The sequence below is a fragment of the Gordonia aichiensis genome (assembly GCF_039946255.1).
Taxonomy (GTDB): Bacteria; Actinomycetota; Actinomycetes; order Mycobacteriales; family Mycobacteriaceae; genus Gordonia; species Gordonia aichiensis_A.
Window position 1 is genome coordinate 41,363 of sequence record NZ_JBCDWL010000015.1, and the last position, 57,671, is coordinate 99,033.

Consider the following 57,671-nt stretch of genomic DNA (forward strand, 5'->3'; position numbering starts at 1 on the left):
CTCGATACGCCGCCTCGCTGCGCTCGGTGGCTACTCGACAACCCTGAAGAACCGCTACCCCGGCAACCCGCCAACCCTGGAAAGGCAGCCTCCCAGGGTGGTCGAGTAGGCCGAGGCGTTAGCCGAGGGTGTATCGAGGCCCTCGTCTCGATACGCCGCCTCGCTGCGCTCGGTGGCTACTCGACAACCCTGAAGAACCGCTACCCCGGCAACCCGCCAACCCTGGAAAGGCAGCCTCCCAGGGTGGTCGAGTAGGCCGAGGCGTTAGCCGAGGGCGTATCGAGGCCCCGTCTCGATACGCTCGCCCACTTCGTTCGCGGGCTACTCGATGAGCCTGGGACGCTCGCTCCTTCGATGAGCCTGGGCGGCTCTCGACGGGCCTGGGCCCGAGCGGCTCACGCCAGGGTGACGGCGGCTTCCGGGGTGTAGGTGAGGTAGGTGAACGATTCGAAGAAGTACAGGTTCACCGTGTCGGCGTCGTGGGAGTCGTAGCCGATGGAGACGTCCTGGCCGATGGACAGCTCGAAGTCGCCGCCTCGGGTGCTCAGCACGAAGCCGCCGGAAATGGCTGGGGCCCAGACGATCTCGCCGTCGACGAGGATGCGTCGCAGGTGGTCGCGCACCGGGTTGCCGTGATCGGAGGTCTCGTTCACCAGGGTGTACTGCTCGGCCGACAGCGCCAGCGAGTACGGGCCGTCGACCGACGCGAGGCGGAGCTTGCTGATCGCCTGGCTGATGGCCTCGGGATAGTCGCGGACGTCGTCGGGGAGCGCGACCGAGCCGATCCCGGACTCGCCGGCGATGCCGGTGATCTGAGCGGCGCGGTAGCCCTCGAAGATCGCGCGGTCCTCGGCGAGCGCGAGGTCGGCGGCGGCCCGGACGACCGGGTCCCAGTCGGAGTCGGAGGCTCCGCGATCGACGTTGTCGATCGCCTCGCGGCTCACGGTGAAGGGCACCTTCAACTCCACCAGCGGCTGGGTGTGCCGCAGGAAGGCGGAGATGCCGTCGGCGGGCGAGTCGATCTTGGTCCGGTGCCCGCGGGTGACCGAGTCGACGTCGAGTCCGAGCGGACCCTTGACATCGACGAGACGACGGCCGGCGACATTGCGCTTGAACGAGCGGGAGGCCTCTTCTTCGATCTCGGCCCAGGCGGCGGAGGAGATGGGAGCGAGTTCGCGGTGCAGGTTGTTCATCGTCTTTCCTAACTCGTGCTGTCGTATGTCGGTCGTACGGTCGTGGGGAATGCGGTGATCGGGGACGCGGTCAGCGCAGCGAGCCGATGCCCAGCGAGCCGTCTGCGCGCGGCGCGTCTTCCGCAGAGTCCTGGTCGGCGGTCTCGGTCGCGGGTGCCGGGGGCGGGTCCTCCAGGAAATCGGCGGTGGGTGCGAAGAACTGTGCACCGCTGACCGCGGTGGTGAAGTCGAGCAGACGGTCGTGGTTGCCTTCGGGATCGCCGATGAACATGTTGCGCAGCATCTGCTCGCTGACGTCGGGCGCGCTGGAATAGGCGATGTAGAAGGTGCCCTTCTCCCCGCTGCCCGCGATGTCTCCGTACGGCATGTTGTCGCGGACGATGTCGACCTCCTCGCCGTCGGCGTCGGTGATGACGTTGAGCGCGATGTGCGAGTTCGTCGGTTTGGTGTCGTCGTCCATCTCGATGTTCTCGAGTTTGGTCCGGCCGATCGCCTTCTCCTGGTCCTCGACCGCGAGCGCATTCCACGCGCCGAGATCGGTCACGTATCGCTGGGTGACCACATAGCTGCCGCCGGCGAAATCGGGGTCCTCGTCGCCGACCGTGATCGCGTCGACGGCGTCTTGCCCGGTCGGATTCTCGGTGCCGTCGACGAAGCCGATGACATCGCGCAGATCGAAGTAGCGGAACCCGTGGACCTCTTCGACGGTGCTCACCGCGTCGCCGAGACGCTCGGTCCACCGTTGGCCGACCTCGAAGCACAGATCCATCCGGTCGGCCTTGACGTGCAAGAGGACGTCGCCGGGGGTGGCGGGCGCGGTGTGGGTGGCGCCGGTCAGTTCGGTGAACGGTCGTAGCGACCTGGGGCGGGCGCCGGAGTAGAGGCGGTCCCAGGCATCCGAGCCGATGGCGGCGACGGCGGTGAGTGCGGCCTCGGGGGCACGTGAGCCGACGGCGGTGGTGAGCCCGGGAAGATCGGCTAGTGCCTCGCGCACGCGGCCTTCGCCACCGTCATTGATCGTCAGCACGAGAAAGACGGCCGCAGAAGTCTTACGAGTGAGGATTGTCTGAGGTGTGGGCACTGTTCCACCCTAACGCGGGTGTCGGACATTCTCAGGTGAGAATCCACGCGGGGCGAGAGGGAATACCGGGCCCGCCAGACGCCGATGGCCGGCACCCCGGGCGGGGCGCCGGCCATCGGTCGACATCGGAGCGGTCGCGCGCGATCAGAAGAACGCCGGGCGGAACGTGGTGTTCCACGACTGCTTGAAGCGGTCCTGCCAGTAGTCCCACCAGTGGGCGCCGTCCGGGCTGATGTGCGTCGTCAGGCGGACGCCGGGCACCGCGGCCAGACGCGCGATGTACAGCTGCGAGCTGGTCGACGCGGCCACCTCGAGGGGCACCATCTGGGCGAACTTCACCGGGTTGAAGGAGCCGCTGCCGGGCGTGAGGCTGGAGTCGTACTTGCTGCCGACACCGGTGCCCGAGGAGACGTAGACGCGGTGGCCGGCGAGGTTTCCGGCCGACAGGAACGGGTCGTTGGCGAACCACTGACCGGCCGGGAAGAAGCCCCACATGTTGTTGGGGTTACCGCCCATCTCGGCGACCGAGGCCTGAATGCCCTGGGTGAAGCCGGGCATGGTGACGGTCGGGTAGCCGCTGTACGAGGCGACGGCCTTGTAGAAGTTGGGGTGGCGCGAGGCGAGGTTGAGCGCCGCGGTGCCCGACATCGACAGGCCGGCGATGCCGTTGCGGCGGTTGTCGCTGTTGTGCCGGGCCTTCATGTACGCGGGCAGTTCCTTGGTCAGGAAGGTCTCCCACTTGTTGACGCCGAGCTTCGGGTCGCGCTGCTCCCAGTCGGTGTAGAAGCTGCCGCCGCCGCCGAACGGGATGGCGACGTTGGTGCCCTTGCCCGCCATCCACTGTGCGACGCGGGTGTTCTGCAGCCAGCCGCTGGTGTTGTCCGGGGCGCGCAGTCCGTCGAGCAGGTACAGGGTCGGCTTGGCCTTCGAGCCGCCGCCGTCGACGATGTGGACCTTGACGTTCTTGTGCATCGCCCGCGAGTACACCATCTCGTAGGACGGTGCGGCCTGTGCCTGCGGAGTGACGGCGACTGCGGTGCCGACGAGGGTCGCCATCGAGGCGACCGCGATCATCAAGCGCTTGCCAACGCTCTTACGCATAAAAATCCTTCGGTCTGAAATTCCAGTCGCCAGGCGACCCGGTCGTCGTCACACGGACTCCGCCGGAGTCTGGCAGCGACGCGTGGGCCGATCGGCCCCGATCTGCCCCCGCACGAGTGGTGACATTAGTGGACTCGTCCGGGCGCCGCAAAGAGAAGTGGGCGATTCGTCCCAGGTCGTAGCCAGTTCGGGACCCAAAAGCAGCGGTCAAGTCACGAAATGATAACTCGATGAACAATCGGGTGAACCCGGTGCGATCGGGCGCGACGGAGCGACGAATGTGCGTGGGACGGGACCGCCCCGGAACTCACAGCGGTGCATAACCCTCGTCGGTGAGCTCGTAGACGGGATCGTCGCCGACCGTCTCGTATCCGTCGGCACGCAGGGCGACGCGCTGATTCTTGAAGGTCGAGGTGCGGGCCAGCTCGGGCACCACCCGCAGATACAGCGGCACCGCGTACGGCGGCAGCTGAGCGCGCAGGGCGGTGGCAGCGGCGACCGGATCGAAGCCGTCGTCGGTGACGATCGCCGCCATCCCGGCGCGACCGTCCGAGCCCGGCACGCGCACCCCGTAGACCACCGACTCTGCGATCCCGTCGACGTTGTTGAGTGCGGCCTCGACCTCGGTCGTCGCCACGTTCTCGCCCTTCCACCGGAAGGTGTCGCCGAGGCGGTCGACGAAGGCGATGTGTCGGAAACCCTGCTCGACCATCAGGTCGCCGGTGTTGAAGTACGCGTCGCCGTCCTTGAAGGCGTCGCGGACGATCTTCTTCTCGGTGGCCTCCGGGTCGGTGTAGCCGTCGATCCGCGCCATCGAGCTGATCTTGCCCAGGAGCAGTCCGGGCGTGCCCTTCGGGACCCGCTGGACGCGGCCGTCGGGGCCGCGGACCGGGAGACCGGAGTCCTCGTCGGCGGCGACCACCGCGTACGGCAGGGGACAGAAGCCGACGGTCCGACGCTGATCGAAGATGTTCACGAAGCCGATGTTCGACTCGCTCGCGGCGTAGAACTCCACGATGCGCTCGATCCCGAAGCGGTCGACGAACTGATCCCAGATCTCCGGGCGCAGCCCGTTGCCGGCCGCGAGCCGGATGTGATGGGCTCGGTCGGTCGGTTTCGGCGGCTGGGCGAGCAGATATCGGCACAGTTCGCCGATGTAGCAGAACGCGGTGGCCTCGTTCTCGATCGCCTCGTCCCAGAACCGCGACGCCGAGAACTTGGGGCTCACGGCCAGGCAGGCGCCCGCGGCCACCGCCGTCGCGACGCACACGGTCAGGGCGTTGTTGTGATAGAAGGGCAGCGTCACGAACAGGACGTCGTCGGGCCGCAGTCGCAGGCCCGTCGAGAAGCCGTTCATCGCCACCTGCCAGCGCCCGTGGCTCATCACGCTCGCCTTGGGCCAGCCGGTGGTTCCGGAGGTGAAGATGTAGAACGCCGGATCGCTCGCCCGCACCTTGGCCGCGGACGGCGGATCCGCCTCGGCGAGCGGGTTGCGGGCGGCCAGCGCCGATCCCTCGGCGTCCAGGTCGGCGAAGGCGACGGGCGCGACCGGGACGGCGTTGATCGTCGGCAGCAGTTCGCCGCATTCGGCGTCGTGCACCACCACCAGCGGGGCACCGGCGCGCCCCGCGGCCGCGAGCACCCCGAAACTGTGGTTCAGGGCGTCGCCGGGCTGGTTGTAGTTGATCATCCCGGTGACTGCGCCGAGCTTGACGATCGCCAGCATCGCGATGACGCACTCGGGGCTGTTGTGCGCCATCACGGCGACCACGTCGCCGGCCTGGACCCCGCGTTCGGCGAGCGCCGACGCCCACCGGTTGGCACGGCGGTTGCACTCGCCGTAGCCGAGGATCGTCGGGCCGGTCCGCAGGAACGGACGGTCCGGGTGGCGAGCGGCGGCCTCGGCGAAGGCCTTCCCGACACTCCACCGGCGATGCTCGTCGAGGTGGATCAGCGAAGGTCGTTGGCGCGCGATCAACGGCAGATCGCGAATCAGACCCCACACGCCCCGCGCCATCGACGACCAGGTGATCGGCGAGTCGGGCGTCGGGACGCGGGGGTCTGGGTCGGTTGCGGTCACGGTTGTTCCTCCCGGGGTGGACGCACTCCCCAGTATTGGAGGAATCAGCCGCGGGCGGGGCCGCTTTCGTCAGTCGTAAGCCCACCCGCGCCGACCGACGCGGGCACCTCGTGCTCGGTGACGTCCCGGCCGGGGGTCGTCGACGACCGGTCCGCGGCGCCCTGTGCCGGAACCACGGCGGCGGGTTCGGCGGTCTTGGCGATCGTCAGCCGCAACGGGGTCTCCCGCGTCACCAGGATCGCGATGAACGTGATGACGGACGAGACCGCGGCGATGGCGAAGATCGGGCCGAAGCCGTCGGAGTACGCGTGGTGGAAGGCTTCCTGGATGACGTGCGGGAGCTTGCTGATGTCCAGGTTGGTGTCGCCCCCGGAGCCCATCTGGTCGGTCGGGATGCCGAGCGCGCGCAGACTGTCCTTCAGGTTGCCCGCCACCAGGTTGGTGAGGACCGCGCCCAGCACCGACACGCCCACGGCGCCGCCGAGCGAGCGGAAGAAGGCGATGGCCGCGGACGCGGCGCCGACCTCGGTGACGTCGACGGTGTTCTGTACGACCAGCACGATGTTCTGCGTCAGGGCGCCGACGCCCACACCGGCGATCGCCATGAACACGGCCACGTCCCAGTACGGGGTGGTGTGGTCGATCAGGCCGAGGCCGCCCAGTCCGACGACCATCGCGATGCCGCCGATCACCATGACCGGCTTCCACCGGCCCGTCCGGCTGACGATCTGCCCGCCGATGGTGGCGCTGAGCATCTGAGCCAGGATCATCGGGATCGTCATCAGCCCGGCCCGGGTGGGTGAGTAGCCGCCGCCGAGCTGGAAGTACTGCGTCAGGAAGACGCCGGGACCGAACATGGCGACGCCGACGGCGATGCTCGCGACGATCATCAGAACAGTGGTGCGATTGCCCAGCAGACGCAGCGGGAGCATCGGTTCGGGCACGCGCAGTTCGACGATGACGGTCAGCGCGGCCGCGATCAGGAAGGCGATGCCGAACGCCGCGGTCTGCCACGACAGCCAGGCGTACGAGTCGCCGGCGAAGGTCACCCAGAGCATCGGCAGCGCGGCCGCGATGGAGAGCAGCACGGAGCCGAGGTAGTCGATGCGGGCCTTGCCGGTGCGGACGGTCGGCAGATGCAGCTTCCACTGGATCAGGACCAGTGCGACGACGGCCAGCGGCACGCAGACGAAGAAGGTCCACCGCCACCCGAGGTGGTCGGTGATGATGCCGCCCAGCAGCGGGCCGGACACCGTCGCCACCGCCATCACCGCGCCCATGTAGCCGGAGTAGCGGCCGCGATCGCGCGGGGAGACGATCGAGCCCATGACCGACTGCGCGGTCGCGATCAGACCGCCCATGGCGACGCCCTGAACGGCGCGGGAGACCATCATCAGCCACACCTCGTGCGAGAAGCCCGCGGTGACCGAACCGGCCACGAACAGGACGATCGCGACCTGGGTCAGCGTCTTCTTGTTGAACAGATCCGACAGCTTGCCCCAGATGGGGGTGCTGATCGTCATTGTCAACAGGCTGGCGGTGATGACCCAGGTGTATTGGCGCTGTGTGCCGTTGAGCGAGGCCATGATCGTCGGCAGTGCGGTGGAGACGATGGTGGTGGAGATCAACGCGGTGAACAGGGCGGCCAGCAGGCCGGTCATCACGCCGAGGACCTCGCTGTGCGAGTACTCCTTCGGCGGGTGCCCGCTCTGTGGAGCCGTGCTTCGGGTGGTCGGTGTGCTCATACGCGGTCCTTGCTGAGATTCGTGGTGGCGGCGTCGGCGGCGGGCGGGTGCGGCAGGGTCTCGAGGACGCCGGTGAGGCGCTCGCGGAGGTCGCCGAGGACGGCCGTGGCCTGGGCGGCCTGTTCCGGTGTCCAGTCGGCCAGCGCGTCGGTGAAGAGGGAGACGACGTACGCCTCCCGCGAGGAGATGCTCTCGCGGCCGGCGTCGGTGATCGACAGCAGGCTGGCGCGGGCATCGCTGGGATCCCGGCGACGCACGACGAAGCCGTCCTCCTCCAGGGCGGCCACGGTGCGCGAGGCGACCGGGAGGGAGACCAGCAGCCGCTCGGCCAACTCGGTGGTGCGGATGTCGCCGCACCTGAGCTGTTGGAGTGCGCCGAACTTGGTGCCGGTGACTCCGCGCGAGAGGCTGCGGTTTCGGGCCGCCTGGAACGCTCGGACGATCTCGACCATTTCGGCGAGGATCTGTCCGGCGTCGTCGGTATCGATCACGCTGACTCCTTTACTTGCGACAAGCAACTATAACGCCGATTGCTTAGCGCATGCAACTAATTTTGGTGCGCCGATCGGGACCGTCCCGCGGGTAGTGTCAGACGGAAACGATCCTGTGTGCAGCAGGCCGCAGTCGGAGGCGAGAGGGCGGGCGAGTGAGCGAGCGGGAACAGTCGGTGGACGGGACGGGCGCGTCGGCCGCGGACGCGATCGTGGTGGGTGCCGGGCTGGCGGGGCTGGTCGCCGCCTACGAGCTGACGCAGGCCGGCCGCAAGGTGATCGTCGTCGACCAGGAGAACCGCCAGAACCTCGGTGGTCAGGCCTTCTGGTCGCTCGGCGGGCTCTTCCTGGTCGACAGCCCGGAGCAGCGTCGCCTGGGGATCAAGGACTCACCCGATCTCGCGCTGCAGGACTGGATGGGGTCGGCCGGCTTCGACCGCGACGACGAGGACTACTGGCCGCGGCAGTGGGCACGCGCCTACGTCGACTTCGCCTCGACCATCAAGCGGCAGTACCTCCACGATCTGGGACTGCGGTTCACCCCGGTGGTCGGCTGGGCCGAGCGCGGCGGCGGTTTCGCCGACGGGCACGGCAATTCCGTGCCCCGTTTCCACCTCACCTGGGGCACCGGTCCCGAGGTGGTCCGGGTCTTCGCCGAACCGGTGCTCGAAGCCGAGAAGCGCGGCCTGGTCACCTTCGCCTTCCGGCACCGCGTCGACGAGCTCATCGTCGAAGACGGCGCCGCGGTCGGGGTTCGGGGTCGCGTCCTGGAACCGACCGACACCGATCGCGGCGTCCCGAGCTCGCGGGTCGAGGTCAAGGACTTCGAACTGCGCGGCGGCGCGGTCATCGTCACGTCCGGCGGCATCGGCCACAACCACGACCTGGTGCGCGAGAACTGGCCGGTCGACCGGCTCGGGCCGGCGCCCGAGTTCATGATCTCCGGCGTCCCGGACTACGTCGACGGTCGGATGCTGGGGATCAGTGAGGCGACCGGCGCCAACATCGTCAACCGCGACCGCATGTGGCATTACACCGAGGGCATCCAGAACTGGAATCCGATCTGGTCCGACCACGCCATCCGCATCATCCCCGGACCGTCGTCGCTGTGGCTGGACGCGAACGGCAACCGGCTGGCCGCCCCGAACTTCCCCGGCTTCGACACCAACGCCACCATGAAGGCGATCCTCGACACCGGCTACGACTACTCGTGGTTCGTCCTCACCAAGTCGATCATCGAGAAGGAGTTCGCCCTGTCGGGGTCCGAGCAGAACCCCGACATCACCGAGAAGTCGCTGCGGACGGCCGCCCGCAGCCGACTGGCCAAGGGGATGCCCGGCCCGGTGGAGGCCTTCACCAAGCACGGCGTCGATTTCGTGGTCCGCGACAACCTCGCCGACCTCGTCGCCGGGATGAACGAACTGGGACGGGGAGGTCACATCGACCTGCAGTCGCTCGAACGCACCATCTCCGCGCGCGACAGCCAGGTCGACAACGCCTACAGCAAGGACGCGCAGCTGATGGCCGTCCACAATGCGCGCAACTACCTCGGCGACAAGATCGTCCGCGTCGCCAAACCGCATCGGCTGCTCGACCCCGCGCACGGTCCGCTGATCGCCGTGCGCCTCAACATCCTCACCCGCAAGACCCTCGGCGGCCTGGAGACCAACCTCGACTCGCAGGTGATGCGGCCGGACGGTTCGGCGTTCGACGGACTGTACGCCGCGGGCGAGGTCGCCGGCTTCGGCGGCGGCGGCGTGCACGGCTACAACGCGCTGGAGGGCACCTTCCTCGGCGGCTGCATCTTCTCCGGCCGCGCCGCCGGACGGGCGGTCGCGCGGCAGGGGTGAGTCGATCCGAAGCACGCAGCCCCCGTCCGAGGCGGATGGGGGCTGCGTGCTTCTCGAGGCCTCAGGTCGCGGCCCGGCCTCGATTGCGGGTCCCCTGCTGTTCGTACCAATCCAGCAGTTCGGGACGGTCGACGGACTCGGGGTCGATGCTGACGTCGCGGCCGGCGAGCATGCCGGTCACCGGAACCTCCAGCTTCTTTCCGGTGCGGGTGTGGGGGATCCCGGGAGCCGGGATCACCTCGTCGGGGACATGCCTCGGGGACAGCCGGGTGCGGATGCCGGTCCGGATCCTGCCGACGAGCTCCTCGGTGAGTTCGACGCCGGGGACCAAGGTGACGAACAGGGGCATCCAGTACTCGGCATCCGGCCTGTCGACACCCACCACCATCGCCTCGACGACCTCGTCGATCGCCTCGACGACCTCGTAGATGTCAGCGGACCCCATCCGAATCCCGTTGCGGTTCAGCGTCGCATCGCTGCGTCCGTGGACCGTGATCGAACCGCGATCGGTGACCTCCACCCAGTCGCCGTGGCGCCACACATTCTCCGCGATGCCGCCGCTCCACTCGTGCTCGAAGTACGCACCGCGGTACTTCGCGTCGTCCGGGTCGTTCCAGAACCGGATCGGCATGGAGGGCATCGGCTGCGTGATCACCAGCTCGCCCACTGCGCCGACGAGCGGGCGGCCCGCGCGCGACCACGCCTCGAGCGCGCAGCCCAGATACGGCACGGTGAGCTCACCGGGAACGTGAGGGACCGAGGCGGTTCCTCCGCAGAAGGCACTGCACACATCGGTGCCGCCGGAGATCGAGCTCACCGGAAGTCCCGGCGACACGTGTTCGTCGATCCACTCGAAGAGCGTCGGTGCCAGCGGTGAACCGGTGCTGCCGATGGTGCGCAGCACCAGATCGTGGTCGACTCCGGGGGCAAGGCCCGCCGTGCTGGAAGCCGACAGCTGGCCCGGGCTGGTGCCGAAGAAGGTGACCTGCTCGTCTTCGCAGATCTGCCACAGCCGATCCGCGGAGGGCGCCAGCGGATTGCCGGAGAAGGTGATGACGGTGGCGCCCATGAGCAGGCCGCCCACCCGGTAGTTCCACATCATCCAGCTCAGCGCCGTGTGCCAGAAGAAGACGTCTCCCGGGCCGATCTCGTTGTGCAGACCCAGCGCCTTGACATGCTCGATCAGTATTCCGCCGTGCCCCTGGACGATTCCCTTCGGCTTTCCGGTGGTCCCGGAGCTGAACAGCACCCAGAGCGGGTGATCGAACCCGACCCGCACCGGCACGAGCGGCGGCGTCTGGGCCGTCGGTTCGGGCAACTCGGTGATCACGTGGGAGAGGCGGAGGCCGAGCAGGCGAGCGAGTTCGGTGGTTGCGCTGCGCCGGTCGACGTCTTTGTCGCCGAAACGGTATCCGTTCGCGGCGAACAGAACCTTCGGTTCCAGCTGCGCCATCCGGGCGGCGGCGCCGTCGGGCGCGTAGTCCTGGCCGCAACCCGACCAGATGGCACCGATCGAAGCAGTCGCGAGGAAGGCGATCACCGCGGTCGGCTCATCGGGCAGATACGCCGCCACCGTGTCACCGAGACCGACGCCGAGCCGCCGCAGCAGTTCGGCCGTGGCGCAGACCCGTGCCGGGAGTTCGGACCACGCGATCTCCACCCGCCGACCGTCGTCGGAGAGTCCGATGACGGCCGGCCCGGGACGATCGGCGAACTTCAGGACTCGGTCGACGTAGTTCAGGCGTACTTCGGGGAACCATGCGGCGCCGGGCATCTCCCGGGCGGCGAGTACCGGGCCCGATCGTTCGCCGAGGTCGAAGTAGTCCCACACGGAACTCCAGAAACTCTCCGGCTCCGAGATGGAGTAGCGGTGCAGGAGATCGTAGTCGCCGGTGGGCACGCCGGCGAACTCGGCGAACGCGTCGACCGCGTACTCGTGTCGGGTGGGTCGATCGCTCGGGGCTGCCCCGAGGGCGGTGTCGGCGGTCATCGAGCGACCGCCGCGGCCGCGTCCAGTTCCGCCACCAGCTCGTCGATCCGCGGCCAGTCGCCGAACCCGGCCGCCGGATTGAGGTGTCCGACGTCGCCCAGTTCGAGCAGTCGGCTTCCCCACACTTCGGCCAGTCCGCGGATGACCCGGAGATCGGCGAGGGGATCGTTGCTGCTGGCGGCGAGGACCGACGGGAACGGGAGTCGGCGCCGGGGGATCGGTGCCCATCCCTTCTCGGCGAGTTCGCTCGGGCGCGGATGCGGGGCCGGCCAGTCGGTGCTGAACTCGGGCGGGGTGGCCAGCACGGCGCCGACCACCTTGCCGGCCGCGTCGGACCCTTGCCGGGCCCAGTGCACCGTGACCAGCGCGCCGGCGCTGTGCGCGACGACGATCACCGGACCTTCGACATCCCGCACCGTCCGGTCGAGAAGATCGACACGGGCGGCCAGGTCGTGCCAGTCCTGCTGCGGCGGGAAGGGGACGGTCACCGATCGTTCCGTTCGGGCGGAGTACCGTTCCTGCCAGTGATCGGGCGCGTCACCCCGCAGCCCGGGGACGATCACCACGGTTGCTCTGCTCATGAGTGGGCCGCCTCCGTGGTTGCCGCGCCCGTCAGCTTCAGGGAGTTCAGTCGCGCCAGCCCGGCCGGATGCAGCCGCTTGCCGAAGATCATGAACACGGCGGCCGGGAGGTAGGCGAGGGGAGCCAGTTTGAGTGCCCCGGTCAGGCCGAGTGAATCGGCCAGCATGCCGATCAGGATGGGTGCGATCGCCAGGCCGAGGAGATTGTTGGCCAGGGTGAGGGTGCCCATCGCCGAGGCTCGCACCGTCTTGTGGGTCAGCGCGGCGACCATCGCCGCGGTGGTGCCCGAGGAGCCGGCGGCGAAGAATGCGCCCACGCCGAGGAGGACGAGCTGGCCGGTGCCGGGAGGCAGGCGGAAGGCGACCATCAAGGCGATGAAGGAGATCATGCAGAACATCACGCCGACGGTCCACTTCCGGGTGGGGTCGGTGATGCTGACGCGGTCGGCGAGGAAGCCGCAGCCGATCATTCCGGTTCCGACCAGCATGACGAAGATCGCCGCCATGCCGCCCGCCTTGTCGATCGACAGGCCGTAGTCCTGCTTGAAGTAGGTCGGCAGCCACGTCAGCAGCACGGCGGCCCCGAACATCTGCAGACCGCTGCCGAAGTAGGCGCACAGCACGGCGGGGTTCGTGAACAGGCTCGACAGCGGTGCGCGTCCTGCCTGTGCGCCGTCCGTCGGTTCGGTATCGGCCGGCGTCTCCGCATCGGGCGCCTGGTTCTCGCGTAGACGCTTCTCGGTGACGACGATGCGGAACGCCGCGACCAGGATCAGTCCGAGGACGGCCATCGAGGCGACCGACCAGCGCCATCCCAGATGAACGGCGATCAGACCACCCATGCCGGTGCCGACCATGGTGCCGAACGAGCCGCCGGCCATGAACGCGGCGGCCAGCGCCGCGTGAATGCGCGGAGCGAACAGACTCAATACCAGCGCGATCCCGACGCTGCCGTATGCGGCCTCGCCGACGCCCACGACGAATCGGGCGGCGAGGAGCTGCTCATAGGACTGCGCCACGGCGCAGGCGGCGGTGGCGACCGACCAGACGACGGCCATCACCACGAGGCTGCGGACCCGGCCCCAGCGGTCGGCGAGAATCGAGATGGGCAGGGTGAGCAAGCCCACCATCAGCGCGACCACGGAGATCAACGACCCCAGCTGGGCGTTGTCGAGGTCGAGTTCCTGACTCAGCGGCACGAAGACCGCGGCGAGCACCTGGCGGGACATGTAGTCGGACAGCAGCAGCGCGAAGCAGAGCGCGAAGACGATCCACGGGAAGATTCGTCTGCCCGTGGAACGGGCTGGTTCCGGATTCATCGGTGCGGGTCTGCCCGTCGGGGATTGCGGCACCCGGCCGACGACGGGCGCACTGGCGGCCTTGATCGTCATTGTTCTACCGCGTCTCTCATGCGTGGTGGGTGAAACCGAGCTGACCCGGCTGACGGTTCGGTGCGTATCCCAGCTTGGCCAGGGTCTCGTCGACCGAGCTGTACTGCTGGCCGATGCGGTAGATGTCCCGCGCCTCCTTGCCGTCGGCGACCTCGCGACCGAGCTCGTGGCAGATGCGGACCAGCTGCTTGACCTGATCGACGGACTTGATCTTCTCGCCGGGACGGCCCCAGATGGTGTCCTCGTTGCCGCAGCGCGCGTGCAGGCCGAGCGCGATGGCCATGGTGCTGACCGGGAGGACCGAGCGCATGAGCGTCTCGAGGGTCAGGACTGCGCCGTCGGGCACGCGGTTGATGAAGTTCATGATGTTGTACGGGTTCGGGCCGTCGAAGCCGCCGCCGATGCCCACCCAGGTGAGGTTCAGCGGCCCCATGTACTTGCCCCGGCGGATCAGCCGCTCCACCGTCTCCAGCTGCGGGATCGACGACAGCTGGAAGTGCGGCTGGATTCCGCTGGCGGTCAGCCGGCGCAGGTGCTCCTCGACCCAGGCGGGCCCGGCCGGGACGGTCATCTCGCGGTAGGTGTCGGACAACTCGGGACGCTGCATGGAGGTGCCCGCGATGTCCTCGTCGGTCATCAATTCCATGATGTTCATCTGGCTGGTGTTGATCGCGATGGTCACCTGATCCGGCTTGGGATCGAGCTCGGCCAGCATGTGACGGGTGTCGTCGGAGAGCCACTTGGCTTCGGCGCCGTCCCCTTCGGGAGCGAACGAGATCGAACCGCCGACCTGCAGGATCATGTCCGGCACGGCTTCCCGCAGGCCGGCGAGCAGCTCGTTGAACTTCGACAGCCGCTTGGAGCCGTGACCGTCCTCCTCGCGGACATGGATGTGCAGCACGGTGGCGCCGGCCTCGTAGCAGTCGACGGCCTGCTGGATGTGCTGCTCCATGGTGAGCGGTAGATCCTCACGGAAGTCGTCGAGCTCCCACTCGGGGCCGTACGGTGCGACGGTGATGACCTGCTTGTCCTGGACCTCGGGGAACAGGGCGTCGTCGTGGAAGTGCATGGGATTCTCCTTGTTTCGGGCTGGGGTGTTCGGGCTCGGGAGTGAGCTGAATCGGGTGATCGGTTCTGGATGAGGCGGATGAGGTGAGGGTCAGTAGGGGCGGTCGCCGACGATCCCGGCGCGCTCCATGCGTCGGACGGCGGGCCAGTAGTCCTGGACCGCGTAGTGCTGGGTGCTGCGGTTGTCCCAGATCGCGAAGCTGTCGTTGCTCCAGCGCCACCGCACCTGAAACTCCGGGACGGCTGCCTGCCGGATCAGGTAGTGCAGCAGTTCGGCGGCGCCGGGCGCGTAGTCGTAGCCGAAGCGGACGTTCTCGTCGTTGTGGAAGTTGGTCAGATGGGTGGCGAACGAGTTGACGAACAGGATCTTCTCGCCGGTCTCCGGGTGCGTGCGGACCACGGGATGCTCGGCGTCCGCGTAGCGGTCGTGCAGCGCATGCCGCTGTTCGATCGGCATCCGCGCGCCGAACGACGCCTCGATGGAGTGCCGTGCGCGCAGGCCGGCGATGCGGTCCTTCACGGTGTCCGGCAGCGCCCGGTAGGCCGCAGCCATGTCGACCCAGATGGTGTCGCCGCCGACTTCCGGCCCCTCTACACAGCGCAGCACCGAGCCGAAGGGCGGACACTCGCGCCACGTCGCATCACAGTGGAAGGCGTTCTCGTAGGCCTCCCGGTCGCTGTCGAGATCCTTGTAGATCCGGACGAGTCCGGGATGCTCCGGATCGCTGCCGAGGACGGGGTGATCCTCCAGCTCGCCGAAGCGGCGGGCGAGGGCCACATGGTCGGCACGGCTGATCGGCTGATTGCGGACGAACAGCACCTTGTGCTCGAGGAGCAGCGACCGCAACTGGGCGAACAGCGCATCGTCGTGCGCGACCTCGGCGAGATCCACGTCGGACAACTCGGCACCGATATGGGTGGTGAGGCGCTGCGCGCGGATGGTCCCGGCTGCTGTGTCGGTGATGTCTGAAGTCGTAGTCGCGGCGGTCATGGTGCTGCCTGTCTTTCTCTTTCCGTCGGGATCAGGGGAGGAGGATCGATGAGCCGGTGAGGGTTCCGGATTCGAGTTCCTTGTGCGCGCGGGCCGCGTCGGCCAGCGGGTAGGTCTGGTTGACCTCGATCCGGATGCGGCCGGCGGCGATGTGGCCGAAGAGCTCGGCTGCCAGCTCGGCGAGCTCCGCGGGGTCGGCGATGTAGTCGGCCAGCCCCGGGCGGGTGACGAACAGGGAGCCCTTGATGGCGAGCTGCATCGGATCGATCGGCGGGATCGGGCCGGACGAAGTGCCGAAGCACACCAGCAGTCCGCGGCGGGCGAGGCTGTTCAGCGAGGCGTCGACGGTGGCGGCGCCGATGCTGTCGAGCACGACGGGAACCCCGCGGCCGTCGGTGAGTTCACGGACCCGCTCGGCGGTGTCCTCGCTGCGGTAGTAGATGACGTGGTCGACGCCGTGCGCCTTCGCGACCGCCGCCTTCTCCGGGGTGGACACGGTGCCGATCACGGTGAGGCCGAGCAGTTTGGCCCACTGCGCGACGATCAGCCCGACCCCGCCGGCCGCGGCATGCAGCAGGATGGTGTCCCCTTCCCGGTACGGGTAGATGCGGCGCATCAGGTAGGAGGCGGTGAGACCTCGCATCGTGCACGCGGCGGCGGTCTCGAACGAGATCTCGTCGGGCAGCGTGATGAGGTGTCGGGCCGGCAGGACTAAGTCGGTGCTGTACGCCCCGAGCGGTGAGCCGGTGTAGGTGTAGGTCACCCGATCGCCGGGGACGAAGTCGTCGACGCCGTCGCCGACCGCGGTGACGACACCGGACGCCTCGACTCCCATTCCGTTGGGCAGCGGCACCGGGTACAGGCCGGTGCGGTAATACGTGTCGGCGAAGTTGAGGCCGACCGCTTGGTGCCGGACCCGGACCTCGCCGGCGGCGGGCGCGCCCACCTCGACGGTCTCCAGTTTCAGGACCTCGGGTCCGCCGGTCTCGTGGAAGCGGATTGCTTCGGCCATCAGTTCTCTCGCCTTCTCGCAGTCGCCCGACTCGGTCGATCGGGTGTGATGCGGATGACACTATGGCGGCGAGCTGCAGAAAAGTTATCCTGACGGGACAGAATTCTATTCAATACGGGACATTGATATGAGACATGCCACGCGGAGTGAAGTACATGATGTGGATCACGTGAGAAGGCGGGCATGAAACCGCTGGCCAGGTATGCCTCGCTCGCCAATTACGCCGATCTGACTCGCAGCCTGGGCGGCGATCCGGTGTCGCTGATGCGCGACGTCGGTCTCGACCCGGCCGGGATCGCGGTGCAGGACCGGTGGGTCCCGGCCGGTCAGATCTGTGAGCTGCTGGAACTCACCGCCGCGGCGGTCGAGTGCGACGACTTCGGGCTGCGCCTGGCAGAGCAACGTCGGCTCTCGAATCTCGGTCCGCTCAGCCTCGTCCTGCGAGAGGAGCCGGACGTCCGCAGCGCGCTGGACATGCTGATCCGGCACCAGCGGATGTACAACGAGGCCGTCGACACCCGCGTCCAGATCGTCGACGGTGTCGCGACCGTCCGCGTCGCGATCAAGCTGGAACGACTGACCGCCGACCGGCAGTCAGTCGACCTCGCCACCGGCGTGGTGTTCGGTTTCCTCCGAAGCCTCATCGGCTCGACCTGGACCCCGATAGCCGTGTCCAGTGCACACCCGGCCCCCGCCGACCTGACCGCGGCGGTCCGTCTGTTCGGCGGCACCGCCCGATACGATCGGGACTTCGACGGCGTGGTCCTTCATGAAGCGGATCTGGAGCGGCCGAACATCGCCGCCGACGCGCAGCTGCGCAGCTACGCCCGGAGCCTCATCAGCGTCTCGTCGCCCACCGAACGGTCGGCGGTCGAACGCACCCGCGAACTGATCGAGATGCTGTTGCCGACCGGGCGTTGCTCCGCAGATCAGGTTGCGCGAAGCCTGGGAGTCGACAGGCGCACGGTGCATCGTCACCTCGCCGCCGAGGGGTCCTCGTTCTCCCGCGAAGTGGATCAGGTGAGGACCGAACTGGCCCGCCACCTCGTTGCCGGCCGTCGGTATCAGATCGCTGAAGTCGGACGAATGCTCGGCTTCGAGACCGCCGGCAACTTCTCCCGCTGGTTCCGGAGCAGGTTCGGTGCCAGCCCGAGGGAGTTCCGCAAGCGGAACTCATGATCGCAGGCGTGGCCCAGTGCTCGCCGTGCCTACCGCTCGTGTCGGCCGGGAAGATCGTCGTCGCCTGGTTGCGGGGCGTGTCGCTGCACGTCGGGCATGGGGCGCGTCGGATCGGCGAACGGATACGGCTGCCCCGGTCGGGCGTCGCCCGGCATCGGGGAGAAGCCGTCGGCGGGCGCGCGGAAGGCCTCGGTGTCGGTGACGTCGGCCGGGCTCGCCGCTTCCTGCGACCAGGCGTACGACGACGGCAGGATCTCGGTCTGCGCCGTCTCATCGACCGATGAGAACTCGGCAGGCGGCAGGTCGTCGGGCCGATACGTCGGGATCGCGCGCGTGGCCGAATCGTCGGGCTGGACCGACTGCGGACCCGGCTCCGGTTCGGTGTACGCCGGGTAGGCGGGCGGTGCGGTGGGGAGCACCGTCGTCTGCTCATCGGGGGTGGCAGCGGTGCCTGCACCGTCGTCGTCGGGCGAGAGCTCGTCGACGGGGACCTCGCCCGAGGGATCGGAGCCGCGGCGTCGGCCCAGCCAGAGCAGCGCGGCCCACGCCAGCAGGAGCAGCACCCCGACGACACCGAGGATGATCGGCGCGATCGTGCCGCCCCACCGGAGCTGGTTCATATAGCCCTTGGCGCGATCGGCCTGGTGGGCGACGGTCTCCTGGCTCCACTCGAACCGGCCCTTGAGCGCGTCCATGCGGAAGTCGCGGATGGCGCGCGGGTTCTCGGCGCTGTCGTCGGGCGACTTGAAGTACTGTTCCTGGTCCTCCATGCCGTAGAGGATGGTGCCGGTCTGCGGCTCGACGTACACGTGGCGGGTGGCCTGGCCGTACCGGTGCATCGTGACGATGTCGTTGGCCTTCACGCCCTTGCCCTTGATGCCCCACCACTTGGCGGGCATGTTCAGGATCGTGCCCAGTGGGGCTTCGCCGGCCGGGTTCGGCAGGTTCGACAGGTCCGTCTCGGGGACGTCGGCGACGAAGTGGTAGGTCTTGACGCCGTCGATCGTCTTCTCCTCGACGAACTTGGCGATCGCATCCTGGCGGGTGTTGGTGTCGTAGTAGTAATAGTCGCGCTTCTGAACGTCGAAGCCGAACTTGTACTGGAATCCCTTGCGGTCGTCCAGGCGCACGGAGGCCTCGTCGACGTTGCCGCCCTCGGGGACGGCCTCGAGCTGCAGGGAGCTGACGACACCGTTCGGCACCGACGTCTGCCGGTTCACCGAGACGCGGTCGACGGTCGCCGTCAGCAGGGCGTCGTCGCACTTGCGGTCGGCGTTGCTCGAAGCCATCGTCAGGTCGCGTTCCTTGCCCGCCGCATCACGGATGCGGTCGACCTGGACGGTCTGTCCGGACTGGAGGGTGGCCTGATTCGCGTCGGACGGATCGACGATCACCGAGCGACGCTGCTGCGTCAGGTGAGCGCTGAACTGCGCGGCCTTCGGCTTGGTGACCGAGCAGCGGTCGAAGATGACGGCCGGGAAGCGGTCGCCGGCCTGCCCGTCGGCGGGGACGCTCGTCGCGACCGAGGTGATGTCGAGGTCGAGCGGAACCACCCGCAGCTTCGGCACCAGATACGTCGGGATGGCGATGGCCGCGGCGATGCACGCGATGCCGAGGAGGGCGGGCAGTGCCAGTGCGACGCGTTTCATATCCTTCTCGTCTCCTATGTTGGTCGGTCGCTACGGTCGGCTCGTCATGGTGCTCGGGCCTGCGCCGGGCTTGCGCTCGGTGCCGCGGGCACGGCGGTCGCGTTCGGCTTCCTTCATGATCCCGGCCATGTATCCGTAGATCTCACGATCGGAGATCGCCTTCCATCGCGGTGCCAGCAGCTTCACGTATTTCTCTACATACAACAGTTGTTTGCCGACGAGCACCAACTCCCGCGGCAGCCGCGCGTCGTGGGCCTTGGCGACGGCCGCGAGCTGTCGGCCCAGGTCGGTGTACGACATCGAGGCCATCTCGGTGGTCGACAGCGGTGCGGTGACCTTCTTCAGATCTGCGGCGCCGTCGGCGGTCGAGCCGGGGTTGTGCACGGCTCCGAGCAGGAAGATCGCGCGCCCGGCCGAGTCGTAGTCCTGCTTCACGATCAGATCGACGACCAACTGGCGCAGGATCCGCCGGGTGCGGGCGTCGAAGCGTCCGACGATGCCGAAGTCGAGCATCACCAGCTTGCCGTCGGCGTCGACGAGGACGTTGCCCGCGTGCAGGTCGCCGTGGAAGAGACCCCCGTGAAAAGCCGAATCAAGCAGTGACAGAAGGAGATTGCGACACAGCGCCACTCCGTCGTGGCCTGCGGCCCGAACGGCGCGGGCATCGTCGATGCGGGTGGCGAAAATGCGTTCCATGGTCAGTACTCGGGCCGTGGTCAGGTCGTCGTGGACGCGGGGTACGCGCACGCGGTCGCCGAAGGGCCCCTGCTGCAGGCAGTCGAACCACTCCGCCATGGTCGCGGCCTCGTTGCGGAAGTCGAGTTCGGAGTCGAGGCCGTCGGCGAAGTCCGCCACCACGTGCCGGGCGCTGAGCATCCGGCCGTACTCCGACACCTCTAGGAGTCCGGCGAGCCGTTCGAGAATCGCCACGTCGGGCGCGAGACGATCGGCGATGCCGGGCCGCTGGATCTTGACGACCACCTCTTCTCCCGAGGCGAGCGTGGCGGTGTGGACCTGCGCGACCGACGCCGAGGCGATCGGCGTCATGTCGAACGTGGCGAAGACCTCTTCCGGCTCCGCGCCCAACTCGTCGACGAAGACCTTCCGGACGGCGGCGGGGTCGGCCGGTCTGACTTGATCGAGCAGCGTCTCGAACTCGGCGGCCATGACGTCGCCGAAGACGCCCGGGCTCGATGCGATCAGTTGTCCGAGTTTGACGTAGGTGGGGCCGAGCCGCTCGAAAGTGCAGCGCACCTCGTGCGCGACCGCTGCGGTGTCGGGGCGACGTCCGCGGGCCAGACCGGTGACCGCTCCGAGGGCCAACCGGCCGACGCCGAGCGTCGCCTGCCCGGTGGTGGTGGCGAGCCGGGTGACCTCGGCGACGGCGGAGACACGTGGAAGGCGGTGTCGGCCTTCCGCGCTCGCGTCGTCGGGGGTGGTCGTGGCCATTCGCCGATTGTAAGCGAGCCGACGGCCTTTCGGCGGTCGGGTGATCGGGTGCGAGTGCGTTTCGGGACGGGGCGGCGAGTGTGTGGTGCGGGGTCTCGATACGCTCGCTCACTTCGTTCGCGGGCTACCCGACCAGCCTGGCGGGTGTGCCCCCAGGTTGGTCGAGTAGCGACCGGAGCGAAGCGGAGGCCGTGTATCGAGGCCTTGTGAGCTCGGGTCTCGATACGCTCGCTCACTTCGTTCGCGGGCTACTCGACCAGCCTGACGGGGCGCTGATGTCGTACGCGAGGCGACGGGGGCGCTGACTTCGTGCCCTGGGGGAGGTGCCGCGAGTACACTCGGACGCAGTTTTCGACCGGTGGTCGATAACCCGGAGGAGTAGTCATGAGCGAACAGGTCCGGACCGATCTGGTGGTGGTGGGCGCGGGGATCGCGGGGCTGACCGCGGCACTGGCCGCGGCTGGTCGCGGATTGTCGGTGACCGTGCTGACGAAAGGGCAGGCGGGGGCGCGGGCCGGGTCCGAGCAGTCGACCTCGACCTTCTACGCCCAGGGCGGGATCGCCGTCGTAGACCCCGACGACGGCATCGACTCGGTGCCGCTGCACCTGGCCGACACCGTCGCCGCCGGCGCTGGACTCACCGACGCCGGCGCATCCGAACCGATCCTGGCCGACGGCTGGGACGCGGTCACCCAGTTGGTCGGTTGGGGAGCGGGGTTCGATGCCGATGCGAGCGGACGATTCCTGCGCACCAGAGAGGGCGGGCACAGCGTGCGCCGCATCATCCACGCCGGCGGCGACGCGACCGGCGCGCGGGTGCAGCGGGCACTGGTCGAGGCGGTCGCCGGGTCGGCGATCGAGGTGATCGACCACGCGTGCGTCACCCAGATCCTGACCGCCGACGGTCGGGCGGTCGGCCTGGAGTACCTCGGCGACGGCGGTCGGCGGGTGGTCCACGCGTCTGCGGTGCTCCTGGCGGCCGGCGGCATGGGGCACATGTACTCGGCGACCACCAACCCGGCGGGAGCCACCGGCGACGGCATCGCGCTGGCCCTGCGGGCGGGCGCGCACGTCGCCGACCTGGAGTTCATCCAGTTCCACCCGACGATGCTGTACGTACCGGGCGCCCGCGGACGACGCACCCTGGTCAGTGAGGCGGTGCGCGGCGAGGGCGGCGTCCTCGTGGACGCCGAGGGGGCCTCCGTGACCGCCGGGGTGCATCCGATGGGCGATCTGGCGCCGCGAGATGTGGTGGCCCGCGCGGTCACCGAGGCGATGCGACGCACCGGGCGTCCGCACGTGTGGCTCGACCTGTCGGCGATCGACGACTTCGCCGCGCGGTTCCCGACAGTCACCGCGGGCGTCCGCGCGTCCGGTCTGGAGATCGTCGACGATCGGCTGCCGGTGGTTCCCGGCGCCCACTACCTCTGCGGCGGCGTCGTCACCGACAGCGGCGGTCGGACGAGCGTCCCCGGCCTGCTCGCGGCGGGCGAGGTCGCCCGCACCGGACTGCACGGTGCCAACCGGCTGGCCTCCAACAGCCTCCTGGAAGGACTGGTCATGGGGCGCGCGGCGGCACAGACCGCGATCGAGCTGGCGGCGCAGCCCCCGGCGACCGGCGACCTGCCGGACCTGATCGCGGCGCCCGCATGCGATCGCACCGAGTTGCAGGACGCGATGTCGGCGCTGGTCGCCTTGGATCGCAGCGCCGACGGCCTGGCCTCGGTCGCAGCGCTCCTCGACGCGGCACCGTTGCGCGTGCAGCGGTCGGTGGCAGACATCGAGGACGCGAATCTGACCCTGGCCGCTCGTGCAGTGGTGGCGGCCGCGACCGCGCGCGAGGAGTCCCGCGGCTGCCATCACCGCTCCGACTTCCCCGGTTCCGACGCGACTGCGGCGTCGCGGCTGTTCCGACTCGTCGACGATTCGGTCGCGGCGGTGTCCGACTCGGGTCTGGTGCGCGCCTGATGCTTCGCCGACGGCGTGCCACGCCTATGGCCACTGTCGGAGGTGCTCCGTAGACTCGTCGGAGAACGGCGCCTGAAGCGCTCACGGATTGACGACGGTGGACGTGGGTAGGCGCTCGGCAACGGGAAGGTGATGTGCACATGCACGGTGGTGGTTGCTGGTCGTCGGTCGTCGCCGCCCCGAACGAACGTGCTGCACTGGCACTGACGCCCGAACACGAGTGGCTGGTGGGTTGTGTCCTGCAAGAGGGGCACAGCGGGTCCCATGCCTCCGACGGTGCGCAACCGCATAACGGCCGTCGCCGGTGGTTGCTGTGGGGCGACTACGCGCGCGGTGCACAGAACCTGACCGACGAGGCGCCGTGCCCGATGCAGGCACTCGACGGCGCACCCTGCCTGTACTTCGCCGGGCACGGAGGTCCGCATCGGTATGCGGCGCCGGTGGGGCGGGATTTCCCCGAACCGCCGCCGCGAAGGACTGGATCCGTGCCGGATTCCCCCTCCCCGGAGGAGTCGCTCGCGGCGCCTCCGGCCGCACCGGGCGGGCTCGTCTCGCAGGCCCCTGACGCCGCCCGACCGCCGGCACTCGAGGCTCCGGCACTCGTGACGCCTGCACCTGAGACGCCCGCATCTGAGTCCTCTGCACCTGAGACCCCTGCACCTGAGACGCCTGTGCCCGAGGTCCTGGCTCTCGAGGCTCCCGCCTCCCAGGCTCCCGCACCCGAGACTCCCGCACTCGAAGCCCAGATCACCGAAGCCCAGACCGTCGAAGCCCAGACCGTCGAGCCCCAGACCGTCGAGCCCGAGGCGGTCGAGGCTCCGGTCCCCGAGTGGGCACGGCGAGCCGGATTCGATCGGCCTGCGCCGTCGCGGCCGTCGGATGCCGAGCCGGAACCCGCCCGGACGCCCGCGGACGCGCCGGCTGCCGAGGACGATGAGTTCAACGTCGGCGCGTTCAACGTCAGCGCGCTCGACGACCTGTTCGCCGAGATGCCGAGTTTGAAGGGGCTGCCGCAGACCGACCTGCTGCTCTTCCCGGAGAACAGCTTCCATCCCGAGCCGCCCGCCTGGCCGACCTCGCGCGGAGCCTACGTCGGCGAACACCACGCGCCGCTGCCGGTGGCGCCCCAGTCGGTGGTGTCCGGCCCGGCACGGTTCGAGCCGGCCGGCGACGTGATCGACGTGGAGCCGGACGACGTCGATCACGTCGGGCGGCACGTCGCCTCGTCCGAATCGTCATCCGCACCCGACGAGGCGGAGGCATGGCGTCGTCGCAGCGCAGAGTCGGCCGACGGCCCGTCGGGCGAGCCGTCGTCACCGCGCCCGCGGCGCAGACACCGTGCCGATGACGTCGACGACGTCGATGAGAGCGCGGGCGGGCTGGTCGAGGTGCGTGCCGGCGCGACGACGGTGCTGACGACCCCGATGGTCGAGGTCATCTCCTCGAACTGGGATCCCGTCCGGATGGGGGTGCCGACCGCGCGGCGGGCGTTGCCGAGCACCGCCGACATCGTCTCGCTCACCGCGGTGGTCGAGGATGCGGCCGCCCAGTTGCAGTCCCTGCCGGAACTCACGGAGGACGGCGAGGTCTCGGCGGCGCTCAACGACGTCGCGGTGTCGTTGAAACGGCTGGCCAGGGCGCTGAAGCCCCACTGACCGCCCGCTTGCGCCATTCGGCCACGGCTCGGGCCTGACGTGTCATTGAACACTCCCCGAGCCGCTATCGATACCCATAGGGGGTAGACGTAATGGCAAAATGGGTGTAGAACTGTTGTCAGATACCCAATAGGGGTATTGAAAGGAGCTGGGATGACTGCCGACGAGACGTCGACCGCACACGCCGGTCACGGGTACCTGCCGGAGAAGGACAAGTTCATCCGGCGCTTGAAGCTGATCGAAGGTCAGGCTCGAGGTCTGCAGCGGATGGTCGACGAAGAGGTCTACTGCATCGACATCCTCACGCAGGTGTCGGCGATGACGAAGGCTCTCGAGTCGGTCGCGCTGGGACTGCTGCACGACCACATGAACCACTGCGTCGTGGAAGCCGCGCGTGAGAGCGACGACGCCGCGGCGGCCAAGGTCGATGAGGCCATGAAGGCCATCACTCGACTCGTCAAGTCCTGATCGACATCTGCATCAGCGTCATCCCCGCAATCGACAACAGAGGAGTTCGACAATCATGAGCGAGATCACCACCATCACCGTCACCGGCATGACCTGCGGCCACTGCGCAGCCTCGGTGCGCGAGGAGATCTCCGAGATCGCAGGCGTCGAGAAGGTCGACGTCGACGTCGCCAGCGGCCGCGTCGACATCACCAGCCGGGAGCCCCTCGATTCGGCCGTCGTCGGCGCTGCAGTCGCCGAGGCCGGCTACCGGGTCCAGTGACCGCCGCAGCCGGGTCCGGCGTGCGGATCGCCGCATTCGCCGCCGGGCTCGCGGTGGTCTTCGGTGCGATGTTCGGCATCGGCCGGGCCGTCGGCCCGTGGGACGTCGATCCGCAGCCTGCCCACGGCACCGTCATGGAACACGATCAGGAAGGAATGAACCGATGACTCAGTCGATAGTCGCCGAGCGCGAGCTCGACCTCGAGTTGATCGGCATGACCTGCGCCTCGTGCGCCAACCGGATCGAGCGCAAGCTGAACAAGCTCGACGGGGTCACCGCAACCGTCAACTACGCCACCGAGCAGGCGCACGTCGAGTACTCGGCCGACACCACGCCGGAAGATCTGATCGGTGCGGTCCGGGCGGCCGGCTACGACGCATCGCCGGTGACGCCGCCGACCGGGACGGCGGCCGACGACGACGCCGCCGAAGCCGCGCCTTCACGAGCCGAAACCGAGCTCGCGGCGCTGCGGCAGCGATTGATCGTCTCCGCGGTGCTGTCCCTGCCGGTCATCGTCCTGGCAATGGTGCCGTCCTGGCAGTTCACCAACTGGCAGTGGTTGTCGCTGACGCTGGCCGCTCCGGTCATCGTGTGGGGTGCGCTCCCGTTCCACCGCGCGGCGCTGGCCGGTGCCCGGCACGGCACGACCACGATGGACACGCTCGTCTCGGTCGGCACGCTCGCCGCCTTCGGCTGGTCGATCTACGCGTTGTTCTGGGGCACGGCCGGCATCCCCGGCATGACCCACGGCTTCGACCTCATCGCCTCGCGCGGTGACGGCTCCTCGCACATCTACCTGGAGGCCGCCGCGGGGGTGACCACCTTCCTGCTGGCGGGCCGCTACTTCGAGAAGCGGTCCAAACTGCGTGCCGGCGACGCGCTGCGAGCGCTCGCCGAGGTCGGCGCCAAGGACGTCACCGTGCTGCGCGACGGCCGCGAGGTCACCGTCCCGATCGCCGAACTGACCGTGGGGCAGCGTTTCGTCGTTCGACCGGGCGAGAAGGTCGCGACGGACGGCCGCGTGGTCGCGGGCGCCTCGGCGGTCGACCAGTCGATGCTCACCGGCGAATCGATGACGGTCGAGGTCGCGGTGGGCGACGTCGTCGTCGGCGGCACCGTCAACGCACACGGCCGGCTGGAGGTGGAGGCATCGGCGGTCGGCGCCGACACCGCGTTGGCGCACATGGCGAAGATGGTCGCCGACGCGCAAGCGGGGAAGGCCCAGGTCCAGCGCCTGGCTGACCGGATCTCCGCCTACTTCGTCCCCGTGGTGATCGCGATCGCCGCCGGCGTCCTGGGCTTCTGGCTCGGGGTGGGCGGCGGGGCCTCGCTGGCCCTGACCGCCGCGGTGTCGGTGCTGGTGATCGCGTGCCCGTGCGCGCTGGGACTGGCGACGCCGACCGCGCTGATGGTGGGCACCGGTCGCGGCGCCCAACTCGGCATCCTGCTGAAGGGACCCGAGGTGCTCGAGTCCACGCGGCGAGTCGACACCGTCGCGCTCGACAAGACCGGAACGGTCACGACCGGCGAGATGACGGTCGCGGAGATCATCCCCGCCGACGGCGTCGACGAGGCCGATCTGTTGGCACGTGCGGCTGCGGTCGAGGCGAACTCGGAGCATCCCATCGGTCGAGCCGTGGTGGCTCATGCGGCCGACCTCGGGCTGGCACTGCCCGAGACCGCCGAGTTCCGCAACCTGGCGGGCGCCGGTGTCACCGCGTTCATCGATGGACTGCGGGTGAGCGTCACCGGACCGCGCGATGTGCCGGTGCCCTTGGACGACCGGATGCGCGCGGCGATCGCGGCCGCCTCCGAGCGCGGGGCGACCCCGGTGGTGGTGACCTATCTCGATGCGGTGGCCGGAGTCGTCGTGGTGGCCGACATCGTGAAGCCGACGTCCGCGGCGGCGATCGCCGAACTGAAGCGGATGGGACTGCGGCCGGTGCTGCTGACCGGTGACAACGCCGGCGCCGCGCGCCATGTGGCCGCGCAGGTGGGAATCGACGAGGTGATCGCCGATGTGACGCCCGACGGCAAGGTCGAGGCGATCAGGCGACTCCAGGAGTCCGGCCGCGTGGTCGCGATGGTCGGCGACGGTGTCAACGACGCCGCGGCCCTGGCCTCGGCCGACCTCGGACTCGCGATGGGCACCGGCACCGACGTGGCGATCGAGGCGGGCGATATGACGCTGGTCAGCGGCGACCTCTGGGCCGTCGTCGACGCGATCGCGTTGTCGCGCAAGACCCTCGCCACGATCAAGGGCAACCTGTTCTGGGCCTTCGCCTACAACGTCGCCGCGCTGCCCTTGGCGGCGGCCGCCCTGCTGAACCCGATGATGGCCGGTCTGGCGATGGCCTTCTCCTCGGTGTTCGTAGTCGCGAACAGTCTGCGGCTGCGGGGTTTCCGCTCTCGCCGGAGCTGAGTCGGGTCTCGGCGAAGACGTCTGTGCGAGTCGTCGCGAATGTATGTTGGTGACCCTTTCCTTGCTGGTCGGGGCGCATTATCCGGCCTAGGGTTGACGTATCGCGACGAAGCCCTCGTCGAGGAATCCATATGCAGGGGAGTGGATATGAAAATGATTGAAGAACTCGAAGTCGAGTTCGGCCGTCAGATCACTCGCGAATTCAGCTCCGCAATGCTGTATCGGCAACTCGCAGTCGACCTGGAACTGCGCGACCTGCCGGGGATGGCGGCCTGGATGCGCAGCCGGTCGACCGAGGAGATCGGTCACGCGGACCGGCTGATCGAGCACCTGACGCATCGTGGCAACCATCCGATCATCGGCGACGTCACGGTGCCGTCGATCAAGGCGGACACCGTGGCGGAGATCTTCGAGATCGCTCTCGACGCGGAGCGGGAGATCTCCGAAGCGATTCGGAACCTGTACCGGCTCGCGCAGGAGCACAACGACATCGATTCGCGTCCGATCATCGACTGGTTCGTCGCCGAACAGATCGAGGAGGAGTCCTCGGTCAGCGAGATCGTCGGGCGCCTGGAACTCGTCGGCGACGACGGGTCCGGTCTGCTGCGGATCGATTCCGAACTCGCCTCCGGCGGCGTCTGAGCGACGACGGGAGCACGAACGACAGGAGTACGGACGAGGGAGGGCGCGCCACCGGAGACGGCGGCGCACCCTCCCTCGTCTCTGCCGTGTCGGCGGCATCGACGTCGGCATGCCCGAAACGGCGCCCACCGGAACCGGACAACTATCTAGAACACGTTCTAATTGTGGTCTAGGCTGTCCTCCATGAGCGGACTCGACCTCCCCGAAATCGTCAACGCCTCCGACGTCCCCGCGTACAGCGACACCGTCGACGTCCTGGTGATCGGTGCCGGAATCGGCGGCTGCTGCGCGGCCGTCGAAGCTGCCGCGGCCGGCGCCTCCGTCCTGGTTCTGGAACGATCGGCCGCCGCTGGCGGCACCACGTGCATGGCCGGCGGACACTTCTATCTCGGCGGCGGCACCGCGGTGCAGGTGGCCACCGGACATCCCGACAGCGCCGAGGAGATGGCCAAGTACATCACCGCGGTCTCGCTGGAGCCGGAGCCGGAGAAGATCAAGGCCTACTGTGACGACAGCGTCGAGCACTTCGACTGGCTCGAATCGCTCGGCTTCCAGTTCGAGCGCTCGTACTACCCGGAGAAGGCGGTCATCCAGCCGCAGACCCAGGGACTGATGTACACGGGCAATGAGAAGGTGTGGCCGTTCAGCGAGATGGCCGTCCCGGCGCCCCGCGGGCACAAGGTGCCCAAGCCGGGCGACACCGGCGGTGCCGGCATGGTGATCGAACTGCTGGTCAAGCGGCTCGGCGAACAGGGCGTCCCGATCCGCTACGAGGTGGGGGCGCGCAAGCTCGTCGTCGAGGAGATCGACGGCCGACGCGTCGTCGTCGGCGCGTACTGGAAGGCCGGGGCCGACGAGGGGTACATCCGCGCATCGTCGGTGGTGATCGCCGCGGGCGGCTTCGTGATGAACCCGGACATGGTCGCCGAGTATGTGCCGCAGCTCGCGGAGAAGCCCTTCACTCTGGGAAGCACCTACGACGACGGGCTCGGCATTCGGATGGGCGCGTCGGTCGGTGCCGATCTCAAGCACATGGATCAAGCATTCATCACCGCACCGGTGTATCCGCCGTCGATCCTGCTCACCGGGATCATCGTCAACAAGGAGGGCAAGCGGTTCGTCGCCGAGGACTCCTACCACTCGCGCACCTCCGGCTTCGTGATGGACCAGACCGATCGTGCGGCCTACCTCATCGTCGACGAGGCGCACATGCAGCGCCCCGACTTCCCGCTGGCGCCGTTCATCGACGGATGGGAGACGGTCGAGGAGATGGCCGACGGTCTCGGGCTGGATCGGGAGACGCTCGCCGCGACGCTGAACCGATACAACGAGCACGCCGCGGTCGGCGAGGATCCGGACTTCCACAAGAGTGCGGAGTTCCTCGCGGCGCAGGACACCGGGCCGTGGGCGGCGTTCGACATGACCCTGGGCAAGGCCCTGTACGCAGGCTTCACGGTGGGCGGCATGGCGACCTCCGTCGACGGTCAGGTCCTCACGGCCGACGGCGAGGCGATCCCCGGCCTGTACGCGGCCGGCGCATGTGCGGCGAATCTCGCCCAGGACGGAAAGGGCTACGCCAGCGGCACGCAACTGGGCGAGGGTTCGTACTTCGGGCGGCGGGTCGGGCGCCATGCGGCGAGCTCGGTGCGAGAGCCGGGTGGGGTTACTTATCAGTAAGTGACGTAGCTAACCGACCCCGGGGGGTAGTGGGGGCGCGTGCTAAGTTCATGCCACGTTTTCCATCAGCAGGGTCGGTCCACGGGCCGCCTGCGGCGTGTCGCGCGAGTTCGATGAAGCACTGGCCGACGCAGGCAACTGACGCCCGTACATCCTGACGGGCCGCTGCTTGACGTCTTTCGCCTTTGGCGTCGTCGGATCTCCGGGCGCCGCGTCCAGTGAGACAAGGTGAAAATTCAATGGTGAGTGTGGGAGGGGCAGTGACATGCTGATCGGCATCCCCCGGGAATCAAAGGACGGCGAGACACTCGTCGCCGCCACCGCCAAGACGGTGGCACAACTGCAGCAGCTCGGTTACGACGTGATCGTCGAAGCCGGTGCCGGTGAACGCGCCGAACAGCGCGACCAGGCCTTCGTCGATGCGGGTACCCGCATCGGGACGGCCGACGAGGTGTGGGCCGCCGACGTCGTCGTGAAGGTCAACGCGCCGAGCGACGAGGAGATCGCACGCATGCGCCGCGGCGCCGTGCTGATCTCGATGATGGCTCCGGCCCGCAATCCGGAGCTCGTGGAGAAGCTGCGCGCCGCGGGCGTCACCGCGCTCGCCATGGACGCGGTCCCGCGCATCTCGCGTGCGCAGTCGATGGACGTGCTGTCGTCGATGGCGAACGTCGCGGGCTACCGCGCCGTCGTCGAGGCCGCGCACGAGTTCGGCCGCATGTTCACCGGCCAGGTGACCGCCGCGGGCAAGATCCCGCCGGCACGCGTCTTCGTCGTGGGCGCCGGTGTCGCCGGCCTCGCCGCGATCGGTGCCGCCTCGGCGATGGGCGCCGTGGTCCGCGCCTTCGACGTGCGGCCCGAGGTGGCCGAGCAGGTCGAGTCGATGGGCGCCGAGTTCGTTCAGGTCGACTTCGAGGCGGAGAAGTCTGAGGACGGCTACGCCAAGGAGATGACCGCCGAGCAGGAGGCGGCGACCGCCTCGATGTACGACGAGGAGGCGCGCGCCGCCGACATCGTCATCACCACCGCCCTGATTCCGGGGCGTCCGGCGCCGAAGCTGCTGAGCCCCGAGACGGTGGCCGGCATGAAGCACGGCTCGGTCATCGTCGACATGGCGGCGGCCAACGGCGGCAACGCCGCGGGCACCGTCGCCGACGAGAAGGTCGTCACCGACGGCGGCGTGACGATCCTCGGCTACACGGATCTGGCCGGCCGCCTGGCCGCGCAGACCTCGCAGCTGTACGGCACCAACATCGTCAACCTCCTCAAACTGCTGACCCCGGCCAAGGACGGCGAGCTCACCCTCGACATGGACGACATCGTCCAGCGAGGCATCACCGTGACCCGTGACGGCGAGGGCATGTGGCCGCCGCCTCCGGTCCAGGTGTCGGCGGCGCCGAAGGCCGCGGCGGCACCCGTCGCGGTCGAGGAGCCCAAGGAGCCGATGTCGCCGACCAAGAAGGTGGCCCTGGCATTGGTCGGGATCGTCCTGTTCGGCGTCGTCGTCGCGTTCTCGCCGGATCCGATCCCGCAGCACTTCACCGTGCTGATGCTCGCGATCGTCATCGGCTACTACGTCATCGGCAAGGTCGCACACGCGCTGCACACGCCGCTGATGTCGGTGACGAACGCCATCTCGGGTGTGGTGATCGTGGGCGCGCTGCTGCAGCTCGCGACGACGAATGTGACCATTCAGGTCCTGTCGACGATCGCCATCCTGGTCGCATCCATCAACGTCTTCGGTGGTTTCGCGGTCACTCGCCGCATGCTCGCCATGTTCAGCAAGGGGGCGTGACCCATGGGAATCACGGCAATCTCCACTGCGGCGTATGTCATCGCATCGCTGCTGTTCATCCTTTCGCTCGCCGGCCTGTCGAAGCATGAGTCGGCCCGCAGCGGCCTGACCTACGGCATCGTCGGCATGGCGATCGCGCTGGTCGCCACCATCGCCCTGGCACTCGACAAGATCTTCGACCTGGAGGACTACGACCTCCAGTGGCTGCCCGTCGTCCTGATGGCCGGCGCCATCGTCATCGGTGCGCTGATCGGTCTGTGGCAGGCCAAGATCGTCGAGATGACCGGCATGCCCGAGCTCATCGCCCTGCTCCACTCGTTCGTCGGCCTGGCCGCGGTGCTGATCGGCTGGAACGGCGCGATCGGCGGATTCGACGCCGTCGGCGTCGACCCAGGTGACGTGCGGTCGCTGACCAACATCCACGAAGCCGAGATCGCGATCGGCATCTTCATCGGTGCGGTCACCCTGACCGGTTCGATCGTCGCCAACCTGAAGCTGTCGGCGAAGATGAAGTCCGCGCCGCTGATGCTGCCGGGCAAGAACTTCATCAACGTCGGCTCGCTGGTCGTCTTCTTCGTCCTCACCGGCTTCTACGTCGCGATGGACACCCACGCGAACCAGCTGTCCGCCAACATCCTGCTCGCCGTCATCACCGCCCTCGCCCTGTTCCTGGGCTGGCATCTGGTGGCCTCGATCGGCGGCGGCGACATGCCGGTCGTCATCTCGATGCTCAACTCGTACTCCGGTTGGGCCGCGGCCGCCTCGGGCTTCCTGCTCGGCAATGATCTGCTGATCGTCACCGGTGCCCTGGTCGGCTCCTCGGGTGCCTACCTGAGCTACATCATGTGCAAGGCGATGAACCGCTCGTTCATCTCGGTCATCGCCGGCGGCTTCGGCATCGTGGCCGGTCCGGCGGACGACACCGACTACGGCGAGCACCGGGAGATCAAGGCCGACGCGGCCGCCGACCTCCTCTCGCACGCCAAGTCCGTCGTCATCACCCCCGGCTACGGCATGGCCGTCGCGCAGGCGCAGTACCCGGTGGCCGACCTGACCGCCAAGCTGCGCGCCAAGGGCATCGACGTCCGCTTCGGCATCCACCCGGTCGCCGGTCGTCTGCCCGGCCACATGAACGTGCTGCTGGCCGAGGCCAAGCTGCCGTACGACATCGTCCTGGAACTCGATGAGATCAACGACGACTTCGCCGACACCGACGTCGTCCTGGTCATCGGCGCCAACGACACGGTGAACCCGGCCGCGGCCGAGGACCCGGGCTCGCCGATCGCCGGCATGCCGGTGCTGGAGGTCTGGAACGCCAAGGACGTCATCGTCTTCAAGCGTTCGATGGCCGCCGGTTACGCGGGCGTCCAGAACCCGCTGTTCTTCCGCGAGAACACCCAGATGCTGTTCGGCGACGCGAAGGACCGCGTCGAGGACATCATCGCGGCCCTGTAGCAGCGCCGCGCGCGACCCAAGGCTTCGGCCCCCACCTCCGGGTGGGGGCCGAAGTGCTTCCGCGGCGACCGTCGCATGACAGCTCGCATCGCGGACAGCGGGACGGACGAGGTCTCGGCAGGTGGCCAGTCAGTCGGTCCGGCGGCGCCCGTAGGATCGAGAGCCATGGAGCAAACGGGGGTCTTCGACGTCGACCTGCGCGGCCTGATCGACGTGCTGGGCAACAACCTGTACACCAACCCCGGCGTCTTCGTCCGCGAGCTGCTGCAGAACGCCATCGACGCGCAGGCGGTGATCGGGGTCGCGACCCCGATCGAGATCAGCGCCGACGGCTCGACCGTCACCGTCACCGACCACGGCGTCGGCATGCACGCCGGTCAGATCGCCGAACTGCTGGGCACCATCGGCCGCAGTTCCAAGCGGGACGAGTGGGGCTTCGCCGAACAGTCGACGATCGGGCAGTTCGGCGTGGGGCTGCTGAGCGGCTTCCTCGCGGGCGACCGGATCGAGGTGTCGTCGAAGGCCGACGGTCATTCAGCGGTCCACTGGGTCGGCGACGCCGCCGGCACGGTGCAGACGGCAGCGGGTGATCGGACCGACACCGGGACCACCGTCCAGATCGTCGCCCGCCCGGGATTCGAGCGGTGGTTCGACGCCGACCGCGTCGCCCGCCTGGCGGCCGGGTACGCCGCACTGCATCCGACGCCGGTCCTGGTCAACGGTGTGCTGGTGAACCCGCCGGCGGAGCTGTTCGACGGCGGCGGTCGGGCCGCGGCGCAGGTCGCCTACTGCCAGGACGAGTTCGGTTTCACGCCGCTCGACGCCTTCGAGGTCGAGGTGCCGCAGGCGGGTCTGCGGGGCGTGGCCTTCGTCCGGCCCGACGGCGGCGACCTCGTCTCGCGCGCCGAGCACCGCGCCTACGTCAAGGGCCTGCTGATCGGCGGCCTGCCGGAGCTGCTCCCGGAGTGGGCGTACTTCGTCCGCGTGGTGGTCGACGCGACCGGTTTGACCCCCACCGCCTCGCGCGAGGACCTGGTGCGCGACGACCTGTTCGAGGAGGTCGTCGCATCACTCGGCGATCAGGTCCTGGACTGGCTCGCCGGACTCGAGAAGCGGCCGGGGATGCGCGCGCGATTCCTGGGCATCCACGAGCAGGGGGTGAAGTCGCTGGCGGTGCATCGCCCGGAACTGATCGACTTCGTGGACCGGCACGCTCTGTTCGAGACGAACTACGGCCCGATGCCGCTGGCCACCTTCCGGGCCCGATTCGGCGACCTGCGCTACACCGCGAGCGTCGACGACTTCCGCGTCCTGGGCGAGATCCTCGCTGGTCGCGGGTACGGCCTGGTCAACGCCGGACACGCCTTCGAGACGGGCGTGGTGCGGGCGTTGATCGCCGCCGATCCCCGGATCGTCGGCGAGTACGTGACGCAGGACGTGCTGCTGTCGGTGCTGGGCGAGGTGGCCGCGGGCACCCGTGACCGCTTCGCGGGGGCGCTGGCACTGGCCTCCACCGCGGTCGCGCCGTACGGCTGCGACGTCGCGCTCACCGAGATCGAGCCCGGCACTCTGTCGGCGCTGCTGCTGACCGACGACTCGGCCAAGCTGGCGCGCGATCGGCACGAGATGCTGTCGGAGATCGCGGGCGAACCCGACGCGTGGCTGGCGGCCGTCGCCGCGGTGGATGCGAACGATCTGGCGGTGCCGACCCGGCCGATGCTGGTGTTGAACGTCGCCAACCCGCTCATCGCTCGACTGCCCGAGCTCACCGACGCGACGGTCGCCGGAGCGGTCGTCAGGACGGTCTACAGCCAGGCGCTCACCCGCGCCCGGCGGTCGATGCCCGCCGACGCCGCAGGCGAGGTCGACGCCGCCGTCATGCTGCTCGCCGATCTCGCGACCCGAAGGACCGACCGATGACCGACCGGCCCCCGCACGATCCGGCACTGGAGACCCTGGTCAACGACCTCTGGCACGCCCGCTACGCGGACCCGCGCTTCGGGCACGAGGACTTCACGCCCTTCCCGGCGTTGATCGCCCGCGCCGACGAACTGGGTGAGGACTATTGGCGGTTCGTCGTGCGGCTGGAGGCGGCGTACGTCGCACTGTGGTCGGGCACCGCCACCGACGTGCTGACCCTGCTGGCCTGGATGCTGCGAGCCCACGACGCCGGGGGCATCCGGCCGGCCCTGGAACCGTCGCAGCTCGAACAGCTCCACACCACCATGGTCGACTTCCTCGAATCGATGCCCGACGTGCCCGAACTGTCTCTGACACAGGCGGAGGCGCTCCTGGCGGACTGGCGTGACCGGGTTCGCGGCACCGAATACGATTCGACGTCGCTGGTGCGGCTGGTGGAGGCCAAGATCGCGCTGCACCGCGGCGACGCCGCGCAGGCGCGCCGCATCCTCGACACCTGCCGGGAGTTCGACCCGCCGACCGGAACCTGCGAGGAGGGGGCGCGCGCGAGCGTGGCCGCCCTCTACAGTCGCTGCGGCGACTACGAGCAGGCGATCGCCCTGTCCGAACCCGACCTCGTCGACGACGGCGAGCGATGCGGCTTCTATCCGGGCGAGACCTACGCCGCCCTCATCGAGGCGTACGCGGCGACCGGGCGGCGCGCCGACGTCTCCCGCGCCGCGGAGGCCATCGACCGGGTGTACGGGCAGTTCTCGGGGAGCACCGCGCACATCGTGGCGATCCCGGCGCTGCTGCGGATCGGCGACCTGCGCCTGGCGCATCGGCTGGCGTTGTCGCGGCTGCCGCATCTGGACGCCTGCTTCACCGACCTCGACCGCGCCGAACTGGCGGCGGCGATCTCGGCGGTGCTCGCATCGGTGGCGGCGTCGGATCCGGACGCGGTGGTCGCGCACCGGGTGGACGTCGGGCGTCCCGCGCAGTTGCGGTCGGCCGCCGAGCTGGCCGCCGAACTCGCCGAGCAGTCGCGGGACGTCGCGCGCCGCTTCGACATCCGCAACGGCGGCGACGCCGTGTCGGGCCGCGTCGAGCAGCTCCTCGCCCTGCGTGCGGCGGACCCCTCGGCCGCCGACAGTCCCACCGGCCGCGTCAAAGCGGTCGGCGACCGGACCGCCGCCGAACTGATGACCGGGATGGGGGCGTTCGCCAACGTCTCGACCCGCCGCGCAGCCGCTTGCGCCGAGGCCCTCGTCGGTCGGGTCGGCGAGCTGTCGGGCCGACAGTCGGCCCGGGCACAGATCATGCTGGCCGCCGACCTGCGCCGCACCGACCCGGCCGCCGCGTCCGAGGCGCTCCGCGCGGCCGCGGCGTCGGCCCGCGAGCGCTATCCGTCGATGGCCGCGCAGGCCGAGCTGATGGCCGACGTCGAAGACGTGCAACAGGGACGCCTGGAACCCGAGCGGCTGCTCCAGGCGCCGCCGGCCGACCCGCGGTGGTCGGCCCTCGCGCAGGCCAACTACTGGCGGTTCGTCGCGATCGCCGTCGACCCGCTGGACTCCCAGCGGGCGGTGGCTGCGGTCGAGGCGGGACTGTCGGCGCTCGACCGCGGGATGCGCGGCGAGCTGCCGCTGGCCGATGCCGACGCGGCTGCGGACGACGACGGGCCGCGGTCGCTGCTGCACGGCGTCTCGTCCATCGAGACGGCGCTGCACCTGACGGCGGCGTCGGTGCACGCCGCCCAGGGGATCGAGCCCGACGCCGACGTCGACCGCGCACTCGTCGCGGCGCGGCGGGCGGTCGAGGCGGCGTCGACACCGGACGAACGGCTCCAGTCGCACGCCGAGCTGTCCGGAGCACTGGGCTTCGCCGCCCAGATCCAGGCGTTCACCGACGAACCGGCCGCGCTGCAGCTGATGCACGAGGCGGTCGAGCATGCGCGGTACGCCCAGCGCGCGCTGATGCTGGCGCACCGTGCCGAGCTGCGGTTGGCGGTGAGCGAGGACTTCGACGGCGCGGTCGCCGACCATGAAGCGGCGGTCGCCGTCTGGATGGTCGAAGGACTCGATCATCAGGCCGACGCCGGCGCGATCGACCTGGCGCGGGTTCAGCTCGGTCGAGGCGATGAACCGCTGACGATCGTGGAGACGCTGCGACCGATCGTCGATCGGATGACCGAGCGCGGCGACGACCTCGCCGTGGCGAACGCCCTCGGGACGCTGGGACGCGCGCAGGTCGCGGCCGGTCTGGCGGCCGACGCGGTCGTCTCCTTCACCCGGGTGCTCGATGAGGCGTCGGGCCACGAACACCCCGGATACCTCGCCGAACTGCACCAGGCGAGGGCCGCCGAGCTCATGGACCTGGGCCGGTTCGCCGAGGCGATCGCCGATTTCGACACCGCGATCGAATCCTTCGACGAGGTCGGGGCGCCCTTCGAACTCGGGGACGCGCTGCGCTCGGCCGGCCTGGCCGCGTACTTCGGCGGCGATGCCGAGGCGGCCGCGTCGTACCTGGACCGGGCCGCGCGCGTCTACGACGAGATCAGCGTCGACGCGCCGGTCGACTTCGAGCGGGCGCGGCTCGACCTGGCGCGCGCCGATGTGATGCGCGCCGACCGTCCCGCACGCGCGCGGGCGCTGCTCGACTCGGTGATCGAGCGGGCCCGCGCGGCCGACTGGACTCTCGTCACCCTCAGCGCCCTGCAGATCTCGGCGCTCATCGCATGGTCGACGGGCACGGACGAGGGGCGCGAGGAGGCCGTCCGGCTGGTCGACGAGGGCCTGCACCTGGACCCCGAGCACCCGGGGCTGAACCGGCTGGCCTTCGACCTGTCCGACGAGCCGTAGCCGGCGGGCTGCCGGCTATCCGGGGACGCCGCGGAAGTGGGTCGTCAACCGGTGATCGTCGTCGATCAGGTGGAAGGCGACGCCCGGGCGGTGGGCCGGGGTGATGATCTCGCTGCCCTCGAAGGGCAGGCTCAGCGTGGACGAGACACCCGGGGCCACCGCGTGCGGACGCCCGGCGAAGGTCGTGACGGCGGCGGCGTGCGCGTGACCGGAGACGCAACCGACGATGTTCGGGTGCTCGCGGACGAACTCTTCGAGCAGCCCGGGATCGAGTTGGCGCATCCCGTCGATGAAGCCGATGCCGATCTCGACGGCCGGGTGGTGGAAGGCGACCAGGACGTCGGTGTCCGGGCCGGCCTGCGCGATCTGCGTGCGAGCCCAGTCGAGCGTGGAACGTGACAGGTAGCCGTCGGACCGGCCGGGGATCGACGAGTCGAGCGCCAGCACCAGCAGGCCCGACAGTCGCAGTGCGGAGTTCACCGGCTCGGAGGCGGCCGTGCCGTGCACGACGGAGGTGAAGGCCGCGCGGTCGTCGTGGTTGCCGAGCGTCATCAGGGTCGGGATCTCGGTGGCGAGGGCATCGATCGCCTCGCGGTACTCCTCGGGGAGTCCCTCGTCGGCGATGTCCCCGGTGACCAGCAGCGCGTCGATCTCGCGCGGACCGCCGCACCGCCCGTTGAGGTAGTCCATGACCGCCGCGACCCGTTTCCGATGGTCGGCGTCGCCATCGAAATGCAGATCGCTGATCTGAGCGATGACGAACATGCGACTCCTTCAAGTCACCGGCTTCCCAGCATCGGCCGTTTCCAGATCCAGGCTAGACGACCGGTGCCGAGGCGTCAGATGGCGGCATCGGTCGACGCGCACTCGACGTGGACGTTGCCCGCGAAGCGGTACGGGGCCGCGACCAGGAGACCACCGAACTGCTTGCGCAGTCGGGACATCTCGGCGCGGACGGTCACCGTCCGGTCGGGGACGCCGAACAGGTGCGCCGACAGTTCGGCCGCGCTCAGGCCGGCCGGGTGCGCGGCCAGCGCCTCGAGGATCTGCAGGTGCCGCGGCGACGGTTTGAGGACCCACGCGCCGTCGCCGGAGTCGACGTGCACCGCGGTGCTCCCGTCGGGTTCGGGGACCAGACGCACGAGGGTCCCGGCGTCTGCGGCGTCGCGCTCGACGACTCGCAGCAGCCAGCCGCCGGGCAGCGGATCGACCTCGCACAGGCCGATGCCGCCGATCATCGAGCGGCCCGCCGACAGATCGCCCGGGACCACGATGCGCGGCTGCGGCGGCACCCGGTCGACGGCCGCGACCCAGCCGTGCGGGTCGACGGCGAGCGCGGGCGAGGCGGTGCGGGACAGGATCGGGGCGGCGACACTGCGCAGCGCGTCGAGCCGCATGCGATGCGCGTCGCGCAGTTCGGCGTGTGCCAGCCGGGCGACCGAGTCGACCAGGGCGAGGGTCGCCGGATGGATGGACGCGGCCGGGCCGCTGACGTCGATCACCCCGAGCAGCTCGCCGGTGCGCGGGTCGTGGATCGGCGCACCCGTGCACGTCCACGCGTGGTGGGTGCGGACGAAGTGCTCGGCGGAGAAGACCTGAACGGCGCGGCGGGAGGCGAGCGCCGTGCCGATCGCATTGGTGCCGACGTCGTTCTCCGACCAGGAGGCGCCCTCGGCGAAGCCGAGGCGGTCGGCGCGCACCAGTGCCCGCGATTCGCCCGAACGCCACAGCACCCGGCCGGTGGCGTCCGCGATGACCAGCAGATTGTCGCTGCCGGAGATGAGCACGTCGAGGCTGCCGGTGATCGACTCCAGGACCGACTCCAAACCCGATTCGGCTCGACGCTGCTGGACGAACGACGGTCCGAGGGGATCGAGGCGCGCGCCCCGATCGGGGTCGACGCCCGCGTGCGCGACCCGCTCCCACGACTCGCCGATCACCGACCGCGGTCGCGCGGGCAGGCGCCGCCCGGAGCGAGCGGCGTCGTACACGGCGTGCAGCACGGCGGCGAACTCGCGCGGATCGTCGCCGCTGGCGAGTGCGGGTTCGGGAGCGGACGGTGCTGCTGCGGCCTGCGTCATCGTCGGTCTCCTCTCCAACCCTCCGCCGAATGTGCGGCGGATCACATATCGGCCAGCGTGGTCCGGAGTCGGCGATCGGTCAAGGCCGCTGCAACCCCCTGCAACCCTTGAGGTCACATTTGACTTGGAGTGTGCTGAGGATCACAAGGATATGTGTTTCCGCTGTGAAAGGACACCGCCATGACGCAGACCATCGACAGCCCGATCGACACCGGGCAGTCAGCACCCTCCGCACGCGTCGACGCCTGGCTGGCCCGCTTCGACGAAGCCCTGGCGTCGGGCGATCCGGCCCGCGTCGCCTCGCTGTTCCTCGCCGACTCGTACTGGCGCGACCTGGTCGCCTTCACCTGGAACCTGAAGACCGTCGAAGGCCGCGAGGAGATCACCGAGATGCTCGCCGCACGGCAGGAGCCGACCGCGGCGGGCGGCTTCGCCCGCACCGAGGACGCCACCGAGACCGACGGCGTCGCCGAGGCGTTCATCGCATTCGAGACCGCGGTCGGTCGCGGCGACGGCCACCTGCGCATCCGGGAGGACGACGACGGCGTCGACCGCGCCTGGACGCTCCTGACCACCCTGCAGGAGCTCAAGGGCCACGAGGAGTCCAGCGGCTTCACCCGCCCGCGCGGTGCGGTGCACGGCAGCGACCCCGATCCGCGGTCGTGGGCCGAGCGCAAGGAGGACGAGGAGGCCGAACTCGGCCGGGCCGTCCAGCCCTACGTGCTGGTCATCGGCGGTGGTCAGGGCGGCATCGCGCTCGGCGCCCGACTGCGTCAGCTCGGGGTGCCGTCGATCGTCGTCGACAAGCACGACCGCCCCGGCGACCAGTGGCGCGGGCGGTACAAGACCCTCTGCCTGCACGACCCGGTCTGGTACGACCACCTGCCCTACCTGCCCTTCCCGTCCAACTGGCCGGTGTTCGCACCGAAGGACAAGATCGGCGACTGGCTGGAGTTCTACACCCGGGTGATGGAGGTCCCCTACTGGTCCAAGACCGAATGCACCTCCGCCGCCTACGACGAGGCCGCCGGGCGGTGGACCGTCGAACTGGTCCGCGACGGCGAGAAGATGACGCTGCACCCGACGCAGCTGGTCCTCGCCACCGGCATGTCCGGTAAGGCCAACGTGCCGAACTTCCCGGGTCAGGACGTCTTCGCCGGCGACCAGCATCACTCCAGCCGGCACCCCGGTCCGGACGGGTATGTCGGCAAGAAGGTCGTCGTCATCGGCGCCAACAACTCCGCCCACGACATCTGCAAGGCGCTCGTCGAATCGGGTGTGGACACCACGATGGTCCAGCGGTCCTCGACGCACATCGTCAAGTCCGACTCGCTGATGGAGATCGGCCTCGGCGCGCTCTACAGCGAGCAGGCCGTCGCCGGCGGCATGACCACGAAGAAGGCGGACATGACCTTCGCCTCGCTGCCGTACAAGATCATGCACCAGTTCCAGATCCCGCTCTACGACCAGATCCGCGAGCGCGACAAGGACTACTACCAGCGGCTCACCGACGCCGGCTTCGACCTCGACTTCGGCGACGACGACTCCGGCCTGTTCATGAAGTACCTGCGGCGCGGGTCGGGCTACTACATCGACGTCGGCGCCTGCGAACTCGTCGCCGACGGCACCATCAAGCTCGCCAAGGGCGGGGTCGACCATCTGACCGAGAACTCGGTGGTCCTCTCGGACGGCACCGAACTGCCCGCCGACGTCGTCGTCTACGCCACCGGCTACGGGTCGATGAACGGCTGGGCCGCCGACCTGATGGGCCAGGAGGTCGCCGACCGGGTGGGCAAGGTGTGGGGCCTGGGCTCGGACACCACCAAGGATCCGGGGCCGTGGGAGGGCGAGCAGCGCAACATGTGGAAGCCGACCCAGCAGCCCGGCCTCTGGTTCCACGGCGGAAACCTGCACCAGTCGCGCCACTACTCGCTGTACCTGGCGCTGCAGCTCAAGGCCCGCTTCGAGGGCCTGGAGACCCCCGTCTACGGATTGCAGGAGGTGCACCATCTGAGTTGATCAATCGAAAGCACACGGTGCAGGCGCCGGTTCCCGCTTCGGTCGGGCACCGGCGCCTGCGGTGTGTTCGCACTACCAACGCGTATGCGCGAGCGTCTGCGACGACACGCCGCGATCGGGCGGGGACACGCGTTGGAGATGCGGCCGACCGGCTCAGAGCACCCCGTACCCGACCAGGCCGACGTAGCCGCCGATCCGGAAGCGGTTCACCTTGACGTGTCCGCCCCACTCGTTGCCGCCGACGGTCGTGACCTGCCCGTCGGCGTAGTCCAGGACGATGTTGGTGTGCTGCCGGAAGAAGCTCTTCGTGGAGTACAGCATCACGTCGCCGAGCTTGGGCTGATAGCCGGAGTCGGCGGGCCGGAAACGGCCCTGCGCCTGGAAGTACTCGGTCAACGTGTAGACGCCGGGGATCCGCCAGTGGCCCGAGTGCGGATTCTCGAAGGCGGCGCCCGACTCCTTCATCACCCAGCTGACGAAGTCGGCGCACCACTCCTCCTCGACGCCCTCGGCGTACTTGGTGCCCGGCGGCTGCGCGTCGAACTCGGCCCGCGTCACGTCGACGAGCCTGCGTTGGACGGGACTCAGCGCCGCGGTGTCGAGGTCGGGGTAGGCGCGGTCGCGGTTGTTCCACCACGTGGTCACGAAGCCGACCGCCCCGGCCCGGATCGCGACGCCGGTGGCGCCGGCCAGGACGACGGCGACGACGGCGAACGCGATCAGCAGACGGCGGCGTTCACGGGACATGTCGTCAGGGTAGCCAGTGTTCGGCGCCCAGGCGGGCCTCGTCGAACCGCCGGTGACGGTCCGGGGACGGTCCTACCATCGAGGGCATGAGCGATTCTCCTGAACTGAGCCCCACCGACTGGGTCCGCGACCAGACCGAGAAGATCCTGGCGGCGGGCACCACCGACGCCGCGTCCATCGACGGGATGAAGGTGGTTCTGTTCACCACCGTCGGCGCCAAGTCGGGGAAGAAGCGGTACACCCCGCTGATGCGCGTCGAGGAGAACGGGAAGTACCTGATGGTCGCCTCGAAGGGCGGCGCACCCGAGAACCCCTCCTGGTACTACAACGTCAAGGCGAACCCGCAGGTCACCGTGCAGGACGGCGCCACCGTCACCACGATGACCGCCCGCGAGATCTCGGGCGACGAACGCGCACACTGGTGGGAGCTGGCCGTCGCCGCGTTCCCGCCCTACGGCGAGTACCAGACCAAGACCGATCGGCTGATCCCCGTCTTCGTCCTGGAGTGACTCGCTCGGCGCCGAGACCGCGCGGCTACAGGTCGCCGGGCAGCTTGTCGCGCCGCAGCCCCCGCCAACTCGGATGCCGCAGATGTCCGGTCGAGGTCCAGTTCATGAAGGCGACGTCGGCGACGAGCTTGGGCAGCACCCACACCGCGCTGGTCGCGACGGGGCGGTCGATGTCGTCGACGAACGGACAGCGGCTGATCCGCAGCGGCGCCAACTCGTCGAGCAGGGCGTCGAGGTCGGCGTCGGTGAAGCCGGTGCCGACCCGGCCGAGGTAGCGCAGCCCGCGTTCGACGGGCAGCCCCACCAGCAGCGAACCGATGCGGGAATCACTGCCCCGGCCCGGCCGGTAGCCGCCGATCACCACCTCGACGTCGTTCCAGTTCTTGTGCTTGCGCCAGTCCGACGTGCGCCGCCCCACCGGGTACGGCGCATCGCGCCGCTTGGCGACCACGCCCTCCCAGCCGCGGGCGCGGGCCGTGGCCGCCGCGTGGTCGGCCGGCCCGGACAGCAGGTCGGGGATCTCGACCAGCGGTTCGGTGCGGAAGTACGGCAGCGACTCGAGGATCTCGCGCCGGACGCGCCAAGGCTGCTCCCACAGCCGCACGCCGTCGAGGTACAGGACGTCGAAGAGCAGCAGTCGCAGCGGGCGGGGCGCAGCGGTGCGGCGACGCGAGGTGAGCAGCGCGAAGTCGGCGACGCCCGCATCGTTGAGCGCCACGATCTCCCCGTCGAGCACTATGTCGACGGCGGTGCCGTCGGCGCGGACGGCGTGCTCGGCGATCGCCGACAGCTCGGGGAAATCGGTGTCGAAGGCGGTGCCGGACCGGGAGACCAGTTGCAGTCGGCCGCCGATGATGCGGACCAGCACCCGGAAGCCGTCCCATTTGCCCTCGAACGCCCACTCGTCGTCCGACAGTCCGTCGATCGGATCGTCGGCGGCGAGCGCCGGGCGCAGCGCGATCAGGTCGGGCATGACGGCGGGAACCGGCGGCGCTGGAACCGGCCGCGCGGGCGGCGGCGACGGCCGGGCGACGGCGCCCGGCCGCCGGCCCCGGGTCTTGCGGTACTCGCCGAGGTCGATCACCGCGTCGTCGATCGGCGCGGCCACGCGCGGCACCCGGTCCGACAGGCCGGCCAGCAGATCGCCCGCGGTGTCGAGCCGGTCGAGGACCTCGGTCGCGAGGAGATGACGCAGTCCGGGGTCGGCCAGTTCGTCCCACGAGCGCGGCGCGGCCACCCACGGTCTGTCCCGACCGCGCAGCGAGTACGGCGCGAGGGTGGTCTTGGCGGCGGAGTTCTGGCTCCAGTCGATGAAGACGCGCCCGGCCCGTTCGGTCTTCGCCATCACCGCGGTCACGGTCGTCGGATTCGCCTGCGCCAACGCGGTCGCGACCTGCTTGGCGACCGCTCGTGCCGATTCGGTCCGGACCGGGGCGGCCAGGCGCGCGTAGACGTGAATGCCCTTGCTGCCGCTGGTGACCGGGAACGAGGGCAGGCCGACGTCGGCGAGCAGTGCGCGGATGTCGAGCGCGACGCTCGCGCACCGGTCCAGGCCGACGTCGGGGCCGGGATCGAGGTCGAGCACGATCCGGTCGGCGCGGCGATCGGTGTCGTCGGACAGGTCGATCCGCCACTGCGGCACGTGCAGTTCCAGGGCCGCGACCTGGGCCAGCCACACCAGGTCGGCCGCCGACCGGACCACCGGGTACACGGTGCGCCGGTCGGCGTGCTCGATGGTGAACCGAGCCACCCAGTCGGGGACGCCCGCGGGCACCGCCTTCTCGAAGAACGCCGCCGAGTCGACGCCGCCGGGCCACCGTTTGCGGGTCACCGGCCGCGACGCCAGATGCGGCAGCATGGCGTCGGCCACGCGCAGGTAGTAGTCGACCACCTCGAACTTCCGGGTGCCGGTCTGCGGGTACAGCACCTTGTCGAGGTTGGTCAGGGCGATGCGATGCCCGTCGACGTCCAACTCGGATCGCGCCATGACAGGAATTGTCCTCGGTCGGCTGGCAGAATGGTCGGCATGCGCTCGATCTGGCGAGGCGATCTGAGCTTTGGTCTGGTGAACGTGCCGGTCAAGGTGTACTCCGCAACGGAGAGCCACGATCGCCCGTCTCATCAGGTCGATTCCGCCGACGGCACCAGGATCCGCTATCGACGGGTCCGGGAGGGCACCGACACCGAGGTGGAGTTCGGGAGGATCGCCAACGCCTACGAGTCGGACGGCGGCGACCGTGTGGTGCTGACCAAGGACGATCTGGCGACGCTCCCGGTCAACAAGAGTCCCGAGATCGCGATCCTGGAGTTCGTCCCGATCGACCAGGTGGATCCGATCTACTTCGACAAGCCCTACTACCTGGAACCGGCATCCAAGTCGCCGAAGGCCTACGTGCTGCTGGCGAAGGCCCTGCAACGGACCGAACGACTGGCGATCGCCACCTTCACGCTGCGCAGCCGGACCCGACTGGCGGCGCTCCGGGTGATCGACGGCGTGATGACCCTGCAGACGCTGCTGTGGCCCGACGAGGTCCGCGTCCCCGACTTCGACTTCCTGCACGCCGACACCCCGATCCGCGACCAGGAGCTCGACATGGCGGCGTCGCTGATCGAGACCATGGCGTCCGACTTCGATCCCACCCAGTACGAGGACACCTATCAGGTGGAGTTGGGGAAGCTGATCGAAGCCCGCGCCGGCGGCGGCGAGGCCTTCGCCGAACCGACCGAGTCGGCGTCCGACGAGGACAGTGAGGTCGCGGATCTGCTTGCGGCGCTGCGTGCCTCGGTCGCCGACCGCGGTCGAGGCAAGCACGACGAGACTCCGGAACGCGGATCGTCGGCCAAGAAGGCCGCGGGCTGAGCTCCCCGGCGCGACGGCGGTTCGAGGCGAGCCGGGCCCCGCACGCGGGTCTGGTGCGCGCGGGTGCGGAGCGTCCGGCCCCGCGTGAGTACAGTGATGCGTACCACACCAGACGGGTCACGGGAGGCTTCAGTGGAGATGGCTGGCACACAACCGGGCGGGACCGCAGATCGACCGCTCGACGTCCTGATCGTCGGCGCGGGCCTGTCGGGCATCGACGCCGCATACCGACTGCGTGAGCGCAATCCGGGCCTGGACTACCGAATCGTGGAGCGGCGCAGTCGGATCGGTGGCACCTGGGATCTGTTCCGATACCCCGGCGTGCGGTCGGACTCCGACATCTTCACGCTGAGCTTCCCGTGGAACCCGTGGCGCGGGAAGCGCACGATGGCCGAAGGCGACGAGATCCGCGACTACCTCGAGCAGACCGCGCACGACTTCGGCATCTACGACCACATCCAGTTCGACGTCGACGTGGCCGGCGCCGACTTCGACACCACGACCGACCTGTGGACCGTGGACGTGATCGCCGACGGCGTCCCCGGCGTGATCGTCACCCGCTTCCTGTACATGTGCACCGGCTACTACCGGTACGAGACCGGATATCGGCCGGAGTTCCCGGGGGAGAAGGACTTCGAGGGAACCTTCGTGCATCCTCAGTTCTGGCCGGAAGACCTCGACTACACCGGCAAGAACGTCGTGGTCATCGGTTCCGGCGCCACCGCGGTCACCCTGATCCCGTCGATGGCGCCCACCGCGGGCAGCGTCACCATGCTGCAGCGGTCGCCGAGCTACATGTTCCCGAATCCGTGGGAGGACGGGATGACCAAGCTGCTGCTGCGGCTCCTGCCGCCGCAGCGGGCGCACGACGTCATCCGCTGGCGCAACGCCCTGATCACCTTCGGCCTCTACCTGTACTGTCGGACCTTCCCGAAGCTGTCGCGTCGGACCCTGCGCCGGATCGCGAAGACGATGCTGCCCAAGGGATTCGACGTCGACACCCATTTCCGTCCGAAGTACGAGCCGTGGGATCAGCGGTTGTGCGTCATCCCCGACGGCGACTTCTACCGCGCCATCAAGGCCGGGACCGCCGACGTCGTGACCGACACCGTCAAGCAGATCACCCCGACCGGCATCGACCTCGACTCGGGCAGGCACCTGGAGGCCGACATCATCGTCACCGCCACCGGTCTGGAGCTGGTGGCCTTCGGCGGCGCGACCCTGTCGGTGGACGGGGAGAAGTTCGAGGCGGGCGACAAGTTCGCCTACCGCGGGTACATGCTGGACGACGTGCCGAACATGGCGTGGTCGGTGGGGTACACGAACGCCTCGTGGACCCTGCGCGTCGATCTGACCAGCCAGGCCGTCGGCGACCTGCTCAAGCACATGCGCGAGCGCGGCTACACACGTGCCGTGCCGACGCTGCGCGGGACCCGGCCGCAGGCGCATCCGCTGCTCGAACTGGACTCGGGATACGTCCAGCGTGCCGCCTCGCGGCTGCCGAAGGCCGGTGACCGCGCGCCGTGGCTGGTGCGTCACAACCTGATCCTCGACGCGATCGACGCCCGCAAGTACGAGGTCACCGAGGAGATGACGTTCACGTAAGCGGCGGCCGCGCCGTCTGCCTGAGACGTATCATGGGTAAATGTCTCAAATGACTCGCGACGAGGCCGTCGCCGACTTCTTCCGCCGGGCCCGGTCTCAGGAGGTCGCCGACCCGGCCGACCTCGATGCGATCTGGGCGGCGCTGCCGGTCGTCCGCGTCGACGAGCTGATGGGTTCGTGGCGCGGCGGGGAACTGCCCTCGGGCCACCCCATGGACGGGCAGCTCGCGATCGTGAAATGGCACGGCAAGACGTTCAACTCGTGGTTCGACGTGAAACCGATGGTCTGCCGCGACGAGGCAGGCGAGCTGTACTCCAACACCGAGATCGGCAAGGGGGAGGCCAGTGCGTGGATGGTGGAGTTCCGCGGGGAGTCGACGGCGTCGATGGTCTACGACGGCCAGCCGGTGATCGATCACTTCAAGCGGGTCGATGAGGACACGCTGATGGGGATCATGAACGGTAAGACGTCGCTGGTCCGCGATCGCCACTTCTACTTCTATCTGGTCCGCGAATAGCACCACTTTCGTTGCCATCGCACCTCTTTCGTTCTGCGCACCCGGTCGCGACCGAGTGCGCAGAACGAAAGAGGTGCGATATCGGTCGGCCTCGTGCGCCACAATGGGCGCATGGTTTCGATCGGCTTCGGCAGGGCTCGGCAGAACGACATCTACACGGCGGGGATCCACGGGCGAAAGCCCGTCGTTCCGGCGGACTTCGCCGAGCTGGAACGACGCGCGCAGGCGGTGATGAGCCGCCGCGGCTGGGCGTACATCGCAGGCGGCGCAGGCGAGGGCCGCACGATGCAGGCCAACCGCGACGCCCTCGACCGCTGGGCCATCGTGCCGCGCATGCTGCGCGACACCTCCCAGCGCAGCCTGGAGGCCGAACTGTTCGGACAGCGGCTCGACGCGCCCGTCCTGTTCTCGCCGGTCGGCGCCGGCGCGCTCGCACATCCGAACGCCGACGTCCACATCGGTGAGGCCGCCGCGCAACTCGGCGTGCCGTACATCTTCTCCAACCAGGGCTGCGCGCCGATGGAGGACGTCGCCGCGGCCATGGACGCGGTCGTCCCCGGCGCCCCGCGCTGGTTCCAGCTGTACTGGTCCACCGACGACCGCCTGGTCACCAGCCTGATCCGCCGCGCCGAGAAGATGGGCGCCGCAGCACTGGTCGTCACCCTCGACACCACGATGCTCGGCTGGCGCCCCCAGGACCTCAACCTCGGCTCGCTGCCCTTCGCCCGCGCCGAGGGCATCAGCCAGTACACCTCCGACGCGTCGTTCTGGGAGATCGTCGCCGAACGGATCAAGGCCGCCACGGCCGAGAAGCCGGAGATCTCACTGGGGGCGATCAAGACGCTGCTGTCGATCGCCCGCAACGTGCCCGGCGACCTCAAAGACAACCTGACCCGGCCGGAGCCGCGCGCCGCCGTCCAGACCTTCCTCGACATCTACTCGCGTCCGTCGCTGAACTGGGACGACATCGCCACCCTGCGGGAGCGGACGTCGCTGCCGATCGTGCTCAAGGGCATCCTGCACCCCGACGACGCCCGCCGCGCCGTCGAACTCGGCGTCGACGGCATCCTGGTCTCCAACCACGGCGGGCGGCAGGTGGACGGGTCCGTCTCCAGCGCCGACGCCCTGGTCGACGTCGTCGACGCGGTCGGTCCGAAGGGCGAGCGGTCGGCGAAGATCCTCGTCGACTCCGGCTTCTACACCGGATCGGACGTCTTCAAGGGCCTCGCGCTGGGCGCCGACGCGGTCTGCATCGGGCGCCCGCACATGTACGGACTGGCGCTCGACGGGACCGACGGCGCCCGCGACGCGGTCGCGAACATCATCGGCGAGCTCGACCTGACCCTGGGACTGTCGGGCCATCGGGACGTCGCCGAACTGGACCGGACGGCGCTGAAAAGACTCTGACGGCGGGCTCAGACCAGCGGTCGCCCGGTCCGCATGCGCCGGCGGACGTCGGCCAGCAGGAGGTTGAACGGGAAGGTCTTCAGCGGCCGGGGCAGGACGCGGACCACGCGTCGGACGAGGGCGTTGTGCACGTCGAAGAACCGTTCCTGGAAGGGCGTCAGGTGCACGCCCATCTTCTGGCGGAACTCCTCGGGCAGAAAGCCGATGGTCATCGTCTCGGAGAACCAACCGGCCGCCAGCGACACCGGCCAGGGCAGGAAGTCCATCCGCACGATCCGCAGCAGGTAGTCGCGGATCGTGTCGTCGATCTCCAGGTCGGCGACCGTCTGGTTCCAGTACGTCTCGAAGTCGGCGCGGGTGGGCGGCCACATCTCCGGCGGCATCTGCAGGGTCGTGCCCATCACCGCACCCTGCCGGTAGGCGGCCTCGGTGATGTTGGCGGGGTCGCCGTACAGCCGTTCCATGTCCTCCCATCCCCGGTACAGGCAGGCCGCCACCCACAGCTGCAGCTTCGGGTCGAAGGCGTTGTACTTCACCGGGCTGTCCTCGTTCGACCGGACCTGCACGTGGGCCCGGTTGACGGCCTGCCGGTAGCGGCGCCGGTCCTCGGCGCTGCCCATGGCGGCGACCGCGAGATACGAGAGCGTGGTGCGGGTGCGCTTGATCGGGACCTTGAACAGGTTGCCGGAGGCGACCTTGCTCTCGAAGACGCCGTAGCCGACGGCGGGCACGGCCAACTGCATGATCACGTTGGCCGGCCCCGCGAGCAGGGCGATGCCGAGCATGCCCAGATCTTCGACGCGCTGGTCGTCGAGCTCCTGTCGGCGCGAATGGCGTTCGGCGGCAGCGGGGTCGATAGCTTCGGCGGTCATCGCAGGTCTCCCGGACTCATTGAACTGATAACGAACGTTTCCAATTTGATTGAACGCTTGACCGGCGGAGGTGTCAAGATGGTCGACGTGGGCATTTCAGGCGATGAGGCGGCGGAGTTGCGTGCATACGGCGGGGAGTCGGGCGGCGCGCGGGTGGCCCGGCGTCGGGCGGCCCTGATCGACGCGGCCCTCGACATGCTCGCCGAGCCCGAACCCGGTCCGGTGACCGTGCGCGGCATCTGTGGCCGCGCCGGTCTCACGCCGCGGTACTTCTATGAGAGCTTCGAGAACGCCGACGCGTTGGTCGGGGAGGCGTACGACCAGGTCATCGCGCAGATCGCCGATCACGCGCTGGCGGGTTTCAACGCCGGTGCCGACGCGCGCGGCAAGGTGGTCGGCGCGGTCGAGGCCATCGTCGAGACCATCGAAAGCGATCCGCGCACCGGACGGGTGCTGTTCTCCGACACGCTGCGCAGTCCGGTGGTGGCGGCCAAGCGCAGTCAGATGTTGGAGATCTTCACCGATCTGACCTACCAGAGCGCGCCCGCCGTGGCGCGGGTCAGCGGTGGTCAGGAGACCCTCGCGGCGGCGCACTTCCAGGTCGGCGGGCTCGGCCGACTGCTGGCCTCGTGGACCGAGGGACTGGTCGACCTCGACCGCCGGGCACTGGTGGACATCTGCGTTCGGATGCTGCTTCCGGAGAGCCGAGCCGTGGATTCGTCGACGGCCCGGCTAAGTTGAAGTAATGACGAATTGGCGTGACTACGGCGCAGTCGACCTCCCGGTGCCGTTGGCTGCAGCGTTGGGCGCCTTCGTCGAACACGGTTATCACGGCACGTCGGTGCGCGACATCGCCGCGCGTGCGGGCCTGTCGGTGCCCGGCCTCTATCACCACTATCCGTCTAAGCAGTCGCTGCTGCAGGGGCTGCTCGAGTTGACTATGTCCGACCTCCTGCGCCGTTCGGAGGAGGCGCTGGCGGCGGCGGGCGAGAACCCCGTCGACCGGTTCGACGCCGTGGTCGAGTCGCTGCTGCGGTTCCACATGTACCGCCGCGAGCAGGCCTTCGTCGGTTCCACGGAGCTGCGCAGTCTGGATCCGGAGTATCACCGGGTGTACATCGGTCACCGGATCCGCCAGCAGCGCATGGTCGACGAAGTGGTGCGCGAGGGCGTCGAGACCGGTGCGTTCACCACCGATGCGCCGAAGGGCGCGGCCCGCGCGGTGGCCACCATGTGCGTGGGCGTGTCGACCTGGTACCGGGCCGACGGCCCGATGGGACCCGAGGACCTCATCGCACAGAACCTCGAGTTCGCGCGCGCCATCGTCGGCTACGTTCCGCGCTGACGCCGCTCGGGGAGTTCCGTCGCGGCCGACTGCTTGACGGGCTTCCGGGGGCATGGCAACCTAACCGCTAACCGAGCGCTCGTTCGGTAGAAGCTGGAGGACGTCATGCCCGTCGATCTCGCCTACAGTGCGCAGGTCCGCGACCTCGTGGACCGCACCGCGGCCTTCATCGCAGCCGAAGTGCTGCCGATCGAGGAGCGCTACCACGGCGACATCACCGCCGCGGGCGGCGACGACCTGCGACGTGAGCTCAACGCCAAGGCGAAGGCCGCGGGCGTCTTCGCCCCGCACGCACCCGAGGAGTTCGGCGGACTCGGGCTCGACATGTCCGACCGCGCGCCGGTGTTCGAGGCGGCGGGCGCGTCGACCTTCGGCCCGGTCGCACTGCACATCGGCGCCCCCGACGAGGGCAACATCCACATGCTGGCGCACATCGCCACCGACGAGCAGAAGCACCGTTACCTGGCGCCGCTGGCGACCGGCGAGGTGCGCAGCGCCTTCGCGATGACCGAGCCGTCACCGGGTGCCGGCGCCGACCCCAACGCCCTGTCCACGACCGCGGTCGCGGTCGACGGCGGATGGCGGATCAACGGCCGCAAGCGATTCATCACCGGCGCCGACGGTGCGGCGTTCTTCATCATCATGGCGCGCACGGTCGGCCGGCGCGGCGACCGCGGCGGCGCGACCATGTTCCTGGCGCCCGCCGAGACCGACGGCATCAGCGTCGACCGGCACATCCACACCACCGACAAGTCGATGATCGGCGGGCACTGCGAGATGACCTTCACCGACGTCTTCGTGCCCGACGAGGACGTTCTCGGTGCCCCGCACGAGGGTTACCGGTACGCGCAGGTCAGGTTGGGGCCGGCCCGCATGACGCACGTGATGCGCTGGATGGGCAGCGCGGTGCGCGCGCACCGGATCGCGGTCGACTACGTGGAGCGGCGCGAGGGCTTCGGCGGCCGACTGGCCGACCTCGGGATGATGCAGCAGATGATCGCCGACAACGAGATCGACCTCGCCGCCGCCCGGGCGCTGCTCGTGCGGGCCTGCTACGAACTGGACCGCGGCGAGCACGCCTCGGACGCGACGTCGATCGCGAAGACCTTCGGCGCCGAGGCGTTCTCCCGCGTCGCCGACCGGGCCGTGCAGATGTGCGGCGGCCTCGGCGTCTCCGAGGATCTGCCGCTGGCGCGCTTGGCGGCCGAGCTGCGGCCCTTCCGCATCTACGACGGCCCCAGCGAAGTGCACCGATGGGCCATCGCCAAGCGCGCCGTCGGACGGGCGCGCAAGGCGCGCGAGGGCCAGTGACCGAGTACGACGACGAGGAGAATCACGTGGCATCTCATCCCGGCCTGAACGCCGAGAACCTCCGGAAGCTGCTGTCCGCCAACGACGTCGAGGTGGACGGCGAACTGCGGATCGAACTGATCAGCGGCGGACGGTCGAACCTGACCTTCGACGTCCGCGACGACCGCAGTCACTGGGTGGTCCGGCGGCCGCCGATGGGCGGGCTGACGCCGTCGGCGCACGACATGAACCGCGAGTGGAACGTGACCTCGGCGCTCGTGCAGACCGCGGTCCCGGTGGCGCCGACCGTGGCCATCGACCGCGACGGTCAGTTCATCGGCGCCCCGTGCACCGTCGTCGAGTTCGTGGACGGCCGAGTGATCCGATCCGCCGACGACCTGGCGGGGCTGAGCGACGCCGAGGTCACCGCGGGCGCCGACGCGCTGGTGCGCACGCTGGCCGACCTGCATGCAGTGGACTATGAAGCGGTCGGGCTCGGCGACTTCGGCAGGCCCGAGGGCTTCGCGGCCCGCCAGGTGAAGCTGTGGGCCCGCCAGTGGGGCATCGTCAAGACCCGCGAGCTCGACGACGTCGATCGCCTCGCCGCCGCACTGACCGAACGGGTGCCCGTGCAGGCGCGCAAGGCGATCGTCCACGGCGACTTCCGCATCGACAACACCATTCTCGCGCCGAACGACCCGGGAACCGTCGCCGCGGTGGTCGACTGGGAGATGGCCGCGCTCGGCGACCCGCTGACCGACCTCGCCCTGATGTGCGTCTACCGCGAACCGGTGTTCTCGCAGGTCCTCGGCTTCGACGCCGCCTGGACGAGCGACCGCTATCCGGACGCCGACGGCCTCGCGCAGCGCTACGTCGAGGCGACCGGCGCCGAACTCGGCGACTGGGCCTTCTATCTCGGCCTGGCGAATCTCAAGCTCGGGGTGATCGCCGAGGGCATCACGCACCGGGCGCTGGCCGGCGGGTCGTCGGGCACCGCGGGCGCCGAGCGCGCCGCCGAGGCGACCGGAGCCTTCATCGCGGCGGGGCTGCGCGCGATCGGGTAGCACCGGGTCGCGGAGTCGGCGGCACGCACGATCAGTCGGCGACGCCGATCGACGCCACCGCCGGCTGCCAGTCGGGTTCGCCGAGTGCCGCCGCCTGCTTCGCCTCGGCGGCCGCCCAGGCGAACACCCCGCGCGCCATGAGGGACTCCTCGGACTTCGCCCGCTCACCGTAGACGCGCGCCCGGGTCTCATGAGCGGAGCCGGATTCGGGCTCGGCCTGCACCGCCATCTCGGCGAAGTGGGAGGCAAGACGCAGATCGCCCGCCTCGGCGGCGCGTTCGGCTTCGTCGAGCACCGGGCGGAGGCCGCCGGCCAGCCGCACCACGGCGCGCGCCAGTTCGGCGTCGCGGCTGGGCTTGAGCCGAGCCGGATTGCCGTCGTACCAGCCGCCGTACCGACGCCACAGGTTTCGGACGATGAACTCGGGCTCGTCGTACCGGGCACGGAGGTAGACGCGGTCGGCGAGTTCGGCGGGCGGCTTCACGGCGGGCACGATGTCGTCGAGGCGCCGGCCCGCATTCATCATGTCGAGCGTCTGTCGGACGATGGAGTCGAGCCAGTCCGCGGTCTCCAGGCACGCCTGCTCGATGCGGTCGGCGCCGAAGATCGGCGCCCCGTGCGACGGCAGCATGATCTCGGCACCCAGCGTCGCCATGCGGCGCAGGGCGTGTGCCCACTCTCGCGGAAAGCGCTGCGCCTTCTGCGGATTTCCGCAGTTCGGGACCAGCCACACGAACATGTCTCCGGGCATCAGCAGCTTGAGCTCGGGGACGTAGGCCACCGCGGCGTCGTCGGTCTCGCCCTCGGCGTGGAACAGCTCGAAGGTGACGCCCGCGCGCCGAACGGACATCGAATCGCGGAAGGTCACATCCGGCGATCGCAGGTCGCTGGGCCACGTCAGGTCCGGGATCTGGAACTGGCGGCGGTTGATGATCTCGTTGTAGCCGGCGGTCAGCCGGTAGCGGTCGAACCGGTCGCGCACCCGCTCGTGGCCGATCACCTCGATGTTCGACTCCGGCTCGGCCTCGAACGGGCCGAGACCGCAGACGTGGTCGGTGTGGCCGTGCGAGTAGAACGCCGTGGTCAACGGCTTGTCGGTCCAGGAACGCAGGAGGTGGTGACCGCGCTGCGCACCGCGGGAGTTGCCGGTGTCGAACAGCGCCAGCTCGTCTGCGGTCCGGAAGGCGATCGCATTGCCGAATCCGGGGAGGAAGCCGACACCGTCGGCGATGTCGATGACCGGGTGTCCACCCCGCCCGGTCGCGATGTCGTTGTCGACCTCGCCGGACCAGACGCGGTCGGCGTAGGCGCGGATGTCGGTGATCGTCATGCCAGTTCTCCTGCCAGGTCGCGCATGATTCCGTTGCGTTGGATCTCGGAGGCGCCGGTGAGGACGCGGAACATCCGCAGGCCGTGCCAGAGCTGCTCGATCTCGGTGCCGCGCACCATGCCGGCCTTGCCGAGAATTTGCATCGCCTCGTCCGCGATGCGGTACGAGCTCTCGGCGACGAAGAGCTTGCACATGAACGATTCGATCCGCGGCCGACGCCCGGCGTCGAGATCGGCGAGGGCCGAGTAGGTCATCGACCGGCCGGCGTACAGCTCGGTCGCCATGTCGGCCAGACGGTGCTGAATCGCCTGCTTCTCGATCAGCAGCCCACCGGTCACCGGACGCTGGGCCGACCAGCGCAGTGCCAGCTCGAGGGCGCGCCGGGCTGCGCCGATGGCGGTGGGGCAGTGCAGCAGACGGTTCGCGGTGATCCGTCCGAGCGCGATCCGCAGCCCCTGCCCCTCCGCCCCGAGCAGGTTCGCCGCGGGGACGAAGGCGTCCTCGCAGATGACGTCGGCTTCCACGTTCTGGCCGGTCAGCGGCAGTTCGCCGGGCACGACCTTCACGCCCGGCCCGTCGAGATCGACGAGGAAGGCGCTGTAGCGTTCGTCATCGCCCGCCATGCGGGCCACCACGATAGCGAAGTCGGCGAAGGTTCCCGCGGTGCTGAACACCTTGTGTCCGGTCAGGAGGTAGCCGCCGTCGGTCGGCGTGGCGACGGTCGACATCCGCCGCACGTCCGAGCCGGCGTCGTCCTCGGTGATGGAGAAGCAGCAGGCGCGCTCGGCGCGGACCACCGGCAGCAGGTACTCGTCGATCTGGTGCTTGGTGGCGATGTCGAACAGCGATCCCACCCGCAGCGGGCCGCCCATGTCGCCCAGGACGGAGGTGGCCAGGACTCGCGGCGACGCGCCGATCTCCTCTTTCAGTGCGGCCAGCCGGGAATAGCTCAAGCCCTGCCCGCCGAGCTCGGGCGGCAGATGGATTCCGTAGAAGCCCAGTTCGCGGCTGCGGCGCCACACCGGTTCGAGCAGTTCGCGGGTCAGCGGCGTGCCGTAGGCGATCAGGTGCTCGCGTTCGTACTCGGCCAGCTCGCCGGTCAGATACTCGCGCAGGCGCACCACCAGCGTGTCCAGTTCGGGATCGTCGGGGTAGCGCGGATTCAGGGAGAACATCGGGGGTCCTTATCGAAGAGAGACGGGGCGAAGGAGAGAGGGGCGGAAGAGGGGACGGCGGGGGAGATCAGCCGACGAGCCGGTCGGCGTCGGCCCAGCTGCGATCGCGGAGCGTGCGGCGGTCGATCTTGCCGTTGCGGTTCTTGGGCAGTTCGGTGTGGAAGTCGATGCGGCGGGGAATCTTCACGCGCGAGATCAGTTGCGCGCAGGCCTCGATGAGCTCGTCGGCGCTCGCGTCGAATCCCGGCTTGAGGACGACTGCGGCCCGGACCGCCTCGCCCCACTTCTCGTCGGGGACACCGTAGACGCAGGTCTCGAACACGGCCGGGTGCGCGTACAGCGCGCTCTCCACCTCCAGGCAGTACACGTTGTAGCCGTCGGAGACGATCATGTCCTTCTTGCGGTCCACCAGGAACAGGAAGCCGTCCTCGCGGAACCGACCGAGATCGCCGGTGTGGACCCAGCCGTTCCGGAAGGTCTCGGCGGAGACCTCGGGGGCGTGGAAGTACTCGCGGACGCAGTCGTCGCCGCGTGCGACGACCTCGCCCACCTCACCCGCGGGGAGCGGGGCGCCGGTCTCGTCGACCACCCGGACCTCCGTGTCGAAGATGGGCCGGCCACACGAGAGCAGCAGCTCCGGATCGCTGTGCAGGCCGCGCATCACGTCCGCTGTCGACAGGAAGGTGATGGTGCTGGTGGTCTCGCCCTGGCCGTAGCCCCGGTTGACGACGGGACCGAAGGCCTCGACCGCCTCGCGCAGCCGCGCCGGGCTGACCGGTGCGCCGCCGAGGGTGACCGAGCGCAGCGCGCTCAGGTCGCGGTCGGCCAGCGTGGGCTCGGCCAGCACCATGTTCAGCATCGTCGGCACGAGGAAGGTGTTGGTCACCTTCTCGCG

Annotated in this window: 46 protein-coding genes (1 of these 46 cut by a window edge); 24 read left to right on the plus strand and 22 right to left on the minus strand. The window is 69.3% G+C overall.

Annotated features, from left to right (window positions below):
* Window positions 1–395: 395 nt before the first annotated feature.
* The 6 genes from AAFO60_RS16000 to AAFO60_RS16025 form a co-directional block, all read right to left on the minus strand.
* On the minus strand, window positions 396–1,193 hold the full coding sequence (locus AAFO60_RS16000; RefSeq protein WP_347957219.1) for a family 1 encapsulin nanocompartment shell protein: 798 nt from the start codon (window positions 1,191–1,193) through the stop codon (window positions 396–398).
* Window positions 1,194–1,263: 70 nt separating this feature from the next.
* A complete protein-coding gene (locus tag AAFO60_RS16005; protein ID WP_347957220.1) occupies window positions 1,264–2,274 on the minus strand; it encodes a Dyp-type peroxidase in 1,011 nt (336 codons plus the stop codon).
* Window positions 2,275–2,418: 144 nt separating this feature from the next.
* Window positions 2,419–3,375: an alpha/beta hydrolase gene (locus AAFO60_RS16010; protein WP_347957221.1), complete on the minus strand. Its 957-nt coding sequence runs from the start codon at window positions 3,373–3,375 to the stop codon at window positions 2,419–2,421.
* Between the two features lie 307 nt (window positions 3,376–3,682).
* Window positions 3,683–5,455: a long-chain-acyl-CoA synthetase gene (locus AAFO60_RS16015; protein ID WP_347957222.1), complete on the minus strand. Its 1,773-nt coding sequence runs from the start codon at window positions 5,453–5,455 to the stop codon at window positions 3,683–3,685.
* 44 nt (window positions 5,456–5,499) lie between these two features.
* Entirely contained in the window at window positions 5,500–7,200 is a 1,701-nt protein-coding gene (locus AAFO60_RS16020) for an MDR family MFS transporter (RefSeq protein WP_347957223.1), read from the minus strand.
* Entirely contained in the window at window positions 7,197–7,691 is a 495-nt protein-coding gene (locus AAFO60_RS16025; RefSeq protein WP_347957224.1) for a MarR family winged helix-turn-helix transcriptional regulator, read from the minus strand. The genes AAFO60_RS16020 and AAFO60_RS16025 overlap by 4 nt, the downstream gene beginning before the upstream one ends.
* A gap of 155 nt (window positions 7,692–7,846) precedes the next feature.
* On the opposite strand from AAFO60_RS16025, the gene AAFO60_RS16030 reads away from it, so the two are divergent.
* Entirely contained in the window at window positions 7,847–9,541 is a 1,695-nt protein-coding gene (locus AAFO60_RS16030) for an FAD-binding dehydrogenase (RefSeq protein WP_347957225.1), read from the plus strand.
* Between the two features lie 61 nt (window positions 9,542–9,602).
* Here AAFO60_RS16030 and AAFO60_RS16035 read toward each other — a convergent pair whose 3' ends face one another.
* The 6 genes from AAFO60_RS16035 to AAFO60_RS16060 form a co-directional block, all read right to left on the minus strand.
* Window positions 9,603–11,531 carry an acetoacetate--CoA ligase gene (locus tag AAFO60_RS16035; protein WP_347957226.1) on the minus strand — a complete coding sequence of 643 codons (1,929 nt, stop codon included), beginning with the start codon at window positions 11,529–11,531 and terminating at the stop codon, window positions 9,603–9,605.
* Window positions 11,528–12,112, minus strand: a complete 585-nt coding sequence (locus AAFO60_RS16040) for an RBBP9/YdeN family alpha/beta hydrolase (protein WP_347957227.1) — start codon at window positions 12,110–12,112, stop codon at window positions 11,528–11,530. The genes AAFO60_RS16035 and AAFO60_RS16040 overlap by 4 nt, the downstream gene beginning before the upstream one ends.
* On the minus strand, window positions 12,109–13,503 hold the full coding sequence (locus AAFO60_RS16045; protein ID WP_432211720.1) for an MFS transporter: 1,395 nt from the start codon (window positions 13,501–13,503) through the stop codon (window positions 12,109–12,111). Before AAFO60_RS16045 ends, AAFO60_RS16040 begins: the two co-directional genes overlap by 4 nt.
* Before the next feature lie 16 nt (window positions 13,504–13,519).
* Complete coding sequence (locus tag AAFO60_RS16050; protein WP_347957228.1) at window positions 13,520–14,572, minus strand: 3-keto-5-aminohexanoate cleavage protein; 1,053 nt, start codon at window positions 14,570–14,572, stop codon at window positions 13,520–13,522.
* A gap of 90 nt (window positions 14,573–14,662) precedes the next feature.
* Window positions 14,663–15,562 carry a TauD/TfdA dioxygenase family protein gene (locus AAFO60_RS16055; protein ID WP_347957229.1) on the minus strand — a complete coding sequence of 300 codons (900 nt, stop codon included), beginning with the start codon at window positions 15,560–15,562 and terminating at the stop codon, window positions 14,663–14,665.
* Between the two features lie 31 nt (window positions 15,563–15,593).
* Window positions 15,594–16,574 carry a quinone oxidoreductase family protein gene (locus AAFO60_RS16060; RefSeq protein WP_347957230.1) on the minus strand — a complete coding sequence of 327 codons (981 nt, stop codon included), beginning with the start codon at window positions 16,572–16,574 and terminating at the stop codon, window positions 15,594–15,596.
* A 183-nt stretch (window positions 16,575–16,757) separates the two neighbouring features.
* Between AAFO60_RS16060 and AAFO60_RS16065 the strand changes: the two genes are divergently transcribed.
* Window positions 16,758–17,753 (plus strand): AraC family transcriptional regulator, encoded by a 996-nt coding sequence (locus tag AAFO60_RS16065; RefSeq protein ID WP_347957231.1) that lies wholly within the window; start codon window positions 16,758–16,760, stop codon window positions 17,751–17,753.
* A 29-nt stretch (window positions 17,754–17,782) separates the two neighbouring features.
* Here the strand turns inward: AAFO60_RS16065 and AAFO60_RS16070 are convergent, their stop codons facing one another.
* Together AAFO60_RS16070 and AAFO60_RS16075 are read right to left on the minus strand one after the other, a co-directional pair.
* Window positions 17,783–19,402 carry a porin PorA family protein gene (locus AAFO60_RS16070; protein ID WP_347957232.1) on the minus strand — a complete coding sequence of 540 codons (1,620 nt, stop codon included), beginning with the start codon at window positions 19,400–19,402 and terminating at the stop codon, window positions 17,783–17,785.
* A 30-nt stretch (window positions 19,403–19,432) separates the two neighbouring features.
* Window positions 19,433–20,851: an ABC1 kinase family protein gene (locus tag AAFO60_RS16075; RefSeq protein ID WP_347957233.1), complete on the minus strand. Its 1,419-nt coding sequence runs from the start codon at window positions 20,849–20,851 to the stop codon at window positions 19,433–19,435.
* Between the two features lie 384 nt (window positions 20,852–21,235).
* Here AAFO60_RS16075 and nadB point away from each other — a divergent pair, with 384 nt between their 5' ends.
* The 12 genes from nadB (at window position 21,236) to AAFO60_RS16135 (ending at window position 37,955) form a co-directional block, all read left to right on the plus strand.
* Window positions 21,236–22,819, plus strand: coding sequence for an L-aspartate oxidase (gene nadB / locus AAFO60_RS16080; RefSeq protein WP_432211721.1), 1,584 nt, complete (start codon window positions 21,236–21,238; stop codon window positions 22,817–22,819).
* A 140-nt stretch (window positions 22,820–22,959) separates the two neighbouring features.
* Entirely contained in the window at window positions 22,960–24,474 is a 1,515-nt protein-coding gene (locus AAFO60_RS16085) for a hypothetical protein (RefSeq protein ID WP_347957234.1), read from the plus strand.
* Between the two features lie 153 nt (window positions 24,475–24,627).
* Window positions 24,628–24,942, plus strand: a complete 315-nt coding sequence (locus AAFO60_RS16090) for a metal-sensitive transcriptional regulator (RefSeq protein WP_347957235.1) — start codon at window positions 24,628–24,630, stop codon at window positions 24,940–24,942.
* 55 nt (window positions 24,943–24,997) lie between these two features.
* Window positions 24,998–25,204, plus strand: a complete 207-nt coding sequence (locus AAFO60_RS16095) for a heavy-metal-associated domain-containing protein (protein WP_347957236.1) — start codon at window positions 24,998–25,000, stop codon at window positions 25,202–25,204.
* Window positions 25,201–25,371 carry a hypothetical protein gene (locus AAFO60_RS16100; protein WP_347957237.1) on the plus strand — a complete coding sequence of 57 codons (171 nt, stop codon included), beginning with the start codon at window positions 25,201–25,203 and terminating at the stop codon, window positions 25,369–25,371. The genes AAFO60_RS16095 and AAFO60_RS16100 overlap by 4 nt, the downstream gene beginning before the upstream one ends.
* Window positions 25,368–27,626, plus strand: a complete 2,259-nt coding sequence (locus tag AAFO60_RS16105; protein ID WP_347957238.1) for a heavy metal translocating P-type ATPase — start codon at window positions 25,368–25,370, stop codon at window positions 27,624–27,626. The genes AAFO60_RS16100 and AAFO60_RS16105 overlap by 4 nt, the downstream gene beginning before the upstream one ends.
* 153 nt (window positions 27,627–27,779) lie before the next feature.
* Complete coding sequence (locus AAFO60_RS16110; RefSeq protein ID WP_424326877.1) at window positions 27,780–28,268, plus strand: ferritin; 489 nt, start codon at window positions 27,780–27,782, stop codon at window positions 28,266–28,268.
* Window positions 28,269–28,451: 183 nt separating this feature from the next.
* Window positions 28,452–29,945: an FAD-binding protein gene (locus AAFO60_RS16115; protein ID WP_347957240.1), complete on the plus strand. Its 1,494-nt coding sequence runs from the start codon at window positions 28,452–28,454 to the stop codon at window positions 29,943–29,945.
* A 265-nt stretch (window positions 29,946–30,210) separates the two neighbouring features.
* Window positions 30,211–31,740: a Re/Si-specific NAD(P)(+) transhydrogenase subunit alpha gene (locus tag AAFO60_RS16120; RefSeq protein WP_347957241.1), complete on the plus strand. Its 1,530-nt coding sequence runs from the start codon at window positions 30,211–30,213 to the stop codon at window positions 31,738–31,740.
* A gap of 3 nt (window positions 31,741–31,743) precedes the next feature.
* The gene (gene pntB, locus AAFO60_RS16125) at window positions 31,744–33,195 is read left to right on the plus strand and encodes a Re/Si-specific NAD(P)(+) transhydrogenase subunit beta (RefSeq protein WP_347957242.1); all 1,452 of its coding nucleotides are present in this window, start codon (window positions 31,744–31,746) and stop codon (window positions 33,193–33,195) included.
* Window positions 33,196–33,360: 165 nt separating this feature from the next.
* The gene (locus AAFO60_RS16130; protein ID WP_347957243.1) at window positions 33,361–35,115 is read left to right on the plus strand and encodes an HSP90 family protein; all 1,755 of its coding nucleotides are present in this window, start codon (window positions 33,361–33,363) and stop codon (window positions 35,113–35,115) included.
* On the plus strand, window positions 35,112–37,955 hold the full coding sequence (locus AAFO60_RS16135) for a hypothetical protein (protein WP_347957244.1): 2,844 nt from the start codon (window positions 35,112–35,114) through the stop codon (window positions 37,953–37,955). Before AAFO60_RS16130 ends, AAFO60_RS16135 begins: the two co-directional genes overlap by 4 nt.
* Before the next feature lie 15 nt (window positions 37,956–37,970).
* Here AAFO60_RS16135 and AAFO60_RS16140 read toward each other — a convergent pair whose 3' ends face one another.
* Together AAFO60_RS16140 and AAFO60_RS16145 are read right to left on the minus strand one after the other, a co-directional pair.
* A complete protein-coding gene (locus tag AAFO60_RS16140; protein WP_347957245.1) occupies window positions 37,971–38,720 on the minus strand; it encodes a metallophosphoesterase family protein in 750 nt (249 codons plus the stop codon).
* Window positions 38,721–38,794: 74 nt separating this feature from the next.
* Window positions 38,795–40,036, minus strand: a complete 1,242-nt coding sequence (locus AAFO60_RS16145) for a helix-turn-helix domain-containing protein (RefSeq protein ID WP_347957246.1) — start codon at window positions 40,034–40,036, stop codon at window positions 38,795–38,797.
* Between the two features lie 180 nt (window positions 40,037–40,216).
* On the opposite strand from AAFO60_RS16145, the gene AAFO60_RS16150 reads away from it, so the two are divergent.
* Window positions 40,217–42,055 carry an NAD(P)-binding domain-containing protein gene (locus tag AAFO60_RS16150; protein ID WP_347957247.1) on the plus strand — a complete coding sequence of 613 codons (1,839 nt, stop codon included), beginning with the start codon at window positions 40,217–40,219 and terminating at the stop codon, window positions 42,053–42,055.
* Window positions 42,056–42,208: 153 nt separating this feature from the next.
* On the opposite strand, the gene AAFO60_RS16155 is transcribed toward AAFO60_RS16150, so the two are convergent.
* Complete coding sequence (locus AAFO60_RS16155; protein ID WP_347957248.1) at window positions 42,209–42,802, minus strand: CHAP domain-containing protein; 594 nt, start codon at window positions 42,800–42,802, stop codon at window positions 42,209–42,211.
* An 86-nt stretch (window positions 42,803–42,888) separates the two neighbouring features.
* Between AAFO60_RS16155 and AAFO60_RS16160 the strand changes: the two genes are divergently transcribed.
* Window positions 42,889–43,311 carry a nitroreductase family deazaflavin-dependent oxidoreductase gene (locus tag AAFO60_RS16160; protein WP_347957249.1) on the plus strand — a complete coding sequence of 141 codons (423 nt, stop codon included), beginning with the start codon at window positions 42,889–42,891 and terminating at the stop codon, window positions 43,309–43,311.
* A gap of 25 nt (window positions 43,312–43,336) precedes the next feature.
* Here AAFO60_RS16160 and ligD read toward each other — a convergent pair whose 3' ends face one another.
* Window positions 43,337–45,298 carry a non-homologous end-joining DNA ligase gene (gene ligD / locus AAFO60_RS16165; protein ID WP_347957250.1) on the minus strand — a complete coding sequence of 654 codons (1,962 nt, stop codon included), beginning with the start codon at window positions 45,296–45,298 and terminating at the stop codon, window positions 43,337–43,339.
* Between the two features lie 39 nt (window positions 45,299–45,337).
* On the opposite strand from ligD, the gene AAFO60_RS16170 reads away from it, so the two are divergent.
* The 4 genes from AAFO60_RS16170 to AAFO60_RS16185 all read left to right on the plus strand — a co-directional run bounded on the left by AAFO60_RS16170 (window position 45,338) and on the right by AAFO60_RS16185 (window position 49,700).
* Complete coding sequence (locus AAFO60_RS16170) at window positions 45,338–46,171, plus strand: Ku protein (RefSeq protein ID WP_347957251.1); 834 nt, start codon at window positions 45,338–45,340, stop codon at window positions 46,169–46,171.
* A 138-nt stretch (window positions 46,172–46,309) separates the two neighbouring features.
* Window positions 46,310–47,776 (plus strand): flavin-containing monooxygenase, encoded by a 1,467-nt coding sequence (locus AAFO60_RS16175; RefSeq protein WP_347957252.1) that lies wholly within the window; start codon window positions 46,310–46,312, stop codon window positions 47,774–47,776.
* A 40-nt stretch (window positions 47,777–47,816) separates the two neighbouring features.
* Window positions 47,817–48,293, plus strand: coding sequence for a DUF4334 domain-containing protein (locus AAFO60_RS16180; protein WP_424308586.1), 477 nt, complete (start codon window positions 47,817–47,819; stop codon window positions 48,291–48,293).
* 111 nt (window positions 48,294–48,404) lie between these two features.
* Entirely contained in the window at window positions 48,405–49,700 is a 1,296-nt protein-coding gene (locus AAFO60_RS16185) for an alpha-hydroxy-acid oxidizing protein (RefSeq protein ID WP_347957253.1), read from the plus strand.
* Window positions 49,701–49,708: 8 nt separating this feature from the next.
* On the opposite strand, the gene AAFO60_RS16190 is transcribed toward AAFO60_RS16185, so the two are convergent.
* A complete protein-coding gene (locus AAFO60_RS16190) occupies window positions 49,709–50,572 on the minus strand; it encodes an oxygenase MpaB family protein (RefSeq protein ID WP_347957254.1) in 864 nt (287 codons plus the stop codon).
* An 87-nt stretch (window positions 50,573–50,659) separates the two neighbouring features.
* Here AAFO60_RS16190 and AAFO60_RS16195 point away from each other — a divergent pair, with 87 nt between their 5' ends.
* The 4 genes from AAFO60_RS16195 (at window position 50,660) to AAFO60_RS16210 (ending at window position 54,271) form a co-directional block, all read left to right on the plus strand.
* The gene (locus tag AAFO60_RS16195; protein WP_347957255.1) at window positions 50,660–51,313 is read left to right on the plus strand and encodes a TetR/AcrR family transcriptional regulator; all 654 of its coding nucleotides are present in this window, start codon (window positions 50,660–50,662) and stop codon (window positions 51,311–51,313) included.
* Between the two features lie 4 nt (window positions 51,314–51,317).
* The gene (locus AAFO60_RS16200; protein WP_347957256.1) at window positions 51,318–51,917 is read left to right on the plus strand and encodes a TetR/AcrR family transcriptional regulator; all 600 of its coding nucleotides are present in this window, start codon (window positions 51,318–51,320) and stop codon (window positions 51,915–51,917) included.
* Between the two features lie 105 nt (window positions 51,918–52,022).
* The gene (locus AAFO60_RS16205; RefSeq protein WP_347957257.1) at window positions 52,023–53,228 is read left to right on the plus strand and encodes an acyl-CoA dehydrogenase family protein; all 1,206 of its coding nucleotides are present in this window, start codon (window positions 52,023–52,025) and stop codon (window positions 53,226–53,228) included.
* A gap of 26 nt (window positions 53,229–53,254) precedes the next feature.
* On the plus strand, window positions 53,255–54,271 hold the full coding sequence (locus tag AAFO60_RS16210; protein WP_347957258.1) for a phosphotransferase family protein: 1,017 nt from the start codon (window positions 53,255–53,257) through the stop codon (window positions 54,269–54,271).
* Window positions 54,272–54,302: 31 nt separating this feature from the next.
* On the opposite strand, the gene AAFO60_RS16215 is transcribed toward AAFO60_RS16210, so the two are convergent.
* The 3 genes from AAFO60_RS16215 to AAFO60_RS16225 form a co-directional block, all read right to left on the minus strand.
* A complete protein-coding gene (locus AAFO60_RS16215; protein ID WP_347957259.1) occupies window positions 54,303–55,601 on the minus strand; it encodes an alkyl sulfatase dimerization domain-containing protein in 1,299 nt (432 codons plus the stop codon).
* Window positions 55,598–56,776, minus strand: a complete 1,179-nt coding sequence (locus AAFO60_RS16220; RefSeq protein WP_347957260.1) for an acyl-CoA dehydrogenase family protein — start codon at window positions 56,774–56,776, stop codon at window positions 55,598–55,600. Before AAFO60_RS16220 ends, AAFO60_RS16215 begins: the two co-directional genes overlap by 4 nt.
* Window positions 56,777–56,843: 67 nt before the next feature.
* Window positions 56,844–57,671: the 3' portion of a class I adenylate-forming enzyme family protein gene (locus AAFO60_RS16225; protein ID WP_347957261.1), read on the minus strand. It continues 720 nt past the right edge of the window; the window shows 828 of its 1,548 coding nt (coding positions 721–1,548); its start codon lies off the right edge, out of view; it ends in the stop codon at window positions 56,844–56,846.

Coding starts and splice junctions, on each gene's coding strand:
- AAFO60_RS16200 (WP_347957256.1), top strand. CDS start 51,318: ATGACGAATTGGCGTGACTACGGCGCAGTCGACCTCCCGGTGCCGTTG.
- AAFO60_RS16155 (WP_347957248.1), bottom strand. CDS start 42,802: ATGTCCCGTGAACGCCGCCGTCTGCTGATCGCGTTCGCCGTCGTCGCC.
- AAFO60_RS16170 (WP_347957251.1), top strand. CDS start 45,338: ATGCGCTCGATCTGGCGAGGCGATCTGAGCTTTGGTCTGGTGAACGTG.
- ligD (WP_347957250.1), bottom strand. CDS start 45,298: ATGGCGCGATCCGAGTTGGACGTCGACGGGCATCGCATCGCCCTGACC.
- AAFO60_RS16045 (WP_432211720.1), bottom strand. CDS start 13,503: ATGACGATCAAGGCCGCCAGTGCGCCCGTCGTCGGCCGGGTGCCGCAA.
- AAFO60_RS16110 (WP_424326877.1), top strand. CDS start 27,780: ATGATTGAAGAACTCGAAGTCGAGTTCGGCCGTCAGATCACTCGCGAA.
- AAFO60_RS16180 (WP_424308586.1), top strand. CDS start 47,817: ATGTCTCAAATGACTCGCGACGAGGCCGTCGCCGACTTCTTCCGCCGG.
- AAFO60_RS16060 (WP_347957230.1), bottom strand. CDS start 16,574: ATGGCCGAAGCAATCCGCTTCCACGAGACCGGCGGACCCGAGGTCCTG.
- AAFO60_RS16185 (WP_347957253.1), top strand. CDS start 48,405: ATGGTTTCGATCGGCTTCGGCAGGGCTCGGCAGAACGACATCTACACG.
- AAFO60_RS16145 (WP_347957246.1), bottom strand. CDS start 40,036: ATGACGCAGGCCGCAGCAGCACCGTCCGCTCCCGAACCCGCACTCGCC.
- AAFO60_RS16055 (WP_347957229.1), bottom strand. CDS start 15,562: ATGACCGCCGCGACTACGACTTCAGACATCACCGACACAGCAGCCGGG.
- AAFO60_RS16035 (WP_347957226.1), bottom strand. CDS start 11,531: ATGACCGCCGACACCGCCCTCGGGGCAGCCCCGAGCGATCGACCCACC.
- AAFO60_RS16050 (WP_347957228.1), bottom strand. CDS start 14,572: ATGCACTTCCACGACGACGCCCTGTTCCCCGAGGTCCAGGACAAGCAG.
- pntB (WP_347957242.1), top strand. CDS start 31,744: ATGGGAATCACGGCAATCTCCACTGCGGCGTATGTCATCGCATCGCTG.
- AAFO60_RS16220 (WP_347957260.1), bottom strand. CDS start 56,776: ATGTTCTCCCTGAATCCGCGCTACCCCGACGATCCCGAACTGGACACG.
- AAFO60_RS16095 (WP_347957236.1), top strand. CDS start 24,998: ATGAGCGAGATCACCACCATCACCGTCACCGGCATGACCTGCGGCCAC.
- AAFO60_RS16000 (WP_347957219.1), bottom strand. CDS start 1,193: ATGAACAACCTGCACCGCGAACTCGCTCCCATCTCCTCCGCCGCCTGG.
- AAFO60_RS16070 (WP_347957232.1), bottom strand. CDS start 19,402: ATGAAACGCGTCGCACTGGCACTGCCCGCCCTCCTCGGCATCGCGTGC.
- AAFO60_RS16130 (WP_347957243.1), top strand. CDS start 33,361: ATGGAGCAAACGGGGGTCTTCGACGTCGACCTGCGCGGCCTGATCGAC.
- AAFO60_RS16205 (WP_347957257.1), top strand. CDS start 52,023: ATGCCCGTCGATCTCGCCTACAGTGCGCAGGTCCGCGACCTCGTGGAC.
- AAFO60_RS16085 (WP_347957234.1), top strand. CDS start 22,960: ATGCACGGTGGTGGTTGCTGGTCGTCGGTCGTCGCCGCCCCGAACGAA.
- AAFO60_RS16010 (WP_347957221.1), bottom strand. CDS start 3,375: ATGCGTAAGAGCGTTGGCAAGCGCTTGATGATCGCGGTCGCCTCGATG.
- AAFO60_RS16020 (WP_347957223.1), bottom strand. CDS start 7,200: ATGAGCACACCGACCACCCGAAGCACGGCTCCACAGAGCGGGCACCCG.
- AAFO60_RS16160 (WP_347957249.1), top strand. CDS start 42,889: ATGAGCGATTCTCCTGAACTGAGCCCCACCGACTGGGTCCGCGACCAG.
- AAFO60_RS16175 (WP_347957252.1), top strand. CDS start 46,310: ATGGCTGGCACACAACCGGGCGGGACCGCAGATCGACCGCTCGACGTC.
- AAFO60_RS16150 (WP_347957247.1), top strand. CDS start 40,217: ATGACGCAGACCATCGACAGCCCGATCGACACCGGGCAGTCAGCACCC.
- AAFO60_RS16140 (WP_347957245.1), bottom strand. CDS start 38,720: ATGTTCGTCATCGCTCAGATCAGCGATCTGCATTTCGATGGCGACGCC.
- AAFO60_RS16115 (WP_347957240.1), top strand. CDS start 28,452: ATGAGCGGACTCGACCTCCCCGAAATCGTCAACGCCTCCGACGTCCCC.
- AAFO60_RS16120 (WP_347957241.1), top strand. CDS start 30,211: ATGCTGATCGGCATCCCCCGGGAATCAAAGGACGGCGAGACACTCGTC.
- nadB (WP_432211721.1), top strand. CDS start 21,236: ATGAGCGAACAGGTCCGGACCGATCTGGTGGTGGTGGGCGCGGGGATC.
- AAFO60_RS16090 (WP_347957235.1), top strand. CDS start 24,628: ATGACTGCCGACGAGACGTCGACCGCACACGCCGGTCACGGGTACCTG.
- AAFO60_RS16075 (WP_347957233.1), bottom strand. CDS start 20,851: ATGGCCACGACCACCCCCGACGACGCGAGCGCGGAAGGCCGACACCGC.
- AAFO60_RS16135 (WP_347957244.1), top strand. CDS start 35,112: ATGACCGACCGGCCCCCGCACGATCCGGCACTGGAGACCCTGGTCAAC.
- AAFO60_RS16215 (WP_347957259.1), bottom strand. CDS start 55,601: ATGACGATCACCGACATCCGCGCCTACGCCGACCGCGTCTGGTCCGGC.
- AAFO60_RS16105 (WP_347957238.1), top strand. CDS start 25,368: ATGACTCAGTCGATAGTCGCCGAGCGCGAGCTCGACCTCGAGTTGATC.
- AAFO60_RS16190 (WP_347957254.1), bottom strand. CDS start 50,572: ATGACCGCCGAAGCTATCGACCCCGCTGCCGCCGAACGCCATTCGCGC.
- AAFO60_RS16065 (WP_347957231.1), top strand. CDS start 16,758: ATGAAACCGCTGGCCAGGTATGCCTCGCTCGCCAATTACGCCGATCTG.
- AAFO60_RS16040 (WP_347957227.1), bottom strand. CDS start 12,112: ATGAGCAGAGCAACCGTGGTGATCGTCCCCGGGCTGCGGGGTGACGCG.